This window comes from Clostridioides sp. ZZV14-6387 (assembly GCF_020657835.1).
GTDB lineage: Bacteria > Bacillota > Clostridia > Peptostreptococcales > Peptostreptococcaceae > Clostridioides > Clostridioides difficile_A.
Genome location: NZ_JAGWCW010000021.1, coordinates 1 through 57,671, shown reverse-complemented (window position 1 = coordinate 57,671; position 57,671 = coordinate 1). Strand labels below are relative to the sequence as shown.

Genomic DNA, 57,671 nt, shown 5'->3' with positions numbered 1-57,671 from the left:
CATTATAGACATCGATATTAATATTACTATCATCATAAATATCGATATTGCTGAGCCAAAGTTCCAATCTCCAACAACTGTAAATTGTTGTTCAATCAAATCTCCAACTAGCATTATTTTACCTCCACCTAACAGTCTTGAAATTGCAAAGGTAGTAACTGCTGGCATAAATACCATAGTTATTCCAGACATTACACCTGGTAAACTCAAAGGAAATATAATTTTTCTAAATACTGTCATATTATTTGCACCTAAGTCATGAGCAGCATTTATCAAATCATTATCCATCTTTGATAGTGCAGTGTATATTGGAAGAACCATAAATGGTAAAAAGTTATATACCATACCTAAAAGTATAGCAAAATTAGTATACAAAATTGCTAATGGCTGTATTCCAAACCAGCCTAAAAATGTATTTAAAAGTCCATTTTTTCCTAATATAGCAACCCATGCATAAGTTCTTAAAAGAAAATTCATCCACATAGGAAGAATAAATAATAATATTAATGAACCTCTTCTACTCACATGAGCTTTTGAAATTATATATGCCACTGGATAACCAACTACAAGGCATATTAATGTCGCTCCTCCTGCTAAAAGAATAGAACGAGCAAATACTTTAATATATATAGGGTCAATTACTTCTTTATAATTTTCAAGTGTAAATGCATAACCTCCACCTGACTCTTTTGTAAAACTGAAAAATACTACTAGTATTAAAGGAATTATTACAAATATCGCACTCCAAACTACATATGGATATGCTAAGAAAGATTTTCTCTTCATCTTAGTTACTCTCTTTTCTCATTATATGAATGTCTTCTGGATATATGTCCATGCCTAGTTCTGTTCCAACCTCAGCATTTTTAGTATTGTGAAGTATCCACAATCTTCCATTCTCATTTAATTCTATCTCATAATGCACTCCTTTAAACACAGTAGATGTAACTTTCCCCTTTAACATTCCTTCTTCTGGCTTTACCATTTTTATATCTTCTGGTCTTATTACCACTTCTATATTTTCGTTTTTTTCAAATCCTTTATCAACACATTCAAAATCCCTATTACAGAAATTAACTTTATAATCTTCTATCATAATTCCATCAAATATGTTACTTTCACCTATAAACTTAGCTACAAATGAGTTTTTAGGTTCATTATATATGTCTTGTGGTGTTCCCATTTGTTGTATCTTACCCTTATACATTACGACAATAGTGTCTGACATAGTAAGAGCCTCTTCCTGGTCATGAGTTACAAACACAAATGTTATTCCTAATTTTTTTTGAATTCTTTTTAATTCTATTTGCATTTCTTGTCTAAGCTTTAAATCAAGTGCTCCAAGTGGCTCATCTAGTAACAATACTTTTGGTTCATTAACTAGAGCTCTTGCTATTGCAATTCTCTGTTGTTGTCCTCCACTTAATGAGTCAACTTGTCGTCTTTCAAAACCTTCTAGTGCAACAAGTTTTAAAACCTCTTTCACTTTAGCATCTATTACATCTTTTGGAGTCTTTTTAATTTTTAGTCCAAAAGCTACATTTTCATATACATCCATATGTGGAAATAAAGCATATTTTTGAAACACTGTATTTACTTGTCTTTCATATGGTGGCAAATTATTTATCTCTTTACCTTCAAATAAAACTTTACCATCATCAGCATACTCAAAACCTGCTATTATTTTTAATGTAGTAGTTTTTCCACATCCACTTGGTCCAAGTAAAGTTAAAAATTCATTTTTCTTTATATCTAAATTGAAATTATCTAAAACCGTAAGTTCTTCATAATGTTTAGATATATCTCTTAATTCTATTATATTTTCTACCAATTATTAAACACCTCTATTCTAAAATGATGGTGGCGTACTTACCCAAATCACTTTTGCTGTCGTTTTACCCTCGTTTGATATATAGTGATTTGCTCTTGGTCTAAAGTAAAAGCTTTCTCCTTTTTTTACTTTATTTTTCTTTTCGCCTATATGAACATATATCGAACCTGCTAATACATATCCAAATTCTTCGCCTTCATGTGGCTTTTCTTCTTTATATTGTCCTCCTGGATACAAAGTTATTATTATTGGCTCCATTTCATTTTTTTGTGAGTTTGGAATTAGCCACTTCAGTTTATATTTTAAATCTTCATCCTCTGTTTCAAACATATCCTCTTTTGTAAAACTAATTCTTTCGTCATCTATTTCATTAAAAAATTCCCTTAAATTCGTACCTAGTATTTCAAGTATATCTATAAGGGTAGCTATGGATGGTGATGTTAAGTTATTTTCTAATTGAGAAATAAATCCCTTTGACAATTCGCATCTATTAGCTAACTCTTCCTGGGTCAGTTGTTTTTCTGTTCTTAATCTTTTTATCTTTTCACCTATATCCATGTTGCACCTCCTAGTTTCTGTTTTATTTTACTAAACATTTTGTTTACTAAACATTGAGTTTAAAATTTCTAAACAACATAGGTAATTATATATAAAATTCGGATATAATACAAGAGTTTTTTTGACATTTTTTTATTTTTTTACTTAGAATAAATACAAGCATTTTAAAGGCTTTGGAAAATACACAATCAAAGGTGTTCATATTAATATTTATAAAGTTTAGTATCTCTAATTATAAATTAATTAATTCATTAAATACATAATAATACTTCTAAAACATAAAAAAGTGTTAAACAAATAAAAAATTGCTAGAAATCTATATTTTATAGTTTCCTAGCAATCCTATTAGCTTAGCCTTCTTTTAATGTTTAAAATTATATATTTAAAAATTTCTTCAAGTTACAACATTTAACCTTTGCTTAAATTTATCATTAAATTACTTAGCTATATTTTGAGCAGCCGTTTTTTTATCCCCACTCATATATAACTTAATAAACTTTATATCATCTACTATAAATCGATGCTTAATCTTACTACAATCTAATTTAAATAAACTAAATACTATCTGTGTAAAATAACCCAATCCAAATGCACTTATTATAGTTCCTATACCAACTTTTCCTCCTAAGAAAAATCCTACTATTAATGCTCCAACTTCTATAGTCCCTCTTATTAAGTTAAGTGATTTTCCAGTTTTCTTTTGAAGTGCAACCATCAGACCATCTCTAGGTCCACTTCCTAAACCACTTCCCATATAAAATACCATTCCAATAGCCAAAAGAATCAATCCTAATATCAACATAATTATTCCTACAAATAAACTATCAGCCTCTGGAATTAACTTACTATACAAAAGCAAATCCATAAAGAATCCAATTAATAGCATATTAAAAACAGTTCCCCATCCTACATTCTCACCAAGAACAACATCAGCTATAACTACTATAGAGCCTACAATTATAGAGGCAGTCCCTATAGTTATTCCTATATGATTTGAAAGACCTTGATGAAACACATCCCAAGGAGATAAACCAAGGTTACAATTTATCGTCAATACTATACCAATTGAACATATAAATAAACCCGCTACTAGCTTTAAAAATTTCCATAATACTTTTTGTAACAAAATCTACCCCTCCTAAACATAATTTAACTACTCACTTTAAATATCAAAAGCCAGCAGTTCTCTTTTAAAAAATCTTACTTTATTAATTTTATAATACACTTCTATGATACATCATTTTATGCTAAATAACTACCACTTTATTACAATTTAGTTACAATTTTTAATTATTTTTTTATTATGGATTTTCTAGTTTCAGCACTTCTCAAATTTAGTCCTATATTTTAAAATTCTTTATTATTTTATTGTTCATAAATAGAATAATAAAATAGAAACCACTTAAATATAATAGGAAATTGTATTTAAATGGTTTCTATTTTATTATGTAATACTATTAATATGCAGAATTTAGTTTTGCTTCTATTTTCTTTTGAACAAGTCCAAATATAAATAAGATAAACCAATATACAAACCCTGCAACTAAGAACGCTTCTAGATATTTATATTTACTACCACCATTATAATTTGCTGCCGCCATTATTTCTATTACCCCTATAGTAAAAGCTAATGAGGAACCTTTAATTAAATCTACAAAATGATTAGATAATGCAGGAATAGCTACTCTTATAGCCTGTGGCATGACTATTCTTCTGAATATTTGCACATTCGTAAGTCCAATGGAAGCTCCTGCTTCATATTGTCCCTTATCTACAGAAGAAATTGCTCCTCTTATAGTCTCTGACATATACGCAGACATATTTATTGATAAAGCAATTATCATTGCAGTAAATGGAGACATATCTACAAGAGCTGGAATAGCTCTTGGTAATCCAAAATACAATGCATACAACTGAACTAGCAGTGGTGTTCCTCTAAAAATTGAGGTATAAACTTTAACAATTTCATTTAATATTTTAACTTTGTTATAGCTTATTAATGCCATTATAGTTGCTATTACTAAAGATAGTACTAGTGATATTAAAGCCATTGTTATTGTTTCTTTAGATGCTATAAATATTTCTGGTAAAATGTTAAACATGAATGATACATCTAAACTCATAAAATTCACCTATCTCTCAATCGTTATATCTTCTCCAAACCATTTTTTAGAGATTTCAGTAAGAGTTCCATCTTTTCTCATAGCCGTTATTGTATCATCAACCTTAGCTTTTAAAGCCTTTGATTCTTCATCTTTTCTAAATGGATACGCATTTATTTCTTCATAAATAGGTTCTCCAACAGAGATAAAATTTGAACCAGCTTTTTTATTTCTAGCAGCTGTTGCAGAAACAGAAATTATCCTTGCGTCAGATCTGCCAAGTTCAAGACCTTCATATGAATCAGCTCCATCATTGAATACTAATTCCATTGAATTATCTTTGTTTTTTTCCTCCATTATCGCTCTTTCAGATGAATTTGCTCCAACTTCGACTTTTTTTCCTTTCAAATCTTCAAGACTTTTTATCTTGTCTTTATCTTCTGGTCTAATAGTTATCATTAGAGGATTATAAGCATATGGTACTGTAAAATCATACACTTCTTCTCTTTCTGGCGTTATACTTATTTGTTGAGCTGCTGTATCTGCCTTACCACTATCCACCATTCCAAGTAATCCACCTGTATCTCCATTATTTACTTCATACTTAATTTCAGAATCTAATCTTTTACCAATTTCATTCCATATATCAATTTCAAAACCTTGCATTTTCCCATCTTCTCTAAAATTAAAAGGATAATACTTTGCTCCTGTAGCTACTGTAATAGTCTTCTTTTCTTCTTTTTTAGGCTCTTCTTTTGTTGAACAGCCTATTGTTAATCCACAAATAACTAACCCTAATGTTAATAAACTTAATGCTCTTTTCCAATACATTAAAATCCCTCCATACTTGATGATATTTTTATTTACATGAATTTAAACTTTATTTATATACCATGATTTAGTTTTATAATTTTTCAACTTACACATCACTCTTTACTTTAATATAAATTGAATTTAAAACATTCATTTTTATGGATATTTCTACAAAATATAAGTTTATTTTCCATTTACCCCAAAACAATCGTATTATACTTTTCATACTTTGTCTAATCGTTTTTTTCTATGTACTTTTTTAATAGAATTAAATTTTACTATATCATTGTAAAATTATAGATGTGCAAAATTACAATGATTATTAATCTAACACTTATAAGAAAATACTTTTTATTAAAAACAAAGATATTAAAATAAAAAAAATACTGTTAAGTAGATATTTACTTAACAGTATCAATATTATTTGTATCTTAACCTATTTTGACTTTATAAATCTTCTTCGGTTTATCTTTGATACACCTACTAGCATAACTGACATGATTATCATTGAAGCTCCACCTAAAATTAATTTAGAGTATGTTGTTGTTTTATTCATAGAGCCGCCTCCTTTATTACCAAAACCCCCTGCTTCCTTTGGATTCCCTTGACTTCTATCTATATTCATATCTCCATTTTTACCATTCATATCACCCTTATCCATATTTCCAATTCCTGGTGGTGTTTTTCCATCCATGCCTTCAGGTGGCTCTGGCATACCACTCATCTTATCATCAGAATTTTCTGTATCTTTACTTTCACTTGAACTATTATCATCAGAAGTTTCCTTAGTTGAAGAAGATTCTCCACTCAATTGAGCTTTTATAGTTTTACTCATATTTTCTGCAACTTCTAAAACTCCTGGTATTGATTTTCCACCTTTACCCATTGCCCCTCCTGACTTTTCATTAGTATCGTCTCCACTTTTATTGTTATTTGTATTATTCTCATTTTCACTATTATCTGTAGTATTATTTTGAGCATCATTATCCGTATTAGTTTTGACTTCGCTTAATGTTAATTCAGCATTAACTTCTTTTTCATTACTTTCATTTTCAAAACTCTTATTTTCATTGTTAGAATCATTATTATTAGATTCTTTATCACCAAATCCCTTATTATCACTAGAATCTTCAATTGAAGATGTTATATTTTTTTCAAATTCTTCATAAGTATAAAATGCTGTTGGGTCTTCCTTTACATATGATGCTATCAAGTCATGTAATTTTGTTGTCATATTTTCTAGATAATCTGAATCCAAGTACTTGGTTACTATTTCTTCTAGATATTCATGGTACTTAGCTTTATATGTATCATTTTTTAATAATGCAGATATTAAAGGTCTATCTTCCAAATTACCTGTTGTAGGTTCATCAATAGCTATAGATTGACTACCTCCACCAAAACCACTAAATCCGCCAAATGACATATTAAAGTCCCATGGCAACATAGAAAATACTCCATCTTTTTCATATAAATAGTAATTATGAGCGAAACTACCTTGATAACTATCAAGATTTAATAAAGCTGTACTTATTGCTATATTTTTGAGGACAGAATCTACATCAAGATATTTTTCAATATCTTCACCTGTATCTAAAGATTTTAATAGTTTTGTAACTTTAGACCAATCAGCCGTTTTCTTGTCACTTTCAACGATTAGATTTGAGTAACTATCTGGGTCATCACCCTCATATTGTAATGAGGCCCCTTCATCTGATTTGTATAAGTCTCCAGTTACATCTCCAAAATTATTTTCAAGATAAGATTCTTTTAACCCTTCTACTGCCAAATATAATCCATGATATTCACCATTTATAGAAACTTTGGCATATGCAAATTCTGGAGTAGCTAATCCCATCTCCTCACAGACACTATAAGTTAAAAATTCTCTCATATAAGATGGGTCAGAATAACAGTTATTAAGGTTTAATTGAGTAAGACCTTCCATACTTTGACTAGTATTATATTTATCGAAATTAATCTTATAGCTATATCTATCACTATCACTATTTGCTACGGATGTAAGACTTGAATTTCCTTTAGTTCTTATACCAACGTTTCCATATGTGTCTCCATTTACAGTTACTTTTGCAACTTTAAATTCTTCTTTTATCGCATTTTCATTCATGTCTTCCAAGTCACTTTCATCTATTTCTATATTAACTTCCATAACCTCATCTCTGTCAAAATATTTTTCAATATATACACTGCTATATAAGTCAACATTTTTATTACCATATGTACTGTAAACTCCAACTACTGCACATAAAAATATAACCATAATCGAGATAAGAAGGGTAAATTTTTTATCTTTCATAAAAGATTACTCCTCTCTATGCTACATAATCACCATTATAACTTACAAGAACTGCATTAGTAACTCCATCTACTTGGCTTAAGTCATTTATAAGACTTGTTTCTCCATCTTTCATTCTTACTTCAAATACCAACTCTATACCTTTTTCTGGTGTAACACTTTTTGATTTTATTTGATATTTAGAAAATACTTTTTTAATTTTATCAGTTGCAATGTCTTCTGAATTCTCATTATTACAATTTACCATCAATATATATGGTGTTTCAGATATTGTTTTGTTTGAAAAGAATATTAGAATCAATCCCATGATTATTGAACCCATAACAGCTAGTGGAATCAAACCTGCACCTAAAACTATACCTGAGCCTAATGACCAAAATAGAAATACCAAATCCATTGGGTCTTTAATTGCTGTTCTAAATCTTACTATAGATAAAGCACCAACCATACCTAGAGATAAAACTACATTTGATGTAACTGCTAATATTACGAAAGTTGTAAGCATTGTAAGTGCTACAAGTGATACATTAAATGGTCGAGAATACATAATCCCCATATAGGTTTTTTTGTAAATCATATATATAAACAAACCTACTAAAAATGCTGAACCTAGAGCTAAAGCACTATCTACAAATGAAAAACCTGATACATTTTCTATAAAACTTGATTTAAAAATATCGTTAAACGTCATAACTAAAATCATCCTTCCTGTTTTTTAATTTTTTTATTTTATTTAGATACTCTTTATATAAGATTTAAATTTCAACCCTATATATACAATCTACTCGATGCATACTTTGAAACTGCTGTAGAAGTAGTTTTATTAATCTGAACCAAATCTTTTATAAAATCTGGTATAAACTCATCATATTTAACTTCCAACACAGTCATATTTTCATCAATAACTGATACTGTTGGCAATTCTTTATTGAATAAATCGACTGAATTTACAGAAGTCTTAATATCACTATCGATTGTAACTCTTACATTTCCAAGTGGATAGACAAAAGCTTCTCTATCATAATCAACTATACTTTTTGCCTCCAATCTTTCACATTTTACTTTTAAATAAAACTCTCTTAATAAGCAGTTTGTCGATTCTTTTAAAAACTCAATGTCATTTTTTAATATCTTCTCTACTTCTTTTTTAGTTAAATTAGCTGATAGTTTTGACGTCATATTATAATGTTTTATTTTCTTCTCCAATTTTATATAAGAAGGGTCATTGTTATAAAATCTTATTCTAAACTTTTCTCTCATTGCAACTCCATTTAACTTATCTAAAAGTGCTTTATCTTCAGGAGTGTCAAAGTATAAACTTCTGATAAGATACTTTCCATCTTTTGATGCATTTCTATCTTTTTTCATTATTGGATAAAGTCTTGATTTTAAAGCTAGGACATCAGCTTCAGTTATTTTGTGTTTCATCTCAAACCTATAGTTTAACTTCTTATTCATTATTATCACCTCTCAATTCATTTAACTATGTTTGATTTATTTTATATTTAGAGTATACTTCACTTGACTTTGTTAAATCTCCGTAAAATAAGTGCATCTTTATGGCATATATGTGGCAAACAAGATTAAGCTGATGAGATATCTATGAATTTATTTATCTAAGTTTTAATAATAAATTACATTTTTATCTGGAAATTAAATTTTATATGGTATTAGATTCTATATAGTCAATGAATAGTTGTTTTAGAAAGCAAAAAAGAAGATGTCACTTATAGATAAATTAAATATTTTAAATAAAAAATCAAGTTTATTATTCAAAATTATATAATCTATAGTTCCATCTTCTAAATTTATAATACTAAATAATTAAATTTATATAATTAAAAATATATATGCTTAATTATGTTAAAATTAGTTTTACTGCGCTCCAAACAAGTACTAGTGCCATAATAATATTGATTACTTTATAATGCTTGTTTATATATTTTTGTAAAATACCTCCTGCTAGAGCCCATGTCAAAGTACCAGATATGCCAACAAGACTACTACAAACTGCTGCTGATAATAAATATTCAACTGACTGTGACACAGGTATTACATACCCTGTATATACAGTAATGGCAAATATTATAATTTTCACATTAACAAACTGCAAAATAAATCCAGTCCAAAAGGATTCTTTCTTCACATCACTATCATTGTTTGGTTTGCTCTTAGCTACTTGTATTGCTAACCAAATAATATAAAGTGCTCCTATGTACTTCATAATACCAGTAATCATTGGTATAAACTTTGATAATTCAAGGCATCCAAGAGCACATATAAACATAATACATATAAATCCCATACTAATTCCTATAACCACTGACTTTCCTTTTTTCCATCCATTATTGCTAATTGTGTTTAATGCAAGAATATTATTAGGTCCTGGTGTAAAACCTGTAACAAATGCATATGGTAAAAAAGATAATAAAACTTCACTCAACACTTGTAATCACTCTCCTTTTATATTATAATACTATAAATTAAACAATAAAAAAAATCGAAATATTTAAATCTATACTTCAATTATATTGAATGAAATGAGGATGAACATGTATTTTAAATACCTACAAACTTTTAAAACTATAATAGAAGAAGGTAGTTTTTCTAAAGCAGCAAATAAACTCAATTACACACAATCAACAATAACATTCCAAGTACAACAATTAGAACAAGAGTTATCTACACACTTATTTGAAAAGATAGGAAGAAAAATGGTTTTAACTAAAGCTGGCAAAAATCTAATACCTTATGTGGATGATGTTCTATGTTCTGTTGATAAAATGAAGAATTTTGGTACTGACTTGTCTGAGCTACGTGGTGATTTACATATCGCAATGGGAGAAACTCTTATTTGTTATAAAATACCTCCTATTTTAAAACATTTTCATGAAATGGCACCAAATGCAAGGCTATTTCTTCGCTCAATGAATTGCTATGATATTAGGAACTCTTTGCTTGCAGGAAGTATTGATTTAGGAATATTTTATAAAGATATTGGAGGCCTAGGAAATTCTATTTCTACCTATACTGTTGGAGAATCACCTTTGACACTAGTCGCATCCCCAAAAGTAAAAAAACAATTTCCTGATTTTATTACTCCAAACCAAGAATTAGATATACCTTTCATAATAGATGAGCCAGCATGTATTTTTAGACAAATGTTTGAATCATATTTGAATGAAAAAAATATTACTCTAGACCATACGATTGAACTTTGGAGTATACCTACTATTAAAAATTTAGTAAAAAATGATATGGGAGTGTCATACCTCCCTACATTTGCAGTAGAAGATGATTTGAAGACAGGAGAACTATGTGCAATAGATACAGAGTTAGATGATAGAAACATTGTAGCAGTATGTGGTCATCATAAAAATAAGTGGATTAGTCCCCTTATGCAATTATTTATTGATTTAGTTGTTTCAAATGAAAAATAGATAGACTTATTTAAAGTAAGTCTATCTATTTCTTATCATATTGATTATTTTAATTACACAACTTCTTCATCGTATTCACTTGAAAATTGGCTATTATAAAGTTCTTCATAAAATCCTTTATTTTCAATAAGTTCTTTGTGATTTCCTTGTTCAATAATAGTGCCTTCTTTCATTACCAATATTAAATCAGCATCACGAATAGTAGATAATCTATGTGCAATGACGAAGCTAGTTCTTCCCTTCATCAAGTTATTCATTGCCTTTTGAATCTCAACCTCTGTTCTAGTATCTACACTAGAAGTTGCCTCATCAAGAATTAACACTGATGGGTCTGAAAGTATTGCCCTGGCAATTGTTAAAAGTTGTTTCTGACCTTGAGATAGATTAGAAGCATCCTCAGTCAATACAGTATCATAACCTTGAGGTAAAGTTCTTATAAAGTGGTCTACTCTTGCTGATTTTGCTGCACTTACAATCTCATCCATTGTAGCGTCTGACTTACTATAAGCGATATTTTCTTTTATACTACCATTAAATAACCATGTATCTTGTAGAACCATTCCAAACATAGTTCTAAGTTCTCCACGTTTTAAGTCTTTTATATTAACTCCATCAATAGTAATTCTTCCACCTTGTATCTCATAAAACCTCATAAGTAAATTTACAAGAGTTGTCTTCCCAGCTCCTGTAGGTCCAACAATTGCAATCTTATCTCCTGCGTTCAATTTAATATTAATGTCTTTCATAAGAATAGAATCATCACTATATCCAAATTTAACATGTTCAAATTCCACTTTACCTTTAGGCATGTTGATAACTTTTGAATCTTCTTTGTCCTTTATTTCTTCAACTTCATCCATAACTTTAAAAACTCTCTCTGCAGATGCAATTGCAGCTTGAAGCATATTTACGATATAAGATATCTCTGTAGTAGGCTCTGATGCTTGATTTACATATTGGATAAACGCCTGTATACTACCAAGAGTCATTGCTCCAGTTGATGCAAATACACCTCCCACAACTGCTATAATAACATACCCAATTTGATTTATAAATCTAATAATTGGAGTTATCGCATATGATGAGAACTGAGCTTTTCTACTCGCATTATAAAGATTTTGATTTAATTCTTTGAAATTTTGTATAGTATCTTTTTCTTTGCTAAATGCCTTGACCACTATTTGACCAGTAAACATCTCTTCTATATTGCTATTTAATTCTCCTAATGCTTTTTGATTTTCTGAAAATCTATTTTGTGATTTTCTTGCAATTATAACAGTAATACCTAAAGAAACAATCAATGTTACAGCTGATACTATTGTAAGTGGTATACTTATGCTTATCATCATTACAATAGAACCAATCACTGTGACCACTGCTGTAATAAGTTGCATTAACCCTTCTTGTAAACTATCTGCTACCTTCTCTAAATCATTTGTAACGATACTAAGTGTTTCCCCTTTTTTGTGAGAATCATAGTACTTAAGAGGAAGCTTATTTAATTTATCACTTAAATCTTTTCTCATGTTAAGAACTAAACTTTGTGCAACCCCTGACATAATATATTGTTGTATATATATAAATACTGCACTAATCAAATACAACCCTAGAAGTATTGATATTATACCTCCCATAGTACTAAAATTCACACTGAATTTTGTACCTGTTTGAATTGCAGTTTTAATCCCATTAAATAATTGGTCAATAGCTTTTCCCATAACCATTGGTGCTAAAACTGTAAGAGCTGAACTTACTAATACTGAGATAAAAATCATTAATAACTTAAATTTTTGTTTTTTCATATATTTCAATAATCTTTTAGTTGTCTTTTTTGCATTTTTAGCTTTTTCTGCTGACATATTATCCTCAAAACTAAGTACATCTATATCTTGTTTTTCTGTTATTTTTTCACTCATATTGCACCTCCAAATACACAGATTGATTCTTCACTCTATGCAAGTTCTTCTTTACTAAGTTGTGAATCTGCGATTTGCTTATAAACTTCACAATTTTCAAGTAACTCTTTATGTTTTCCTATACCTACAATTTCCCCATCATTCAAAACTATAATCTGATTAGCATCCATAATTGTACTTATACGCTGTGCTATAATTATAGCTGATGAATCTTTAATTTCATTCTTCAATGCTTTTCTAAGCCTTTTATCTGTCTTGAAATCTAATGCAGAAAAACTATCATCAAAAACATATATTTCTGGTTTTCTAACTAATGCTCTTGCAATAGATATTCTCTGTTTCTGACCACCAGATAAGTTATTTCCTCCTTGTGCTACGAACGAATCATACTTATCTTCCATATCAGAGATGAACTCATCAGCTTGGGCTATATTTGCAGCATGCTTTACTTCTTCAATACTTGCATCTTCTTTTCCATATCTTATATTTTCTTCTATTGTCCCACTAAATAAAAAGGCTTTTTGTGGTACAAATCCAATCTTGTCTCTAAGTTCTTTTTGTGGCATGTTCTTAATATCTTGACCATTTATAGATATTTCTCCAGATTGAATTTCAAAAAAACGTGGTATTATATTTGCAATAGTGGATTTACCAGAACCAGTGCTTCCTATAATTGCAGTTACTTCTCCAGATTTTGCTTCAAATGTTATATTGTTTAAAATAGGTTCCTCCGACTGGGAATATGAAAAAGTTACATTTTTAAATGCTAAATGACCTCTTTCTGAAGTAATATCTTTATATCCATTTCCATCTACAATTTCAGGTTCTATGTCTAAGATTTGGTTTACTCTATCTGCACAAGCTCCTGCTCTAGGTATATACATAAATACCATTACTCCCATAATTAAATAAAATAATATTAGGATACAATACTCAACTAGTGCCATTATATGACCTATCTCCATATTTCCATTACTTACTCTCATACCACCAAACCAAATTATACTCACTATACCTAAGTTCATTATTAACATTACAACAGGCATAAGTATTGCAAATATTTTATTTATTGAAATTGCTGTTTCAGAATAATCTATTGCAGTTTTATCAAATCTCTTTTTTTCAAAATGACTTCTATCAAAAGCTCTTATAACTCTTACTCCAGTTACTACTTCACGTAATACTCTATTCATATTATCCATCTTTATTTGCATCATTTTAAACAATCGGATAAGTTTTTTACCAACCAAAAATGCAGACAACATGAATAGAAACATTACTGCAACAATAATAATTGTCATTACTTTATCTATAGAATATGCTAAGAATAAACCAGAAACAGTTATAATAGGTGCTGGTAATACCAACTGAATAAACATAAACAAAGATTGACCTATTAAAGTAATATCACTAGTACTCCTAGTAATCATTGAAGCTGTACCTATCTTATTAAAATCCTTTATTGATAAGTCTTGTGATTTTACAAATACTGCCTCTCTGATATCTCTACAAAATACAGATGAGAGATTTGAGGATATTTTGCAAACTAAAACAGCTGATAAGGCTGTTATACCTGCTACCACCAACATCATTATACCTGTCTTTACAATATAATCTATATCTCCCTTTACTACACCATTATTTACTATACTTGCTGTAAGTGTTGGTATATATAAAGTTCCAAGAGTCTGTAAAAATGTAAACATCAGTACTGTAACAATTAAAACTCTATATGGTTTTAAAAAACGAATTAATTTTTTCATACAATCACTCTCCTTTATAGAATATTATGATAAACTATACTGTAACAGGATAGTCAAGGAGGAATTTTAATTATGAGTCAAATTTCGAAAAATTATTTCACAACTGGAGAATTTGCAAAGATTTGTGGAGTCAACAAAAAGACGCTTTTTCATTATGATGATATAGGTCTTTTCTCTCCAGAGTTAAAGAAGGAAAATGGATACAGATACTACTCATACCATCAACTCAGTATTTTTAATATAATTTCTTCACTTAAGGAAATTAAAATGCCTTTAAAAGAAATTAAAACTTATATAGATAAACGGACTCCTAATTTGTTAATTGAACTTTTGGAAAAGAAAACTCTTGATATTAACAATGAAATTGAAAAATTGAATAATATTAAAGCTTTAATGGAATCTACTATTTCATTTACTAAAAAAGCATGTAACATAGATGCAAATACGATTACTTTAAAAGAACATGATGAAGAATACTTAGTCAAAACGAATCTTATTTATAAAGAACCCTTTATTGGAGATGATGATGAAAACTTTTTATATGAATGTATTAACTTTATGGATAGCTATGATTTAGGTGATGATGGTATGATTGGTTCAATCATTAAAGGCGAAGATATAATGAATAGAGATTTTGAGTCATATTCATATTTATTTACAAAAGTTAATAAAGACTATAAGAAATATCCTACATCAATCAAACCAAAAGGGCTTTATGTAACTGCTTATCATAAAGGAAGTTATGAAACTATTAATAAAACTTATGAAAAACTCTTAGAATTTTTCAATCAGAATAATTTATATATGGGAGACTTTGTTTATGAAGAATATCTCCTATATGATATAAGTGTAAGAGATTCTAATGAATATCTAACTCAAATATCAGCAGAAGTTAAAATGTAAAAGGAGATAAATTATTATGATAGAAAGTAATATAGCTGAGAAAAACAATGATAAAAAAAGAAACATTATAGAAGTTGTAATATTTTTTACAGTCACTTATGGTATATCACTATTATTCGGTATTCCTCTTTACTTTAAAGAATATATGAATCCAGAAATACTGGTAATATTTATGACTATATTACCAGCATCAGGAGTCTCAATAGCAAGACTTTATAAATATAAGAAAAATAATAAACATATCATACTCAACTATGTCATAATAGCTGACTTTTTATTATCTTTATCTCTAGTTATGTTAAAAGCTTTTGGAATAATCGATAATGAAACTATAAATTTAGGAATAAATATTTTAGTTTTATTTACTGGTATTGCAACTATATGTTATGTCTGTATAGAAGGTAAAGAACTTTATCCATTCAAAAACGAGAAAAAATCTATTAAATATATTTTTAGTTTTATAATAATAATTAATTTAAGCAAGTTTATAATGTTAGGGTGTAAAGATATCAATTTTATTAACTTAATTATGAATATATTCCTTATTTTTCCATACCTTGCAACTCAAAGTATTCTTTTTTTTGGTGAGGAATATGGATGGAGAGGATTTCTTCAAGAAAAAATGCAAATTAAATTTGGTAAACGAGCGGGAGTTATTTTGTTAGGGTTTATATGGGAATTATGGCACATACCTTTATGGTTTACAATTTATCATGTAGATGGTCTAGGTATATGTATCAGATTATTTTCTGTAATTAGTCTTTCTATATTTTTGGGTTACGTTTATATGAAAACTAAAAATATATGGACATGTGTTATGATTCATTTAATCAATAATACAGTCTTTTTAGATGCTGATTTGGATAATATATTTTTAAATTTTAATTCTTCAAATCTTAATTCAAATATTATATTAGGTTGTTTAATTTTTTCTGTAATACTTTCATTATTTATTTTTACTAAAGAATACAAAAGTGAATGTAAAGATTAATAATAAGAATAGCAAATTAAATAAATTCTTTATAATACTATTATCTAAAGCATACAAAAATTTATTTAAAAAGATGTAAGTAATTTTATATAAAATCACCTACATCTTTATTTATATTCAAACTAATTTCTAGAGTTATCTAATAGCCATTTATCTGCATCTTTATAAAGACTGTCAACCATCTCTGGTCTATCTATTCCAGGGAGTTCTTGATTTATTTTATATCCATCTGTACTAAGCATGTAAGAAAGACTTGCATATGAAGGTCTATAATCCTTTATATCTCCCTTAGAAATTTTGACATCCCCATCCTGATAAACAGGTAAAATTATATCTTTTTCATATATAGCATCCATAGATATTATATACCATATATCGTCTATCTTTTGAGTCTTATACAGAAACTTGACATCTGACTGAAGTTCAACTAAATTTCCATCTATTTCATTTCTAATATGGATAGCTCCCATTGTAATTGATACTGCCTTATCTTTATTTACCCAAACTAATGTATCACATATTTTATGTGGTGCATAAGATTTCATCTTACTTGACTCTTCTATGAACCCCTCTCCACTACCTTGATACCAAGATATTGAAACAGTAGATTCCTTTGCAAAGCATTTTTTCATTTCATCCCATAACGCATTATCTCTACAAAACCTTTCAAATTCTATAAGCTCTTTTACACTATTTTTATCCACTATATCTTCTATAGAATTCTTTCCTGGTCTACTTAATAACATATTCTCAATCTCCTTTTATATAAACTTCTTTTATTTTTAGCAATACTCAATTCATTATCTTACTTTATTACCCTTTATCCATACACCTTTTATATTTCTAGTTGCTACTATATTTTTAATTGGGTCACCTTCAACCATTACTAAATCAGCTCTTTTCCCCTCTCTTATTACTCCACGGTCATTAAGACCTAATAATTTTGCTGGTAAACTTGTTGCACTCTCAAGTACTTCAATTGTATTAATACCTGCTTTAACTAATAATTCAAATTCACGATGAAGAGATTCTCCATGTTTCACTATACTAACAGAATTTTTATCATTGTTTGCATCAGTTCCAGCTAATATCATCACTCCAGCTTTTTTCAATGTAGCTGTATTTTCTATTGCTGTTTCTAACCTAACATCTTCTCTTCCTGTAGCTTTCTTTATATTTGATATTATACTTTCCATCATAACTATAGTTGGAATTGATATAAGATTTTTCTCTTTTATCCTTTTGGCTACATCCTCAGATAATTTACCTATAAAAGGAATATGATTTATTACATCAACATTTGCTTTTTCTGCATATTCATAAGCTATAGTTGTAGGTGCATGAGCAAATACTTTTTTCCCATGTTCATGAGATATCTCAACTACTCTTTTTATTGTCTCAAAATCAAAAGCCGTTTTAGATGTTTTAGGGTCTTCTATTATGATTTTTACAAAATCTGCTCCTTGTTTAATTTGTTTCTTAGCAAAATTTTCAGCATCTTCAATAGTATGTATTTTACTATCTTTAAACCCCATTCCCATGAGATGAGGGTGAGATTCTGGTGCAACAGGTTCATATACACTACGAATATCAGTTAATCCGTCTAAATTTCTTAAAGATTCTACTACATCTTTACTATTAGTCGCCATATCAAGCATAGTAGTTATACCCCAATCAGTTGCGTCCTCCAAGTTTTTTAAACTATCCAAATGTATATGAGAATCAATAAATCCTGGAAGTAAAGTGCATCCTTCTCCATCTATAGTAATATCAGCTATTGTTTTTGATGATATAACACCATCTTTTATTACAACACTCCTTTGTTCTGAAAGTTTTTCTCCATCAAATATTTTAACATTCGTAATTTTAGTTACTGCCATACTCCACACTCCCTTTATTTTTATTTATTAAAAATCTAATTCTTATTTAATTAAAAATTTCTTACTTTGATATTTTCTTAATTTATATAACTAATTATATATAAATTAATTTACCTAAACTATGTGTTATAACCTAAACTTTGATGTAAAATATACTATATTGATTGTGCTATAGTACAATAAAGTATAACTAGAGGGGGTTTAGCATGAAATTAGCAGATTTAATGAAGGATATATCTCAATATATCTCAGTATTAAAGCCATTTACAGATGAATATATAGACATTACTAGCTTGAATATTTATAAGAATAATCAAACTGAATTTACTACTGGATGTTTATATTTAGGAAATATATCAGATATTACTGTGGATTTGAACAATATAAATTTTTTAGGTATATTTATACAAAATGAAGTTAACATTGATTTAGAAAGATACAATTTAAACTCAAATATTTGTATCATAAAATCAAAAAAAGAAAAGTATGACCTTTTTAGTGAATTGTTAAATATTATGAATCAAGAAATACATCTTAGTTTATGCTCTCAAAGGTTTTTTGATGTAGTTTCTGAGAATAAAGGCATACAATATTTAATTGATATAGCACATGAAGAATTTGGCTATCCTATGATAATTCGTGACTCTACCTTTAAAGTTTTGGCTTATTCTTACGATGTTAGTGATATATTACAACTTACTGAAGATTCTAATGGAGACAAATATTTAGACGAAGAAACTATAAATTACATAAAATATCAAAATATACATAAAAAAATACATTATAATAAATCTATTAAAGAAGAAAATAAACCAGACAACTGGCTTGGTACATTAATCTCATCCGTATGTGTAGAAGAAATTGAAATAGCTCATATAGCTATCTGTGAATGGAAAATTCCATTTAATGAATTTCACTTCAAATTATTAGAATCACTTAATAAAGCTTTATCTCTAGAACTACAAAAAAATAATCTATTTAATATAGATAAAAAACTTATTCCTAATTATATACTTTCTGATTTGTTAGAAAAAAAATATCTAGATGATGATACTATAAGCAGAAGATTTCATTATTTAAATTGGACTAAGTCAAATTCATTAAACATAATGGTGATAGTGAACAAAGATAATAATTACTTTGACAGTAAAGTTCCTTTTATTATGCAGTCTTTAAGTGCATTTATACCATCTAATAATTGTGTAGTATATAAGTCTGCTTTAGTTGTTTTTATTAATGATTCTTTAATTCATAATTTAATTGAGCATGAAAATAAAGAATTTATTAATTACTTAAAACTAAATTCACTTTATGCTGGAATAAGCCCAAGATTTTCAAAGCTATCTGATAGTTGGAAGTATTATATTCAAGCCAAAAAAGCTAGTGAAATTGCTCAAAAATATAACATAAACTTTTCTCCATTTGGGAAAAGCATACCATATATCCTCTACGAGCTACTTAGTGCCAACTATGATTTATATGACCTCAATCATCCTGCTGTGACCAAACTAATTGAAGAAGATAAAAAAAAAGGTTCTAATTTGTTAGAGACCTTAAAACAATATATCTACTTTAATAATTCGCCAAGCAAAGCAGCTGAAGTTTTAAATATCCATAGAAATACTCTGTTTTATAGAATTAATAAAATAAAAGAAATTACAGGTATTACACTAGACTATGCTGATGAAATACTTCAGATTTATATTTCTATAAAAATGATTGAAATTAACTCAAGAAATAAGACCTGTTTCAACACATATACAAGCATGTAAAAACATTTTGACACACTTAAATCACCATTGTAAAAGATATTTGATAGATTTTACCCTCTCAATATGACAAAATAATTATGAAAGGAGCGATAGCTACATGGAAATTGGAAAGAAACTGAAAAATGCTCGTATAAATTCTGGATTGACACAAGAAAAAGTTGCAGAAAAAATTAATGTATCACGACAAACAATTTCAAATTGGGAAAATGAGAAATCTTATCCAGATATTATAAGCGTTATCAAACTAAGTGATTTGTATTCCATTAGCTTAGATGAATTATTGAAAGGAGATAATAAAATGATTGAACATTTAGAAGAAAGTACAAATGTAGTTCATAGTAATAAAAAGTTAATAACTGCAATTATTATCAATATTATGTTACTTATTTTATTTGTGCTATTTAATAGATTTATACCAGACAACTACTACTTTATGGCTAGTGTATTTTGTATAGCAATAATAAGTTCATCAGCATTGTTCTACCAAATTATAAGAAAATTTTAGGAGGTGTACTCATTATGGAAGCGAATAAAACTATGCTTATTTTGATATGTTTTGCTGTAGCTCTTGTGGGTTCAGTTGGTGTTGTATATCAAATTTATCATATGACTGTGATTGATGCAAAAGCTCGTGGATTAAAACATCCTAAATTGTGGGGATTATTTGCTATGAATGGTAATAATTCGAGTGGTTTAATAATATACTTAATAGGTAGACGAAAATACCCTATTATAAATATGTCTAAAGAAGATTGCAAAGAAATTGAATCTAGAAAAAAATCAGTTGGAGTTGGATTGATTTTTTTGGCTATCAGCGCTATAGGTTTGGTAATCTGTATTACATTATTTTGAGTTAGAAAAATGCTAGCAAATGGCTAGATTAACTGTTTTTATTATCCACAAATAATAAATTATACTATTTTAAAACTATAAAAAGCAAGGAGAATTTATATGAAATTGTCTAATAAAAAGGAAGCGAAAGATGAAAAATCAGAAATGAAGCAGTATATAACTGGAGCAGGAGGTTGTATTGTCAGCAAATCAATTCTCAATGGTACATCAAAATTGAAGTGGCTTTTTAGAGAAGACAGTAAATTTGGAAATGGATGGATTGCTTTTGGAGATACAGATACACAAGAGTATATTGACAATCCTAAAAACATGACAATTATAGATTTTAATACTCTTATTAATATTGAACCAACTACTTTAAATATTTTTTATATGCCTATAGGAACAGACCTAGAATTTCGCTCTGATAAAAGTGGAAAATATTTTATTGACACAAACACAAGAAAAGAAATTAGAGAACTAGTTAAACATCCTGCACAAATAGCATTTGAAAAGAACCTAAAATTTTTAAATCAGGAAAATTATCCAGTAGAATTCTTTCAAAGCTTGTTTCAGAAAAGTGACAAACTTGAATCCTTAATTGTGGGAGAGACAGATTTTCCAAGTGGAGAAGTTGTCCTTGCAGACCCTCTTGCATACTTAGGTAGTGAATATGAAACTTATTTAGAAAGAAAAATACCATCTGGAAGTTATCCTGTAGAAATTTCTATCTGTCATTCTGAAATTGTAGGACTTAGAATTGTAGCAACTAGATTAATTATTAGTGACCAACAACCCATTAAATATGAAATTGCTATGCCAAAAGGAAAGAAAATCGATGACTTTGGACAAGCAGGAGCATGGACTTTCTTTGGTGTAGATACAGGATTAGCTTGCTTTTCAGATGCAAAGGTTGCAGAAAAATACAAAGAATTTATAATAAAATGGCAAAATGAAAATCCAGATAAAAATAAATATAACGATTATTTTTCAGCACTTTTTGAAAAAAGCTATGAAATGTATCCAAATGTACAGAATAAATATGGCAATTTTTTGATTTGGCAATTACCACAAACACCTTATAGATTAATTATGCTAACAAGTGGTATGGGTGATGGTATTTATAGTGGATACTGGGGACTTGATGCAGATGGAGAAGCCACAGAACTTATAATACCATTTATGAATCCTACATATTTTTAAACCATAAAACTTATTGCCAATTTGGTTTTAATAAATGGAATTGTTTTAAAATACATAATACTTAATTATACATGAAAATAAGGCTATGCTTTTTATAGTCATAGCCTTTAACAAATACTTACAAATTCACTACATGAGTCAACTTTTTTAATAATTTAACTATATACTCAAACTATATCTTCTAAATTCACTGTATGTATAATTCTTCTTCAAATAAACAGTAAGAATTTTTTCCAGAAGCCTTCACATTATAAAGAGCTCTATCTGCATTTTTAAACAATTCTAAAAATGAATTTCCATTTTGAGGATGTCTTGCAATACCTATACTAACAGAAGCCTCAAAGCTAAAACTTAAATCATTGTAGTTCTCATAAAGTACTCTATTTAATTCTTTAGCTTTTTTATGCAAATTTACTTCTGAATGATAATCTTGCATATATACTACAAATTCATCCCCACCAATTCTTCCAACTAAATCTTCATTCCCAAAACTATCTTGTATCTTCTCAGCAAAGGTTTTTAATACAAAATCACCAAATGGATGTCCAAAATTATCATTTATTTCCTTAAAATCGTCCAAATCAATAATGAATAATGCATCTTTTTTATTACTTTTATTTGTAGATATAACTTCTTCTACTAATTTTTCAAAGGTTCCTTTATTGTATATATTTGTCAATGAGTCACTTTCTGCTCTAGTTTTCAACTCTTCGTATTTTTTTATATCGCTATCTACATCTACAATTACACCTACAACCTTCAAAAGTTCATTTTCATCATTAAAAATCTTGGTTACTGATGTCCTACACCAAAGGTATTCGCCATCAGATTTTTTTAAACGATAGATTATTTGATTATGTTTGTTATTTTCTTTAATACACTTAAGAAACTCTTCAAATCCCCTATAATCTTCATGATGAACTAATTCTTTATCCATAATCTCTTTTAAAAGATTGTCACATTTATTACTGTATCCAAATTTTTCATTCCATGCTTGAGATACAAATGATTTATTTTCTTTAGCATTCCATTCAAAGACAACAGAATCAGTCTGTTCAACAATAATTTTATAACGTTCATTACTAAGCCTTAATTCTTCCTTATGAATTATTTCTTGCTCAAGTATTTCATAGTTCATAGATAATTTAGTTTTATCTATAATAGATTTAAATAGATAAAACACAATAAAATTAATATATAAAATGCCAACACTTGATATTAAGTTTAGAAACTTTAAACTTTCAGAACTAAAAAACTTATTTGTATCAAATATAGAAACAGTCAGAAATAAGCTTAATAAAGGTATTGCAAGTAGAGTAATCCAATATTTTATTGGCATATCTGAATGTACATCTTTTTTAAATAAACAAACAATTTTGCATATAAATAAAAAAACTATCTTAGATAAAATTGTGGCTAGTACTCTTATAGTATTGTTTTCAAACATTATTTCGAAGCCTTCTTTTATAAATAAAACAAAAATACTTGTTACCACAATTTCTGATAATATAAAGAATACATTTAATAAAACAGTAGCAAACAATCGTGTCTTTATATTTCCTTCATATAAAAATGATGATGAAAAAATAAGGATGAAAATTAAAGGTGTTGTGATTATAGGATTTAAAGTTATTAAATTACAGGCTCCTAAGCATATTATAAAACCCCATCTAGCATATCTTACAGCTCTTGTATATCCTTCTTTCTGACCTAAAAAATCTGATAAAAACATATGGACAACAAAAGCTTCAAAGATAACTGTTACTAAATTTGTAATATCAAAAAGCAGTTGTTCTTTCATACATATTTTTTATAAAATAAGAAGCTTACTTAAACTAAATACACTTCAGATTTTATTTTTCCTTTCTGCATATATATTTAAGCATCTACCTTAATTGTCAACCATTATAATATATGTCAGCTTAATATTGTTCTTTTTTCAACAGTATACAATAGATATATGTAAAAAACAACTTCAAATATTGACATATTTTCTTTAATATATATCAATATTATCTTTATAACTTAAATACTATAGTAAACTTAGCTCCTTTTTTACCATTTTCAGCATATATACGTCCACCATGTTTATTTACAATAGATTTAACTATTGATAATCCAATTCCATGATTTCCCCCAACCCCCTTATAAAATCGTTCAAAAATATGAGGTAAATCGTCTTTATTAATACCAATCCCATCATCTTCAACTACAACAACTATATTTTTTTGATTATATTTACATACGATTTTAATTTCACTCTTAGCATACCTTAAAGCATTTTCTATAAGATTCATAAATGCTTTGGATACATTTTTTTCATCACATTCAAATAGAACCATTTCTTCATCAAACTCATAAATAAATTTTATACCTTTATTTGTCGCTCTTACATTTTGTCTAGAACCACAGTTTGAAAGTACTTCCCTTAAATCACATTCTACAAGGTCATAATCTCTAGTTATATTATCAATTTTAGATATATATAACAAATCTTCGACCATATCACTCAATCTATCACTTTCTTCAAGTATTATATCACTTGCATGTTTGCTATCTATTACATTATACTTTATGGCTTCTGCATAACCTTTAATGGACATAAGTGGAGTCCTAAGTTCATGAGAAGCATTTTGAAAAAATATTTTTTGTTCATTATCATACTTATCAAGATATTCAGCACTCTTATTCATAATATTTGAAAGTTCTACTAATTCCTTATCTGAAAAGTCAAAGTAAGTTCTTTTAAAATCCCCATGACCCATTTTTTTTGCAAAACCACACAACTCTTTTATAGGTTTAGCAATTTTCTCAGATAAAACTACAGCTGTAAATATTGCTAATATCCCAGCAAAACACATTACAAATATCAATACAATGTTTATCTTTTGAACTAGATTTAAAGTTTTTGATATATCTATAAAAAGAATCAAATACTTATCTTGTTCTCCATATATACTAGTTATTTTTACAGTCGAAATATAGTAATCCTTACTTCCAGTAGAGATACGTGTGTTTTCATCTGAGTTTAAGTCTAGTTTTTCATTTTGGATACACTTTTTAATCGATTCCATCTCATCAATATTCTTTAAAAAATCATCCTCTCTTGTTGGAAATATCAAGTTATACTTCGAATCAATCACCATAGCATCAGCATCTGATTGTGTTTCTGCCATCCTAACTTTATCTTGTACATTTCTCATAAAATTAGATAATGCTTTTGGCGGAAGCTTTCCATCATCTTGAGGAGGCTTGATAGGTCTAAAATTACTATCCATATGTTCTACTATTTCTGTAGATTTTGTTAGCTCTTCATTTGCAGTAGTTTTTATGTATGTATCAAGCAATACATTAAAAGATACTAATATTATCATAAAAACTACAATTATTAAACACAATATACTCAATAAAATCCTAGTTTTTATACTTATATTTTTCCTTGAAAATTTTAATTTAAGTATGGATTTAATCTTAGTTGTTCTCTTTTTATCATTTTTATTTTCCATCTGAATTTTTCTCCTTTAATCTAAACCCAAACCCCCAGACAGTTTCTATCAAAATATTTGTATCTAAAATTTTTTTACGTAGTCTCTTTACCGTATCATCAGCAGCTCTTGTCTCAACTTCAATATCATATCCCCATATTTTATTTAATAATTCATCTCTAGAAACTGCCCTGTCTCTATTTTCAAACAAATAGGTTAATAAGTTGTATTCATTTGGTGTTAAGTCTATATTGTCACTTTTATTTGTAACGATTTTATTCTTTTTATTTATTGTTATATCACCAAATTTTAATTCCATATCTACAGAATCACCATACTTATCATAAATTTGTTTCTTTTCAAATTCTATCCTTCTAAATATCGACTTTACTCTCATAACTAAAGACATTGGGCTAAATGGCTTTGTAAAATAATCATCACTACCCAAAGTTATCCCTGTAATATAATCTATATCTGTATCTCTTGCAGTAAGCATGATTATTGGAACAGTACTCTTCTCACGAAGTTTTGTACATACATCAAAACCACTTAAACCAGGCATCATTATATCTAGGATTACTAAGTCACACTCTTTTTTATTAAATTGCTCTAAAAGTTCATCACCTGTTTTAAAATCCATAACATCATGGCCTTCATTTTTTAAGAATGTCTTTACCAAATTTCTTATATTATCTTCGTCATCTGCTATATAAATTAACTTATTCATACACTCACTCCTTAATAAACTCTTAATTTAAATTAAATAGTATAAATACATTGATTAAACAATAAAATCCCAATCTGTAAGATAAATAATATTTTTTACTATATTTAAATTATATCAGCTTTTTATGCTACATTAGTTTTAAAATTGTTTAGATTTTAAGGCAATTTTAAGGCAAAAACAAATTATTATAGAATTTATCAGACTCAGTACAAATTGTTATAAAATAATAATCCAACTTCTAACTATATTTATTCATTTTCTAGCAAAACCGATATTTCTCAGACTTTTTGTTGAATATTCAAATAATTAATATTATAGTTATATTAAGTAATACAGTTTACTTCAAGCATAAAAAAAATTTATTCATATATCATACTTATTCAATCCTCAATTAATTTTATGGATTTCTTAAACTCATTTACAAAATTATATTTCAACAAAATAAAACTAGGTAAAGTATCTATGAAGGGAGAATTTAAAATGAAAAAAGCTCTTAGATATCTTTTATTTCTAATTATTCTATTAAGTATGTATTTTTTAGCTGTTAAATTGAATTTTGACTTCTATCGTAAATTTGGCACTGGTTTTATGCAAGATTTTAAAAAATTTATTTTTATTAATTTAATCTCCTCTGGTAGCATTGGTTTATTGTTAGGAACTGAATTATTTATTAAGGAGTATAAAAAAAATGGCAGTTGGTATCTTGATATTCCAAGATTAATCTTTCTTTGCCTTCCATCTTTTTTACTAACATTAATGCCTGTATTAATATTTATGTTTCCAGTTGGTAATATTCCAATTATAGGTAGTTTTATTATGCTTGACCGAATACCACTTAATATAATAATTTTCAATATATTATTTGGATACTTTTTGATAACGAGTTTTCGTAAAAAGTAATAACTAAATAACTTAAATAAAAATAGCTATCTTTAAATAAATTTTATTATTTAAAGATAGCTATTTTTTACTTAAATCTAATTATATTCTTATACTAATTTATAATCTTTTGGACTCAGTTTACTTGCTGCTGCTTCATCTACTATAACTATAGTATCTTTGTGAAGTTGAAGTATAGAACCAGGAACTTCTGGAGTTATATCTCCATAAACAGTTTTGTATACTGCATCAGCTTTTTCTTCTCCTGAAGCTAAAAGTAATATTTTTTTAGATTTTAATATTGAACCAATTCCCATACTTACAGCTTTTTTAGGGACATCTTCTCTTGATTCAAAGAATCTTGCATTAGCTTCTATTGTAGATTCTGTAAGTTCAACTACATGAGTTCTTTTTGCAAATTTATTGTCAGGCTCGTTAAAACCTATGTGAGCATTACGGCCTATTCCAAGTACTTGTACATCTATACCACCAGCTGCATCTATAGAAGCTTCATAATTTATACATTCTTCTTCAATATCATCAGCCATTCCATTTGGTAGATGAGTATTCTCTAACTTTATATTTACATGATTAAATAGATTCTCTTTCATAAAATAATCATAGCTTTGGTCATTAGATACTGGTAACTTATAATATTCATCTAAATTAAAGCTTATTACGTCTGAAAAATCTACTATGTTATCGTTATATTTTTTTACTAAATCTCTATACATACCTACTGGTGTACTTCCTGTAGCTAGTCCTAATATTGAATTTGGTTTTAAAACTATTTGAGCTGCTATCATCTCAGCTGCTTTTTTACTCATTCCATCATAATCTTTACATACTAATACTCTCATCTTGTTCCTCCTAAATTTTAGCTAATACTTTAATTGATATAAATTCAATTTACTATTTTTTACGTTACTTTTACATTCTTTGAAGTTTGTTTTTATATTATATATTTTTATATACTACTTCGCCTAAACAAAGAGTCATCTTGCAATCTAAATTCTCATCAAATATAGCTATATCTGCATCCTTACCTATTTCTAGACTTCCTTTTTTGCCATTTATACCTAAAGATGTTGCAGGATTTAAAGATGCTAAATTAATAGCTTCATTAACTTTAAGATTTGTATTATCTAAGAAGTTAAATACCATTTTATTTAAAGATAATACACTTCCAGCTAATGCTCCATTTTCAAGTCTAGCTTCATTCCCCTTAACAATTACTTTCTGACCTCCAAGGGCATAATCTCCATCTTCAAGCCCACCAGCTTCTATAGAGTCTGTTATCAAAATAAGTCTTTCTTTCCCTTTATTATTCAATATAAATTGAAATAAATCTTTATTTATATGGATTGTATCTGCTATTAATTCACTATATACATTAGTTGTAAGTGCTGCACCAACAACACCTGGGTCTCTATGATTTAAACCAGTCATTGCATTAAACATATGAGTTACATTTGTTACGCCTAAGTTTATAGCTTCTTTAGCTTGCTCATAATTTGCATTACTATGACCAATAGATAATACTATATCTGTACATCTTTTTATTTCTCTAGTAAAATCAAAATCAATGTCCTTCTCTGGAGCATAAGTTATAACTTTTATAACATCTTTATATTCTTTGATAAATTCATATTTTGAATTTATTATAAATTTTTCGTTTTGTGCTCCTTTATAATTTTCATTTATAAAAGGTCCTTCTAGGTGTGCACCTAATACCTGTGCTCCTTCAAGTTTTCTATTTTGGGCTTTTTTTATAATTTCAAGCGCATCATAAACATGTTCTTTATCCATAGTCATTGTAGTTGGAAGAAAAGAAGTTACTCCATGTCTCATTATTGATTTTGAAATTATCTCAATAGATTCATCAGTAGAATCCATCGTATCTTTACCCATATTTCCATGTATATGAATATCAATAAGCCCTGGAGATATATACTTTCCATCAACATCTATAACTTCACAATTATTTGGTACACTATCTGCTATATCAATTATTTTTTCATCAAATACGAGTACTTTATTTTCCAAGATTTGATTTTTTAATATTATCTTTCCATTAATTAAACATTTCATATTATTCACCTACTCACTCAATACTATTTCATATTGATATTTATCTGTTCTAAATATTGATATGGTATATTCTATAGGATTACCTTCTCTATTATAAGAATTTCTATGAAGTTTAAGAGCCAAAGCACCTTCTTCTGTCTCCAAAAGTTTACTTTCTTCATCAGAAAGTATTATTGGTTCCATTACTTGCTCAGCTTTTTGTATCTTATAACCATATTTTTCATTTAACACTCTATATAATGAAGAATTATCTAATATCCCTTTTGTAAGACCCTTACACATTTCTTCTGATAGATATACTATTTCCAATCCAAATGGCTCTCCATCAGTATATCTAAGTCTAACAATCTTATATATATTTGTTGTATTATCACTTATTCCAAGTTTTCTTTTAACTAAATCATCAGGTAGTTCCATTTCAAAGGATAATATATCAGTTTTTATATTTACTCCCTTTTCTTTCATAACATCAGTAAAACCTTTTACGTTTGAAAACTGATATTTTTTTTTTTGCTTTGCAACAAATGTTCCTTTACCTTGTACTCTATAAAGAAGTCCTTCTGTAACTAATCCAACAATCGTTTTATTTACTGTCATACGACTTACATTTTGTATGTTGCAAAGTTCTCTTTCTGGCATTATTGCATCGCCTTCTTTAAGTTCGCCAGTTTCTATCATATTTCTTATTATTGAACTTAATTGAGTATGCAATGGTATGTTACTAGATTTATCTACTATTTTCATATAGTCACCACTTTTCGATATGGTATATACCAATTTTGGTATATACCAATTATACTTTAAAAGAAATTTTATTTCAATAGTTTTTAACTTATTTTGTAAAAATTTTAGTAAAATCTAAAGACAAAAAAGAAATTGAAGTTTATACTATATAAGAAGCTAGAGAATTGCAAAATACATAGATAACTACATTATTTATTACAAATTTCACTAATACTAATACATATACTGTGAAAAACTACTATATAAGTATATTATGGCTAAATTATAAATATAAAATGAGAGGATGATTTTGATTTGATAAACATAGGTGATTTTAATAAACTTACGGTAAAAAGAAAAACTGAATTTGGATATTTTTTGGATGGACAGACTAATAATACAAAAGACGATATACTTCTTCATAATAGACTAATTGGAAAAAATGAAATAAATATAGGTGATGAGGTAGATGTTTTCATATTTAAAGATTCTGATGATAGAACTGCTGCCACTTTAATTCCTCCTTTAGCTAAGGTTGGAGATGTAGCACACTTGAAAGTAGTTGACAATACAGATATTGGAACTTTCATAGATATGGGACTTTCTAAGGACATACTAGTTCCTTTTAAAGCTAAAACTTATCCATTATTTAGAGATGAAAAATATTTATTTTATATATATTTAGATAAAAGTAAAAGAATTGCTGCCACTACAGATATAGATTCGTATTTATCAACAGACCATACTTACAATGTTGGAGATGTTGTAACTGGAATTGTATATGGATTCCAAACTAATAATTCTGCCATGATATGTGTCGATAATAAATATGCTGGTGTAATACTTCATAATGAATACTTTACTGAATTAAAAACTGGCGATGTTCTTGAAAATTTACATGTTATAAAGGTATATGAAGATGGAAAACTAGGTCTCTCTCCTAGAGGAAATAGAAAAGATGAACTTGATACTTTAGAAAATAAAATCTTAAGTTATTTAGAAGGTTCTGATGGATACATGAGATTTAATGATAAATCTGACCCTAAAGATATTTCTATATTATTTAATTCAAGTAAAAAGAATTTTAAAAGAGCTCTTGGAGTACTTATGAAAAAAGGATTAATCTATCAAGATGAAGAAGGAACTTATTTAAAATAGAATATTTAGATTTAAATTCTTATACTACTATATACTGATTGTAACTACATTGTTTTTGTAAAAAAGTATTGAACTCAATAAAATTTGCACAATAAAAAATCGAAGTAAAAATGAAAAATATTTTCTATTTACTTCGATTTTTTAAGTTTAACTATTTAGGAGAAATACACATGGATTTAATTCAGTTAAAAATAAAAAAAGATAATTCTCTAATAAAGTACATTAAGATTATCAGAAAATTTGATAACTCCTTATCTGTTAATGTTATTAAGGAAACTTATCTTCACTAGAATTTCTGGATAATTGGCTAAAGACTCTTAATCAAATAAATCTTGAGGTAGAAAAAGACATAGCTAGAGAAATAGAGTAGAAAAAATATATTTTATACTTTGAAATTTGAGAATAATGTAGATTTAAACATACAATAAGCGCTAGACTCTAAACCAACAAATAGTGGTATGCTATGAAGCATACCACTTGTTATTAATATCATTATTCTTCTGCATATAATTCCTTGTAAACTTACCTAATACATTATAAATAAACCTACTAATGTATGCAGAATCAATATATTTATTATTAATTTTGTATAAATTTACTTCCAACGCTTTAATGTCGGAAAGAACTTGTTCATCATTGTTCTTGCTTCATCTTCAGTCATATCCTTATTAGTTTGAATCATATGAGGTACACAAATCTCTATCATCTCTTCCATGCTTACATCAGCTGTAAATTCACCATCTTTGAAACAATAACTACAATAATCAGTACTTTTACTTCCATCTTTATTTGTCCCATATAATTCATCAGTTTGTCCCATTGGCATTGCACAACATTGGCAAAATTTAATTTCTTCCATTTTAAATCACTCCTTGTACTTTTCTTTGGCTCTTAACCATATTCAAATTATATCAATACTAATATGACATGTTTATGTCATATTAATAATAAAAAATGAAATAATTCCACTAAAATATTGTACTTTTAAGATGATTGAAAACTGGAACTTTAATAACTATCTTTCTTTTTTATTATGTAGGATTGTAGACTCTTTTGACATCCATTTTTTTCATAGAAATCTTCTACTCCTGGCTGTGCACCAAAATATAGCATAGTTGGGGTATTCTCTTTAGCAAGCTGAAAAAGCTTGCTACCAATGCCTTGTTTCTGATACTCTGGAAGAACAAGCAATTCTGTAATTGTTCCAAAATAATAACCATCTGAAAGAATTCGCAGACATCCTACAAGCACTTTATCATTATAAGCAGTTATATTCAAAGTTTTTGATAATGCAGTCTGTGTTTCATCCATATCATAATCTCCTGGCCATATCCTATTGACGAATGGTATAAACATTGAGGCATTAAGTTCTTGGTCATTAACTTTATATTCCATTATCTCTTGCACCTCCATAAATTTTAATTTATTAATTTATAATATTAACATTATATCATTCCCACATAGACACAACAATAAAAATCAGCATGCCTACATTTTCTAACACGTTTAATCATAAAGATATGTATGTAAAGGTAAGGATATATCAGTATAAGCCTATAATAAAAATGCCCCTATATCCGATAAAATAAGGATATATGAGCATATAAAAATTTATATTCTATTTACTTTAGTTTTTATTGCTGCTTCTTTAACTGCTTCAGCAACATTTTTTACAACATTTTTATTAAATACATCTGGTAATATATACTCTGGGCATATCTCTTCATCGCTTATAGTATTGGCAATTGCATATGCAGCAGCTATCTTCATCTCTTCATTAATCTCTTTAGCCTTAACATCAAGTGCTCCTCTAAATATTCCAGGGAAAGCCAAGACATTATTGACTTGATTAGGGAAATCTGAACGACCTGTTCCCATTATGAATGCTCCCCCTAGTTTCGCTTCTTCTGGCATTATCTCTGGAGTAGGGTTTGCCATTGCTAGTATTATTGGCTTTTCAGACATACTTTCAACCATTTCCTTTGTAACAGCTCCTGGACCTGAAACACCTATAAATACATCTTTTCCTTTTATAATATCCTTCAAAGAACCTTTTTCATTTCTTATATTAGTTACTTCTAACATTTCTTTCTGAACATAATTTAGATTTTCTATACTAGCCTCTAATGCACCACTTCTATCACATAATATTATATTTTTAACATTCATATTAAGTAGTATCTTTGCTATAGCTATACCAGCAGCTCCTGCTCCATTTATTACTATCTCTAAATCTTCTATTTTTTTATTTTCAATTAATTTTATTGAATTTATTATAGCCGCTGCAACAATTATTGCTGTTCCATGTTGGTCATCATGAAATACAGGTATACCTAAAGATTTTTTTAGTCTTTCTTCTATCTCAAAGCACCTTGGAGAAGATATGTCTTCCAAATTTATTCCTCCAAATACTGGTTCCATCAATTCAATAGATTTAACTATCTCATCTACATCATTAGTCTTTAGACATATAGGAAAGGCATCTACATTTGCAAATTGTTTAAATAATATAGCCTTACCTTCCATAACAGGTATAGATGCTTCTGCTCCAATATCACCCAATCCTAGTACAGCACTTCCATCACTAACTACTGCTACTAGATTTCCTTTAGAAGTATATCTATAAACATCTTCTTTATTTTCATGTATTTTTAAACAAGGTTCTGCAACTCCTGGCGTATATGCTGTTGATAAATCATCCTTATTTTTAATTTCCACCTTGCTCTCTACACTTATTTTTCCTTTATTGATTTCATGCATTTCTAATGCCAATTTTGCATAATCCTTAGACATCAATTTTCCTCCTTAAATTATATACAACTATTTTTTAATCTTGATATTCATATAAATTTATAAACTTTATTTGCATTCATAAAGTGCTCGACCTTGCTCATATATATTATTTCCATAACTATCTATAGCTACTGTAAGCTTAAGGTCTTCTACTACAATCTTTCTTATAGCTTCTGCTCCTAAATCTTCATATGCAATAATTTCACATGATTTTATTGAATTTGAAATATATGCCCCAGCTCCACCTATTGCAGCAAGGTAAACTGCTCCATATTTTTGCATCCCTTCTATGACTTCATCACTTCTTTTTCCTTTACCTATCATAAGTCTAAGACCTCTTTCTAAAAGAGGTATAGTCAAGTCATCCATTCTATAGCTAGTTGTTGGACCAGCAGCTCCTATAACTTCTCCTGGCTTTGTAGGAGTCGGTCCTACATAATATATTCCTTGACCATATACATCAAAAGGTAATTCCTCACCTTTATTTATACAATCTATCAGCCTTTTATGAGCAGCATCTCTTGCTGTATAAAGTATACCACTCAAACTAATAGTATCTCCACAATTTAATTTAGCTATATCAATTTCACTTACAGGTGTAGTTATTTTTATCATTTTATTTTCCTCCTAAATTACTACCTTCTTATGTCTTGATGCATGGCAGTTTATATTTACAACAACAGGAAGACCTGCTATATGTGTAGGAAAAGTCTCTATATTTAAGCCTAAAGCTGTTGTAGTTCCACCCAATCCTTGAGGCCCTATACCAAGCTTATTAATAGATGCTAATAATTCACTCTCAAGTTTAGCTATATTTTCATCTTTATTAAATTCTCCGAGTTCTCTAAAAAGTGCCTTTTTAGCTATTTGAGCACATTTATCCACAGTTCCTCCTATACCAACTCCAATTACCATAGGAGGACATGGGTTAGGTCCAGCTTCTGAAACTGTATCTATTATGAATTTTTTAATACCTTCTAAACCATCTGAAGGTTTTAACATTTTCATCTTGCTCATATTTTCACTTCCAAATCCCTTAGCTGCAAACTCTATTTTAACCTTATCACCCTTTACCATCTCATAATGGATAATAGCTGGTGTATTATCTTTTGTATTCACTCTGCTAATAGGACTTACAACAGACTTTCTTAAGTATCCTTCTTCATACCCCTGTCTTACTCCCTCATTTATAGCATCAGTAAGTGTATCTCCTTCAATTACAACATCTTGTCCTAATTCAACAAAAAATACAGCCATACCAGTATCTTGGCATATTGGTATATTTTTTTCTTTTGCTATTTCAGCATTTTCAACTAATATATTTAATATATTTTTTCCAACTTCACTCTTTTCACTTTTAGCTCTTTCTTTTATACAACTTAGAACATCTTCTCCTAAATATAGACTTGCTTCTATACAAAGTTTTTTTACATGTTCAACAATTTGTTCAGATTTTATTTTCCTCAATCGAACATCCCTCCATTACTTTATAAAAAATATTCGTGATTACACTTACACTTTACCATTATTCTTAAAATTTCTCAATATTTTTGTATAATTATATATAAGCAACTGAATATTTATTTAAGAGTTATTATTAATGTTATAAACAATATATATCCTATTATTAAGCACATAATCTCTATATTTTATATGTAATGCTTATTTTTTTATTACATCTACAAATTCTACCTGTATAAGCTTTTGTAAATCAAATGGTGACAGCTCTATTTGATAGCCTATTTTTCCTGCACTCACAATAATCGTCTCTAGATTTTTTGCACTTTCATTTACAAAAGTTCTATAAAGCTTTTTCATACCTATAGGAGAACATCCTCCTCTAATGTATCCTGTAAACTTATTTATATCTTTTACATGAATCATCTCCACACTTTTCTCTTTAGCTACCTTTGCGGCCTTTTTTAGGTCCAAATTTTCATGTACTGGTATTACATATACATATATATTCTTACTAACTCCTTGAGTTACTAGAGTCTTATACACTTCATTTACATCTCTTCCTATATCATGTGCTACCTCAACACCATCTACATGTTCACTTTTCACTTCATAAGACATTACTTTATAATCAATCTTATTTGAATCTAATATTCTCATAGCATTAGTCTTAACCATACATTCACTTCCCTTTTATAAAATACGAACATTACACATCTTTTCGAATATTCTGTACTATTTTAACGTAGCCTTATAGATTTTAAATAAGTATATTTTAAAATGACAATATTATTATAACTCTATATCAACTTCAAGACTTCATTTTTTTCCAATTCATTAGAATTTTTTAATATTTTTTTTATTCTAATTGGAGAATCTCCTAAAATGAATATTCTATCTGCTAAAAATAATGCTTCCTCTATATTATGAGTTACAAATAATACAGTTCTCTTTTCTTTTTTTAGTATCTTTCTAAAATTATCCATTATAATTTGTGTATTCTTTACATCAATAGATTTAAAAGGTTCATCCATTATAATATTTTTTGATGGGTATATAAACGCTCTGGCAATGTTTACTCTTTGTCTAAGACCACCACTAAGCATTTGTGGATAGAACTTTTTATATTCGCTAATTCCAACTAATTCTAAATACTCATCACAAATTTTATTTAGTTGAACCTTATTATAGTATCTATTTACGACTATCTTTATATTTTCTTCTACTGTTAACCAGTCTATAAGTCTATCATCTTGAAATATATAACTAGCTTCTAATTTATTTTCTACTCTATTCAATTCTTCTTTGATACTTAGATTGTCAGTATCATTTTTAATAATTCCACTTATTATGTTCAAAAGTGTAGTTTTTCCACAGCCAGATTTTCCAAGAATACAGTTAACCTCATTAACATAAAAATCAATATTAAAATTTTCAAATATAATACGATTGTCATACCTTTTATTTATATTTTCAATACTCAACTTTATCTTTTCCATAAAAAAGCTCTCCTTGCTAAAAACTTTTGAGTTATTTGTAAAATGGCAGAAATTAATAGAACGATAATTATCCATGCAAATATTCCAGATGTATTAAAATTAATTTTTTCAGTCTGTATCATAGTTCCAATACCATATGTAGGTTGACTATAGACCTCTCCTGCTATAGCAACTTTCAAGCTCAAAGAAAATGTTGACACTAGTATAGATATAATTTGAAATTTTATAGCTGGCAAATAAATTTTTAGTACCTTATCTATAAATCTTATTTTATATACACTTGCCATTTCTAATAGATTCTTATCTATATTCAATATAGCACCTAAAACGTTATCATATAATATAGGAAAAACTATAGCAAATCCAACTATAAAAGGCGTGCTATCTTTTTCAAACCAAATAAGTGCAAGTACTACCAATATCATAGTTGGTATTGAACGTGCTAAAGCATTAATTGGTTTTAATAAGTTTCTAAAAAATCTACTTAAATAGGACATTATTGACAATATAATAGCAAAAACCACAGCAAATAAAAAACTAAAAAAACATCTTCCCATAGAATAAAGTATGTCTATATAGAAATTAGAATTAAGTATGATTTCTTTAATACTATTAAATACTTGAACTACTGTTGGCAAAAAGATATCATTATCAATTTTCAAAGCAATAATTTGCCATAAAAATAAGAGGATAACACAAGAAAGTGTTACCTCTAATTTATCTATAAATTGTTCTTTATTTTTTTTATTTTTCAACAGAGTATATTGCTTCATCAGGTACTTTGCCTCCTAATGTCTTATCATCAAAATCAGCCAATTTATCATAGTAGTTTTTGTAGTCTTCAAGCATATCTTTAACTGGAATATATTTTAAATTAGCTCTTTCAAGAGCTTTTCCTATTATCTTTGATTCAGTAGATATTTTTATTTTTTCAGAATATGCACCTAATTCTTCAGGATTTTTATTTGCCCAATCTATACTATTTGATAATTGACCTACAAAAGAATCAATAAAATCTTTATTATCTCTTAAGAACTCAGATTTCACAATTAATGTAGATTGTGGATAGCCCTCTTTTGAGCTGCTCATTTCCTTCCATGAGTCATTTAAACTTTTTATGATTTTTATATCTGGATTTTTAGACATCAAAGCACTAAGTGCAGGTTCTGGAACAATACCTGTTGTAATTTTACCAGTAGCCAATAATGGTACTAATTCACTTGCTGAATTCACATAATTGAACTTTATATCTGAAGAACTTATACCCTTTTGCAATAAAATACTCTTCATAGTTATATCTGGAGTAAGCCCTTTACCTGTACATCCAACTTCTTTACCAAGCAAATCAGAATAGTCTTTTATATTTTCTGTTGATACTAAATAAAGTGAACCCATTCCTACAGTACCAACGATATTATATGATGAAGTTTTATTATATGCTATTGCAGCCATATTTGATGGAACTATAGCTATATCTACATCTTTTTTCATCACTCTCGTAGAGATTGCCTCTGGTGTCTTCTCAATACTATACTCTGTTTCATATCCCTCTTTAATTTCTGGATTTTCATTTGCAAGTTTAGCTATTGCTACTGCTGGCAATCCATCTGGAACAGCCACTTTTACTTCTTTAACAACTGATAACTCTTTTTTTGGAGATTTACTTTGCTCTGATGAACATCCTACCAAAAAAGTCACACCGAATACTACTAATAATATTATAGAAATATACTTTTTCATCTTTTCCTCCCAAAGCTAACATCTTATAAAATAATTATATTTATTTATATTAATTTCTGTTAATTTATCGAATTATCCTTCTTATTTAAATCTTTTTATTTATATTATCTTCTAATATCTTTTCTTTTTCTTAGTTGAACTTTTTTGTTGATTCTTATTAGTTTTGTTATTTGTATTGGCTCTTTTATTTTTATTTACACCTTTAGATGTATTTTTCTTAGAATTATTTCTATTAAAATAAGGCTTCTCATCTCTTGGCTTTATCAGACATCTATGCCCAAAACCAATTAAGTCTTCTCTCCCAGCTTCTACTAATGCAGAATATACTAATTCATAATTTCTAGGTGCTCTATACTGTAATAAAGCCCTTTGCATTGCCTTGTCACGTTTTGCTTTAGGTACATAAACTGGCTGCATTGTAAGTGGGTCTATACCTGTATAAAACATTGTCGTAGATAGAGTTCCAGGCGTAGGATAAAAGTCTTGAACCTGCTCTGGTTGATAATGAGTATCCCTTAAATACTCAGCTAACTCTATAGCACTATTTAATGTTGAACCAGGATGGCTAGACATTAAGTATGGTATTAAATATTGCTTTTTACCCAATTCTTCATTTATAGCAAAAAACTTCTGTCTAAACTTATCATAAGTTTTTCCTGCTGGTTTTTGCATATATTTTAAAACTTCTTCTGATATATGCTCTGGTGCTACCTTCAATTGACCACTTACATGATGCTCTATCAATTCTCTAAGGAACTTATTGTTTTTATCTGCCATTACATAATCATATCTGATACCAGAACGCACAAATACTTTTTTTATTTTAGGTAATTTTCTTACTGCTCTAAGTAAATGTAGATACTCACTATGGTCTGCATCTAAATTTTTACATGGTGATGGTGATAGACATTGTCTATTTTTACAAGCACCTTTAGTAATTTGTTTATTACATGCTGGCCTTCTAAAATTAGCTGTTGGCCCCCCAACATCATGTATATATCCTTTAAAATCATCTAAATTTGTTATTCCTATTGCTTCATCAATAATTGATTTTTCACTTCTACTTTGAACTGCTCTCCCTTGATGAAATGTTATTGCACAAAATGAACAACTTCCAAAACATCCTCTTGAGCTTACTATACTAAATTTAACTTCTTCTATCGCTGGTATACCACCAAATTTTTCATATACAGGATGGTATGTTTTTTGATATGGTAAACCATATACTTCATCTAATTCTTCTCTGCTAAGAGGCTTTTCTGGCTTATTTTGTACTAAATACTTACCTCCTTGAGGTTGAACAATTACATTTCCTCTAAATGGGTCTTGCTCATCATATTGAATTTTAAAAGCCTCTACATATTTCATTTTGTCTTCACATATTTCTTTATATGATGGAATTAATATATATTTATCATATATTTCATCCAAAGTATCTGCAACATAACATGTCCCATCAATGTGTCTAATATATCTTGGGGCATATCCATCATTAAGTGCATTTGCCACCTCTACAATCTGCTTTTCACTCATACCATAAACTAATAAATCAGCACCACTATCTATTAACATAGATTTTCTAACCTTATCACTCCAATAATCATAGTGTGCAAATCTTCTTAAACTGGCCTCAATACCACCTATGATTATTGCAACATCGCTATATGCTTCTCTTATTTTATTGCAATAAACTATAGTCGCTCTATCTGGTCTATAACCCATTTTTCCACCTGGAGAATACATATCTTTATCTCTGTGTTTTTTGCTAACAGAATAATGGTTAACCATTGAATCCATATTTCCTGCATTGACTAAGAATCCAAGTCTAGGCTTTCCTAACCTCATAAAGTCGTCTGTAGTCTTCCAATCTGGTTGTGCTATTATTCCAACCTTATATCCAGCATTCTCTAAAACCCTAGATATTATTGCTGTCCCAAAACTATGATGGTCTACATATGCGTCTCCTGTAACTAGAACAAAATCTAATTCTTCCCATCCTCTATCTATCATGTCTTGTTTACTTATTGGTAAAAACTTATTTTCCATATTATCACCTGCTCAATATATATTTAACAAATATTTTTCATACAAAAGTATCTTTTTATTTTGTTCTTAACGCTTAATTATATCACAAAAAATACTTAAAACCACAACTTAAATAATTTATATAGACATTTTAAGTCTAATAAATTTAAATTGTGATTTTAAGTAAATTCATAATACTATATTTTAAACATTTTCTTCAGGCTCAAAACTACTTACTTCATTCCCAAATATTAAGCATGCATCTTTACCATCAAACCATTTCAGAGTAGTTGTAGTTATATTTGCATTTATATCAAATTTTTTATTACGCATAAATGATTTACAAGTATCACTGCTATCTTTTAAATGCCTCATAGGACATTTTTTACAAGGTTTGTTTTGATTGTTTAAGATTGCCTTATAACATAAATCCCCTATATGAGTATTTGGTGCTGACTCAAGCATTTTTTTATTTATAAATAACAATTCATAAGTATTTCTATCAACAACATACGCCCATATATCCATATTGTCCATTACAGACTTTTGAATCTTTAAAGACTCTTCTAGCTTGTTTTGTATACGCATTTTTAATAAAAACATACTAAGTGTTTTAGATATAAAGGTTAGTGTATTTACTTCATCACTAGTCCACATACGATTATATGAACATTCATCAAAACCTACAAACCCTCTAAATTCATCACCCTCCAAAATTTTGCATTGTAATATTGAACGTATATCTTGTGGCTTAAGTATTTTTTTCTCATCACTACCCAAACTATCAATATCATTACAATAAAATAATCCATCTGCATTAAAGTTTAAAAGATAATTGCCTAAATCATCATAATAAATATTTTTAAGATTATCAATTTCTGAACTTATCCCCTCATTGCACCATTCAAATGTATTCTTACAAGTTAAATTGTCATCTGAGTTTTCAAATATATAGACACGACTTACATTAAAATGCCTACCTACAATATCTAGAATTAAGTTTACTGCCATTTCTATATCGTTTGATTCATATAGTATATCAAATATATAGTTTGTTATATGTTCTTTAAAAGTCCTATCTATATTGACATTTTCATACGTATTTCTTGTATTAGTTATATATTGTGCTTTATCAATTCTTTTATCATATAATGTATAACAATTTTTACCTTTTCCTTTAGCTGAATAAAGAGCTATGTCTGCACGTCTAAATAGCTGCATATAGTCCAGACCATCTTGTGGAAATCTAGCAATCCCTACACTTAAGGATATCTTATAATTGTTTCCTGCCCCTACAAAAGACCTTTCAAAGGCTTTAACCAATTCTTCAGCTTTATTTATAATATCTCTTATTTCAGAAACGTCTTTCATAAAAACAATAAACTCGTCTCCACCAATTCTTCCTACTATATCAGATGCCCTAAATAAATTAATTAAATCACTTGCAATTTCACTTAACACAGCATCCCCATATAAATGCCCTAAATTGTCATTTATTCCTTTAAAATCATCAATATCAATAATCATTAAAGCACCTTTTCTTTTTTTATCTAATGTTATGTACTCTTCTATAAGCGATTGAGATGCTTTTTTATTATATAAGTCTGTCAAAGGGTCTTTTTCTGCCCTTTCTTTCAATTTTTCAGCTTCTCGCTTTACCTCATCAATATCAGTCAAACTCCCTACAACCTTATAAGGCATTCCATTATCATCAAAAAGTGTTGTTGCCTTTATGCTAAACCAGGCATAAGTAGTATCCCTAATTCTAAGTCTAATTTCACACTCTTCATATTCACTACCTTCTGAAGTAAGTTTAATTAATGAAATAAATTTATCCATATCATCCTGATATATATCTACTGATTTAATTAGATTTTTTGTTGCATTTTCGGTTATAGGGTCATAGCCAAACTTATTATACCAGTTTGGTGAAATATTCATTTGGTCTTTTTCTATATCCCATTCTACTATGATATTTTGAGTCTGTTTTATAATAATCTCATGACGTTCTTCACTTTTTTTAAGCTGTTGTTCTAATAGTTTAGCAGAAGTAATATCTACAATAACACTACATAATACAGATTTCCCATCTTCATAAACTATTTTTCTACCTTTTAATAAAATCCATATAATAGTTCCATCCCTTTTCTCTATTCTTTGTTCACTCGCAAATGTATCACTTATTTTGAGTTGTTCATTAATACTATCAATAAGTCCTCTTCTATCATCTTTAAAAATCAGTTTTATTAACTTATTATTTAGTTCGTCTTTCAGTTGTTTACGTGTATATCCAATCATATTTAAATATCCTTCATTTAAATATATACTGTCAAAATCATCATTTATCTCAGTTATAACTATACCACCAACAATATTATTATTAATAGCTTCTATTTCAAATCGTTTTGAATTTAGCTCTTCTTGTGTCTTTTTAAGTTCTGTTATATCAGTTAAAACTCCCTGAATACACTCATTTCCTTTGTTATCCTTTATAGATTTACTTCTCTCTAAAATCCAAATTATACTTCCATCTTTTTTTACAATTCTATATTCAACTTCAATTTTATCTTGTTTTTCTAACTGATTTAGGATAGTACGATTAAACTTGTCTATATCTTCTTTGTAAATCATATCTTTAAATTTATTTTTAAATATTCTATTTAAATCTTCATCAGAGTAACCTGTAAGTTCTAGAAACCCTTGACTTACATATGACATAGTCATATATTCATCTTTCAGACAGTTTTTAACACCTCCTAGTATATTATCTGTAAGTGCTTTAAACTTTTCTTTTTCGTTTATAATGACCCTAGTATTATTATTTATAATGTAGGCTATGTATACTATGAAAATCAATATAACTAGTAGTATTTCCAATGCGAATATATATACATCATAAGATATATTTTCTGACTGAATAGACACTATTTCATTTGGTACAACAGAAAAAACATACCAATCATTAATCCCAAGTGGTCGATAATTTAGCATAAATTTCTCATTATCTAAATTATAATTAGAATATCCCGATTTATCATTTTTCATATTTTCTTTTATGGTTTTTATACAATCTACTTCATTACAATTATCTTTGTTGAAAAGTTTAAATATACAGGATATCATTTTACTATTTGTACTTTGAGCAATTATATCTCCATTTTTTTTTGCAACAAAAACATCTGCCTTTTCATCAAATGCTGATAATCCTAATAATTCATTTAACTTTGTTGAATCATAAATTCCACTTAAAACACCCACTATTTTCCCACTTTTATAAATGGGTGCTGATAAAACTATTATTTCTTTTTTATCGATACTAGATTTTAAAGGCTCTGATATATTCCTTTCCCCATTCTTAGCTTTTTTAAAGTAATCTCTATGTTGAATATTACTGATGATTCCATCATTAGAATAACTTTTTCCATCCAATCTAGAAACAGTCATACTAGTTAAAGAACTTCGATTTACACTAGAATCCATTAAATCAATTACCATTTCATCATTTATATTGTTCAAATTTCCAATAAAATTAGCAATAGATTCAAGCATGTCAAATTGACCACTAAGTTTTGTCTTGAGATTAATTATATTATGTTCTGTAAACTCGGACAAATATGTATGTGTGGTTTCCTTTAACTTATTATCTAATTTAAACTTGAACTTAAAAATAGCACCACCTGTTAAAATAATTATAATAATAAACAAGATACTAATACCTAATATTCTTGGCTTTAGTCTGTTAATCATACTCACATCCTCATTATATAATTATGTTATTTAATTCTTCAGTAGGAAATTATCTTAAAATAGAAAAAATATTTAACTAAAACCGAGTATTATTTATTCATTTTGCAAACATTTGCATTCATTCCTATTTTTAAGATTTTTTAATAAATATTTTATTTCTTCCTATATTAGAATTAAACAACATACTTTCAGATTTATTTATAAAACCTTGGTTCATACTTTACTCTTAATAAATATTAAAAACTCTAACTCTATTTTTAATTTATCAAAACTGATAATGTAATATATTCATTCCTTTTCTAATTAATTACTATCCCCTTAATTTCATACAAAAAAAATAATATGTATTATCGGATAATAATTCTAGCATAACATCATAATGTCCTTTTATTTTTTCATTTTTATAAGTGTGAAAATATAATTTATTATTATAAAACATAAATTTTCATTCTAAATTATAACATAGAATACTGCTATCTATATATTAAAATTATCCATTTTCTAAAAAAAGGTAACTATTATTAAAAATATTATCTTCTAGTGTTTATATATCATATATAACTTTGAACAAAAACAAGGGCTAAAAAGTGTAAATCTCACTTTTTAGCCCTTGTTTAATTATTCATTTATTTCATGTAGAAATAGCCCACATCTTACTTTAGGTTCAAACCATGTTGATTTTGCTGGCATTATCTTGCCTGCATCTGCTACTCTTATCAAATCCTCAATACTAGTTGGATACATTGCAAAAGCTATCTTCATATCTTCATTAACTCTTTTTTCTAATTCTTCAAGACCTCTTATACCACCAATAAAGTCAATTCTTTTATCTACTCTAGGATTCTCGATTCCTAAAACAGCATCAATAACATAGTCTTGTAATATAGAAATATCTAATGAATCAACAGGGTCTTCTATTTCTAATAAATTCTTATTAGCCTCCATTTTGTACCATTTATTGCCTAGATACATCCCGAAAGTTCCTTTTTTGTCAGGTTTATATTTTTCTTTTCCTTCTATTTCTTCTAGCTCAAAATTTTCTTTTATTTTATTTATAAATTCTTCCTCACTTAAACCATTTAAGTCTTTGATAACTCTATTATAATCCAAAACCATTAAGTTCTCATCTGGTGCAATCATAGCTATAAAATAATTAAATTCTTCTTTTCCAGTATAGTTTGGATTTTTAGCTCTCATTTCTTTTGCTACATTTTCTGCTGAAGCTGTCCTATGATGACCATCTGCAATATATAGATAATCTAATTTCCCAAATTCATCTACTAAATTACATATTATATCATCATTCTCAATCTTCCATACTGTATGCTCTATCTTGTCATCTGTTACAAAATCGTATAAAGGGTCATTATTATCCATAAAATCATTGATTATATCATCTATCAATCTTTGATGTTTATAAGTTACAAGTATAGTTCCCGTATTAGCATCACAGTATTTTATATGCTTAGTTCTATCAATTTCCTTTTCTGGTCGAGTGTATTCATGTTTTTTTATTGTCCCATTTAAGCTTTCATCAACTGATATGCATGCTACTATACCAACTTGAGCTCTACCATCCATGATTTGTTTATATATATATATACACTCTTTATCATCTTTTACTAGAATTTCTTGTTGTCGAAATTCATCTAAATTTTCTCGCGCTTTTAAATAAACTTTTTCATCATATAAATCTATATCTTCATCTAAATCAATTTCTGATTTATCTATATGCAAAAATGAATATGGATTCCCTTCTGCAATTTTTCTAGCTTCTTTACTGTTCATAACATCGTAAGGAAGTGCTGCTACTTTATCTACTATATATTTATTTGGTCTAATCGCCTTAAATGGTTTAATAGTTGCCATTACTCATTTCCCCCTAATTATATAAATATTTTATAATGCTACCTCTATTAGATTATTGAAGTCAAGAAAGAAATCTTGAATCACATTTACTATTTCTTCTCCTATTCTTTCTTGAGCTTCTACTGTAGATGCCCCAATATGAGGTGTAGGAGAAACTCTTGGATGATTTACTAAGTCTAGATTTAATGTAGGTTCTTGTTCATAAACATCTATAGCAGCTGCTGATAATTTACCTTCATCTAATGCTTTTAGTAAATCTTTCTCATCAACTAAACCGCCTCTTGCACAGTTTATTAAATAAGCACCATCTTTCATCTTGTTTATTTCTTTTTCAGTTATTACTGCCCCCTTATTCTTATCAAATGGTATGTGTAAAGATAAGAAATCTGCCTTTTCTAAAACTTCTTCCATATCACAGAATCTATATTTGTTAAAGCCTTGTGCTTCACCCATTATGTCAGTATATATGACATCCATACCTAATAGTTCGGCTCTCTTTGCAACTTCTTTTGCAATTCTTCCAAAACCGATAAGTCCAAGTGTCTTTCCATTAATTTCTGTACCTTTATATTTTTTCTTCTCCCATTTTCCATCTCTCATAGTTACATTTGCAGTATTTATGAATCTTGCAAGTACAAATAATTGACCTATTGTAAGCTCTGCAACAGATATACTACTTGCATTTGGAGTATTCATAACTTTTATGCCATTAGCTTCTGCATATTTAACATCTATGTTATCTAATCCTACTCCACCTCTTACTATTAACTTCAATTTTTTGCCCTCTAATGCTTTATCTATTACATCCTTAGTAACTTTAGTAGCTGAACGTACTACAAGTACATCAACATCTTTAAGTTTATCTCCTAAAACATCTTTTTCATAAAACTGCTCTATCACATTAAAATTTAACTCTCTCAATTTTCTCGCTGCTTCTTTCTCTATTCCATCAGTAATTAATATATTATACATAACAAACTCCTCCAATTTTTATTCACTTAATTTTCCCAATTTTTATTTTTTAAAGTATTTTTATCCATAAAACACTTTATTTAGTTTAACTTTCTGTTTATATAATTTTCAAAATATTTTTTTATTAAAGTCATATCAAATTTCCCTATTCTTTGTTAAAAATTTAATATGTAATTTTTATAAAATATATTCTACTATATATTCTAAATTTCTATTAAAAATACATAATTTTATAATATTATTTATTAAAACCTAATATATCATCAATATTATCTAATAATTCTTGTACATCTTCGACAGTATAGTCACCCATATGTGAAATTCTAAAAGTTTTTTCTTTTAAATCGCCATAGCCATTTGCTATCTGGAATCCTCGTTCTTGTAATTTTGAATTTAAATTTGATACACTAATACCTTGAGTATTTTCTATAACAGTAAGTGTATTGGATAAGTGATTTTCATTGGTAAAAATTTGGAAGTGTTTTTTAGCCCAGTTTCTAACTAAGTTTGCCATGTCTTCATGTCTGTTAAACCTGTTATCTAAGCCTTCATCTAATATATTATCTAATTGGAAATCTAAAGCGAACATGTGAGAAAGAGATGGTGTTGAAGGGTATTGGTAGTTTTTCTTGATTAAGTATTCATACATTGCTAACAAATCAAGATATACTCCTCTAAAAGGTACTTGCTTAGCTCTATCGATTGCTTTTTGAGAAAATGTGCAAATAGACATTCCTGGTGGTAATCCCAGTGCTTTTTGTACTGATGTTATACAAATATCTATTCCAATCTTATCAACCTCGACTTTTATTCCACCGGCTGAACTTACAGTGTCTACACAGTAGACCACATCTTTATACTTTTTAACAACTTCTCCAATTTCTTCTATTGGGTTTCTTATTCCAGTTGAAGTTTCATTGTGAGTTACAGTTATTAAATCGTATTCTCCAGTAGAAAGCACCTTATCAACCATTTCTGGTGTTGTTGCCTCTCCTAATTCAACTTTAAATATATCCGCTGGGACATTATTAGCCACTGCCATTTTGTACCATCTATCACCAAAGGATCCACAGGAAAATACTGCTGCCTTTTTGGATGTACAGGAACGAATGGAGCCTTCCATTAAACCAGTTCCGGATGACGTGGATAAAAGTATCGTGTTGTTTGTATAGAATAGTTTTTGCATTTTTTCACTTATACTCTTTTGGAGTACAGATGCATCTTTTCCTCTATGTCCTATCATTGGTGTAGCCATCTTTTGCAAGACTTCTTCTTTAACATCAATAGGACCAGGAATAAATAATTTCTTACTCATTATAATTCCCCCCTTTTTTAGTTTGTAATATGGATAGCGTTTTTACTGTCCTTATTTTTAATAACTATAATATCAAGCTGAATTAACTATGTCAACATAAAATTTATTTTTTATATATAATTTTTATTATATATTTTATGAAATCATTCATTTTGCACATCATCACAAGTCTGAATATTCTGAAATATACTCTCAAAAAAAATAGACTTTTTAGCTATGTAAATTAATTTTTTTGATATGTAAATTTAATGCTATTAAGAGAAATCTTTTTAGTATAGCTAATTTATTTTTATTTTATATTTTTTATAGAATTTTTTAATTTTATGTTTTTTAGATATAAACTTTTTTTAATTAAAGTTCAATATATTCTACATTTTCTTTTGATTCTTCGAAAAACCATTCTTCATCAGAAAAGTCACCTTCTGAAATTTGACCAATAGGCATTTTCATATATTTTCCAGTTGCTGTCACTGCTACATCTCCATTTGGTAGAATGATTTCACCTGTACCTTCAAACAATTTCCTATTTTCTTTAGTTATTCTTCCAACAACTTTTATAGTCGCATCCGTTGGCACTGGCTTTTTATATTTCAATTCTAAAGATACTGTCACTCCCCAAATTTGGTCATCATTTATACTTACAGCTCTTCCAATAGTCTCATCCAATATTGCAGCAGACATACCTCCATGTACTCTTCCTGGATAACTCTGATGCCAATCTTTTGTATTACAAATTGATACAAGTTCTCCATTTTCAAGTTCATAAAAATCTGCTTTAAGTCCTAGTTCATTTTGTGTTCCACAAACTAAACAAGATTTGCTACTATTTTGCTTCTTTAAAACCTTATACTTTGCCAAAAAATCCATCTCCTAACCTACATTGATAGTTGCTTAATATTAAATAATTCTAAAATATATTATATAATATTAATTAAATACCTGCAAACTTCTAATACTAAAAATAGACTATTTCGATATGATGACTTTAATCTTATGTATTACTTTCTAAAAAAACACAATATGGTTTTATGTAATTGAAATTACTCAAAACCATATTGTGCTCTAAAAATAAACTATATTAAAACAGATTTTTTACTAATTTCCCAAATCATACATTCAATCTGTATTATATAAATTAAATTATAATTCTAAATTTCATTTACTATTAATTCGCCCATTTCCTTAGTTCCTACAACAGTTCCCATACCATTATAAATATCACTAGTTCTATAGCCTTTATTAAGTACACTTTGCACAGCATCTTCAATACACTTAGCTTCCTCTTCTAAATTAAAACTATGTCTTAGCATCATGCTTACAGATAGAATAGTTGCAATTGGGTTTACAATATTTTTTCCTGCTATATCAGGTGCACTTCCATGTATTGGCTCATACATACCAAAACTATCTTCTCTAAGTGATGCTGATGGTAACATACCTATAGAACCTGTAATCATGGATGCTTCATCAGATATTATATCTCCAAATATATTATTAGTTACTATTACGTCAAACTGACTAGGGTCTCTTACAACTTGCATCGCAGCATTATCAACATACATATGAGATAACTCTACATCCTCAAACTCTTTAGCTAGTTCTTCCATTATACTTCTCCATAGTCTTGAACTCTCAAGCACATTTGCCTTATCCACACTTATAAGTTTTCCTTTTCTATCTCTAGCTATTTCAAAAGCTCTTTTTCCAATTCTTCTTATTTCATTCTCGTTATATGTCTCTACATCATAAGCATTTTCAATGCCATCAATAATTTTTCTTCCACGTTCTCCAAAATAAATGCCCCCTGTTAACTCTCTCACAACAATAAAATCAATGCCTTTCTCAACTATATCTGCTCTAAGTGGTGAAGCTTCTTTTATACTTTCATACATTGTAGCTGGTCTTAAGTTGGCAAATAATCCCAATGACTCTCTTAACTTTAAAAGACCTGCTTCTGGTCTTATATCACCCTTACATTTATCCCACTTTGGACCTCCAACAGCACCAAGTAATACAGCCTCACTTTTTCGACAAACTTCAACAGTTTTATTTGGTAAAGCCTCTCCAGTTTCATCTATAGCACATCCTCCAGCTAATACATATTCACAATCGAATCTATGGTTAAATTTAAAGCAAATTTTATTTAGAACCTTTATACCTTCTTCTATTATTTCTGGTCCAACACCATCACCTTTTATGACTGCTATATTATAATTCATAACCCACTACCCCCTGTTTACTTTTATTGAATTGATTAAGCCTTCATTTAGTATAATATTTTGCATAAACTCAGGAAATGGTTCTGCCTTATACTCTTTTCCTTTTGTTATATTTTTTATGACACCTGTAGAAAAATCTACTTCTATATTATCTCCTTCTTCTATATTGTTAGCAGCCTCTTCACATTCAAGTATAGGAAGCCCTATATTTATAGAGTTTCTAAAGAATATTCTAGCAAAAGTAGAAGCAATTACACAGGATACTCCACTTTCTTTTATTACAATTGGAGCATGTTCTCTTGATGAACCACAACCAAAGTTTTTAGTGGCAACTATAATGTCTCCTTTTTTTACCTTAGAAACAAATTTATCATCAATATCCTCCATACAATGCATAGCTAATTCTTTATAATCAGCTATATTTAAATATCTAGCTGGTATTATTACATCTGTATCTATATTATCTCCGAATTTAAAAACACTTCCATTAGCAATCATAAACTTTACCTCCTTTAAATTATCTCTGATGGTTTTGATATTTTACCAGCTATAGCTGATGCTGCTGCTACAGCTGGGCTTGAAAGATATACTTCTGAATCAACATGCCCCATTCTTCCTACAAAGTTCCTATTTGTTGTTGAAATTGATTTTTCTCCTGATGCAAGTATTCCCATATGACCTCCTAAACAAGGTCCACAAGTTGGAGTGGAAACTGCTGCTCCTGCCTCTATAAATGTAGTGATATAACCCCTTTCTATAGCTTCAAGATATACTTGTTGAGTTCCAGGGAATATCATTACTCTGACTCCATCTGCTACTTTTTTACCTTTCATGATTTCAGCCGCTACTTCAAGGTCTGATATTCTTCCATTTGTACAAGAACCGATTACAACTTGGTCTATCTTTATATCTTTATCAATCTCATCTACTGTTTTAGTGTTTTCAGGAAGATGAGGAAAAGCTACTGTCTCTCTTAATTCAGCTAAATCAATTTCATATACTTCATCATAAACAGCATCTTCATCTGCTTCATATACATTTACATCTTTCGTTATTGTTGTACACTTATGTGAATTTATATATTCCATAGTTTTATCATCTACTGAAAAAATTCCATTTTTAGCACCTGCTTCTATTGCCATATTACAAATAGTAAATCTATCATCCATAGATAAATACTTTACTCCATCTCCGCAAAACTCCATTGACTTATAAAGTGCACCATCAACGCCTATCTTACCTATTATATGAAGTATTACATCTTTACCACTTATCCATTTATTTGGTTTATTCTTCAATATAAATTTTATTGCTCCAGGTACCTTAAACCAACATTTTCCTGTGGCCATGCCTGCTCCCATGTCAGTTGAGCCTACTCCAGTGGAAAATGCTCCTAAGGCTCCATATGTGCAAGTATGAGAATCTGCACCTATAATTACATCTCCAGCTGTTACTATCCCTTTTTCAGGAAGAAGAACATGTTCTATTCCCATCTCTCCTACATCAAAGAAATTTATAACGCCTTTTGACTTCGCAAAACTTCTTGTAAACTTACATTGCTCTGCACTTTTTATATCTTTGTTAGGTGCAAAGTGGTCTAAGACCATTACTACTTTAGTCTTATCATAAACATCTTCAATACCTAATTTTTCGAACTCTCTAATGGCTACTGGTGATGTTATATCATTTCCTAAAACTATATCTAAATCTGCTTCAATTAGCTGCCCTTTCTTAACCTCATTTAAATTAGCATGTTTTGCTAAGATTTTCTGTGTCATAGTCATCCCCATCTTTTACTTCCTCCTCAATATAACTTTTATTTATCGCGTTCATAAGTGCATTAATAGCTGCTGTATTTATATTTTCTGATATACTTACACCAAAATAGACTTTATCATTGTGTTCTATCCCTACATAAGCGACACCTCTTGAATGTGAGCCTTCTTCTAATGCATGCTCCCAATAGTACCTGAATTTGTAATCTTTCATGCCACATTCTTTTAATGCATTATTAAATGAATCTACAGGTCCATTTCCTATACCAACAATTCTTTGTTCATTTCCCATGTAAGTTACTCTTGCGGTCATCTCAATCATATTAGTATCATTAGAATCATCATTTTCATAGTTTAGTTCATCCATTGATTTTATTTTATATTTTTTAACTTTATAAGGGCTCTCAACATCAATATATTCCTTCTTAAATAAGTTAAATATTGCTTCACTGCTAAGTTCTTCCCCTATTCTATCAGATTCCATTTTTACTACATTTCCAAAATCAGAATGCATATTCTTAGGTATCATAAATCCATAATCTGTTTCCATTATATAAACAGCTCCTCCTTTTCCGGATTGGCTATTTATTCTAATAATCTCTTTGTATTCTCTTCCTATATCATGAGGGTCTATTGGTAAATATGGAACTTCCCAGTAATCATTAGCTCTGTTTTTCATTGCTATCATGCCTTTTCTAATAGCATCTTGATGAGAACCAGAAAAAGCACAATGTACAAGATTCCCTGCATATGGATGTCTATCATGGACTACAAGTTTTGTACATCCCTCATATATTTCTCTTATCTTATCAATATTGCTAAAATCTAACTCTGGGTCTATTCCTTGTGTATAAAGATTAAGTCCGACATTCACTATATCCATATTCCCAGTTCTTTCACCATTTCCAAATAAGGTACCCTCAAGTCTATCTGCCCCAGCTAATAATCCAAGTTCACTTGCTGCTGTACAAGTCCCTCTATCATTATGAGTATGCAAACTTAATATGATAGAATCTCTACAACTTACATTTTCACAAAACCATTCTATTTGGTCTGCGTATACATTTGGTGTTGCCATTTCCACTGTTGATGGAAGATTTATTATCACTTTCTTTTGTGGAGTTGGCTTCCAGACATCTATCACTGCCTCACATATTTCAAGTGCATAATCCATTTCTGTTCCTGTAAAACTTTCTGGTGAATATTCAAAAGTAAACTCTGTCTCTGGATATTTTTTTATCTCTTCATTGAACAATTTTGCCCCTTCAACTGCTATATCTATTATTTCTTGCTTACTCATATTAAAGACTACTTCTCTTTGAAGAACTGATGTAGAATTATATAAATGTATAATTGCTTTCTTACACCCTCTTATTGATTCAAATGTTTTTTCTATAAGATGAGCTCTGGATTGTGTAAGAACTTGTATAGTTACATCATCTGGAATCATATTCTCATCTATTAATTTTCTTAAGAATGTGTACTCTGTATTTGATGCTGATGGAAATCCCACTTCTATTTCCTTAAATCCTGTATCTAAAAGCATTTTGAACATTCTGACTTTTTCATCTACACTCATAGGTGTTGGTAGTGATTGATTTCCATCCCTTAAATCAACACTACACCAAATTGGAGCCTTAAATATCTCTTTGTCTGGCCATTTACGATTTTCTATTTGCATTTTTCCATACTTTTTATACTTTCCATATTTCATGTTATTTCCCCCTTTTATGTTTTTTGTATCCAGTATACCTTATATCGACGCAATCCTACCCCATTTAATTCATAAGAATAAATATTAATTTTATCATTAGAATAAAAATAACCCCATCTCTAGTAAAATTAGAGACGAGGTTTTGCTCGCGGTACCACTCTATTTAGCTTTCTAAAAAGCTCTCTTAGTAATAGCCAACATAAATAATTATAATGACTATATTTCCTATAACGTGGAATTACTCCGATTATCCTAAGACATAAATCTTAGGAAACAGCTCCTAGACAAGTTCAGAACTATCAACTACTAAATCACACCATACTTTAGCTCTCTGAAAGTTTCATTGTTCTTACTGCTTCTATTCATCGCTTTTTTAATCATTTAAATTTTCTAAATATTTTGATTTAATAGTTATTATATACACATTAAAATATATTGTCAACACAAAAAAAATAAATATCTATATTTTTTTATTTTTTATTTTTAACAAGTAATTTTATAAACCATGCTAACTATTGAAAACAGTATAGTGTTATCCCTTAAATTTTTTCAACTTTTCGTCTATAATATTTAATAATTTTTTTTCATCTTCAAAGCTCAGTGCACTCAATCTTATTTTATAATTAGAATCGTCTGTGTATATATTTAATACTTTTTTTACCACTTCTATTTTTTCTATTATTTTATAGTTAAACTTTTGATTTTTTTTGGATTTTATACTGAATATACATTGATTATTTATTAATATTGAATGATTATCAAGAGTAAGATACACTTTTCCCTCATATTTATTAAAAAAATCACGTCCTTGTTTAAAAAGAAAAACTGCTGTTACTATACATAAAAGATATAAGATTTTGGTTGAATATATAAAAATTGTAGCTAAAATTACAAGTGCTAAAAGCATATATATAACCATTCCTTTTTTAAAATAACCATTGTCATAATAATTCATATAGATAAACTTATTTTTACTCAAATTTTTTCACTCCCACGATTCTAAAAATTTATATCAAAAAACTCTATAATTTCGTCTTCATGATAATTTATGACCAATTCATCTGGGAAATCTACTGATTTTAAAACTTTCTCTGCATTTTCAAATTCGCCTATAGAATAACATATATGAGAGTCTGTACCAAGAATCACTCTTACCCCATGTGTTTTACATAACATTAACATGTGACTTGCATTTTCCCAAGTTCCAGTTCTATGAGAGTTTGAACTTAATGAAGAATTATTTATTTCCAAAAGAATATTTTTTTCTTTAGCTTTCTTTACTATAGATTCATAATCTAAAGGATATCTACTATCATCTGGATGACCAATTATTTTTACTTTAGGTTTATCCATTACATTCAAAATAGCATTTGTATTTTCTTCTTTTGTTCCTGAAATTATACAAGGTCTATGAAGACTTGCAATTACATAGTCTAGATGCTGTAACATATCTTCCTGAACATCTAAATTTCCATCATAATCCATTATATTTCCTTCTATTCCTCTAAGGACTCTTACATCTTGTACTTTTCGTGGAAGTAGATGTAAATTATAAAAATAAAATGGATGTGGCCCTCCTGGCATATTAGGTCCATGGTCTGATATTCCTAGATATTTTATATTTTTATGAACTGCTTCTTCGACATTTTCTTTAAAAGTACTATGTGCATGTCCACTTATTAAGGTATGACAATGTACATCTATAATAGACTTTTTCATTAAGTTTCCTCCTGATATTTTATATAATTTTTTGTAGATAGCTAAAGGGCTATTTCAAAACTAAAGCTGTCATAATAGACAGAGTAATGTTTTAAAACAGCCCCATTTTAAATTATTTTATACTTCTAAATCTTTAAATTTATCTTTAAATAATTCTCCAATACTTCCTAAAGATTCCTCTACTTCTAGGTATTCTGTTATATCTTCTTCTGGCTCTCTAGTCGCTTCTTTTACTGAAACTAACATTCTTTTAGTCTTTGGTTTAAAGTCAAGAATTTTAACTTTAACTTCATCTCCAATATTAACAATATTAGTAACTTTAGCAACTCTAGTATCGCTCAATTCAGATATCGGTAAATAAGCATCTACACCTTCTTTAATTTGAACAAAAGCTCCCTTTTCTATTATTCTAAGAACCTTAGCATTAACAACATCATCAATTTTCACTTCTTTTGCTATTAAATCCCATGGGTCATTATTTATGTCTTTTAATGCTAATGCAATTTTTTTAGTATCTTTATTTACATCTAACACATAAACTTCTACTTCTTGACCTTCTGAAACAACATCTTCAACATTTTCAACCCTTGCCCAAGCTAAATTATTTATATGTGCTAATCCTTCAATTCCACCAATATCCACAAATGCTCCATAAGACATTATCTTCGTTACTTTACCATCTCTTTTTTGTCCAACTTCAAGAGAATTAAATAATTCTTCTTTTGCTACTTTAATACGAGCTTTTTCTTCTTCTCTTTCTTGTTTGATTCTAGCTCTTTCAGCTTCTTTTTCTGCTTTAATTTGAGCTCTTCTTTCTTCTTTCTCTTTATTTATACGTTCTTGTAATACATCTCTATGAGATGCTACAAGTCTATTCTTTCTAATATCAAAGTCTCTTATATAAACTTCTAAATTAAGACCAACAAATTTAGATGTATCTGTAATAAACTTTGTATCAAGTTGAGAGATTGGTATAAAAAATGTATATGTATTGTAATTAGCAAATACACCTTTGTCTATATTTTTTTCAACATTTACAGTTATTATTCTATGTTCATCATAAGCTTTTTGTAATTCTGCAAAATCATTTCTTTTATCAAGTTGTAATTTAGATAAAGTTATTGTCCCATCTTTTTGAGATACTTTTGTTATTACAGCACTTACTTCATCACCTATATGGTATAAGTCTTCTATATATTGATTTTTTTCTATGTTTAATTCACTTATAGGTATTATCCCATCAAACCCGTAGTCTAATCCTAATTGTACTTCATCATTTCTCACTGCAATTATTTTTCCAGTTATTAATTCTCCAACTTTCACTTTGCTGAATACTTGTTCTTGCTGGTCAAGTAATTCTTGCATTGTTAAATCATTTTCCATTATATAAACATCCTTTCCTTTTATTAATTATCATATCTGTAAATATTATACCATTAATAT

At 28.4% G+C, this 57,671-nt stretch carries 51 protein-coding genes and 1 other annotated feature (1 of these 52 running past the window's edge); of the genes, 9 read left to right on the top strand and 42 right to left on the bottom strand.

Annotation, left to right across the window (positions count from 1 at the left end):
* The 10 genes from KGF38_RS13770 to KGF38_RS13725 all read right to left on the bottom strand — a co-directional run.
* Positions 1-786, bottom strand: the 5' portion of a protein-coding gene (locus KGF38_RS13770; RefSeq protein ID WP_021383784.1) for an ABC transporter permease. 51 nt of this gene lie to the left of the window's left edge; the window shows 786 of its 837 coding nt (coding positions 1-786); it begins with the start codon at positions 784-786; the stop codon falls past the left edge of the window.
* A 1-nt stretch (position 787) separates the two neighbouring features.
* Positions 788-1,831 carry a spermidine/putrescine ABC transporter ATP-binding protein gene (gene potA / locus KGF38_RS13765; protein WP_054269574.1) on the bottom strand — a complete coding sequence of 348 codons (1,044 nt, stop codon included), beginning with the start codon at positions 1,829-1,831 and terminating at the stop codon, positions 788-790.
* Positions 1,832-1,849: 18 nt separating this feature from the next.
* Complete coding sequence (locus tag KGF38_RS13760) at positions 1,850-2,389, bottom strand: helix-turn-helix domain-containing protein (RefSeq protein ID WP_021383760.1); 540 nt, start codon at positions 2,387-2,389, stop codon at positions 1,850-1,852.
* Between the two features lie 436 nt (positions 2,390-2,825).
* A complete protein-coding gene (locus tag KGF38_RS13755; protein WP_054269573.1) occupies positions 2,826-3,515 on the bottom strand; it encodes a YczE/YyaS/YitT family protein in 690 nt (229 codons plus the stop codon).
* 331 nt (positions 3,516-3,846) lie between these two features.
* Positions 3,847-4,512: an amino acid ABC transporter permease gene (locus KGF38_RS13750; RefSeq protein ID WP_075050855.1), complete on the bottom strand. Its 666-nt coding sequence runs from the start codon at positions 4,510-4,512 to the stop codon at positions 3,847-3,849.
* 9 nt (positions 4,513-4,521) lie between these two features.
* Positions 4,522-5,322 carry a transporter substrate-binding domain-containing protein gene (locus tag KGF38_RS13745; protein ID WP_054269571.1) on the bottom strand — a complete coding sequence of 267 codons (801 nt, stop codon included), beginning with the start codon at positions 5,320-5,322 and terminating at the stop codon, positions 4,522-4,524.
* Between the two features lie 418 nt (positions 5,323-5,740).
* A complete protein-coding gene (locus KGF38_RS13740) occupies positions 5,741-7,621 on the bottom strand; it encodes a CotH kinase family protein (RefSeq protein WP_074178258.1) in 1,881 nt (626 codons plus the stop codon).
* Between the two features lie 16 nt (positions 7,622-7,637).
* Positions 7,638-8,312 (bottom strand): DUF4956 domain-containing protein, encoded by a 675-nt coding sequence (locus KGF38_RS13735; protein WP_407812130.1) that lies wholly within the window; start codon positions 8,310-8,312, stop codon positions 7,638-7,640.
* A 77-nt stretch (positions 8,313-8,389) separates the two neighbouring features.
* On the bottom strand, positions 8,390-9,079 hold the full coding sequence (locus tag KGF38_RS13730; protein ID WP_054269568.1) for a polyphosphate polymerase domain-containing protein: 690 nt from the start codon (positions 9,077-9,079) through the stop codon (positions 8,390-8,392).
* Between the two features lie 400 nt (positions 9,080-9,479).
* On the bottom strand, positions 9,480-10,067 hold the full coding sequence (locus KGF38_RS13725; protein WP_054269567.1) for a LysE family transporter: 588 nt from the start codon (positions 10,065-10,067) through the stop codon (positions 9,480-9,482).
* A 106-nt stretch (positions 10,068-10,173) separates the two neighbouring features.
* On the opposite strand from KGF38_RS13725, the gene KGF38_RS13720 reads away from it, so the two are divergent.
* Positions 10,174-11,061, top strand: coding sequence for a LysR family transcriptional regulator (locus tag KGF38_RS13720; protein WP_074178259.1), 888 nt, complete (start codon positions 10,174-10,176; stop codon positions 11,059-11,061).
* Between the two features lie 53 nt (positions 11,062-11,114).
* On the opposite strand, the gene KGF38_RS13715 is transcribed toward KGF38_RS13720, so the two are convergent.
* Entirely contained in the window at positions 11,115-12,977 is a 1,863-nt protein-coding gene (locus KGF38_RS13715; protein WP_074178260.1) for an ABC transporter ATP-binding protein, read from the bottom strand.
* 35 nt (positions 12,978-13,012) lie between these two features.
* Complete coding sequence (locus KGF38_RS13710; RefSeq protein ID WP_074178261.1) at positions 13,013-14,740, bottom strand: ABC transporter ATP-binding protein; 1,728 nt, start codon at positions 14,738-14,740, stop codon at positions 13,013-13,015.
* A gap of 72 nt (positions 14,741-14,812) precedes the next feature.
* Here KGF38_RS13710 and KGF38_RS13705 point away from each other — a divergent pair, with 72 nt between their 5' ends.
* Both KGF38_RS13705 and KGF38_RS13700 read left to right on the top strand, forming a co-directional pair.
* On the top strand, positions 14,813-15,643 hold the full coding sequence (locus KGF38_RS13705) for a MerR family transcriptional regulator (protein WP_074178262.1): 831 nt from the start codon (positions 14,813-14,815) through the stop codon (positions 15,641-15,643).
* Between the two features lie 16 nt (positions 15,644-15,659).
* Positions 15,660-16,634: a CPBP family intramembrane glutamic endopeptidase gene (locus KGF38_RS13700; RefSeq protein ID WP_074178263.1), complete on the top strand. Its 975-nt coding sequence runs from the start codon at positions 15,660-15,662 to the stop codon at positions 16,632-16,634.
* 122 nt (positions 16,635-16,756) lie between these two features.
* On the opposite strand, the gene KGF38_RS13695 is transcribed toward KGF38_RS13700, so the two are convergent.
* Positions 16,757-17,380, bottom strand: coding sequence for a hypothetical protein (locus KGF38_RS13695; RefSeq protein ID WP_074178264.1), 624 nt, complete (start codon positions 17,378-17,380; stop codon positions 16,757-16,759).
* Between the two features lie 54 nt (positions 17,381-17,434).
* Positions 17,435-18,514, bottom strand: a complete 1,080-nt coding sequence (locus tag KGF38_RS13690; protein WP_074178265.1) for an amidohydrolase family protein — start codon at positions 18,512-18,514, stop codon at positions 17,435-17,437.
* A gap of 206 nt (positions 18,515-18,720) precedes the next feature.
* Between KGF38_RS13690 and KGF38_RS13685 the strand changes: the two genes are divergently transcribed.
* The 4 genes from KGF38_RS13685 (at position 18,721) to KGF38_RS13670 (ending at position 22,320) form a co-directional block, all read left to right on the top strand.
* Entirely contained in the window at positions 18,721-20,286 is a 1,566-nt protein-coding gene (locus KGF38_RS13685; RefSeq protein ID WP_074178266.1) for a PucR family transcriptional regulator, read from the top strand.
* Between the two features lie 97 nt (positions 20,287-20,383).
* Positions 20,384-20,791 carry a helix-turn-helix domain-containing protein gene (locus KGF38_RS13680; RefSeq protein ID WP_054269560.1) on the top strand — a complete coding sequence of 136 codons (408 nt, stop codon included), beginning with the start codon at positions 20,384-20,386 and terminating at the stop codon, positions 20,789-20,791.
* Positions 20,792-20,805: 14 nt separating this feature from the next.
* Positions 20,806-21,138, top strand: a complete 333-nt coding sequence (locus tag KGF38_RS13675; RefSeq protein WP_054269559.1) for a hypothetical protein — start codon at positions 20,806-20,808, stop codon at positions 21,136-21,138.
* A 99-nt stretch (positions 21,139-21,237) separates the two neighbouring features.
* Complete coding sequence (locus tag KGF38_RS13670) at positions 21,238-22,320, top strand: DUF2185 domain-containing protein (protein WP_079770223.1); 1,083 nt, start codon at positions 21,238-21,240, stop codon at positions 22,318-22,320.
* A 187-nt stretch (positions 22,321-22,507) separates the two neighbouring features.
* On the opposite strand, the gene KGF38_RS13665 is transcribed toward KGF38_RS13670, so the two are convergent.
* The 3 genes from KGF38_RS13665 to KGF38_RS13655 all read right to left on the bottom strand — a co-directional run bounded on the left by KGF38_RS13665 (position 22,508) and on the right by KGF38_RS13655 (position 26,532).
* Positions 22,508-24,121, bottom strand: a complete 1,614-nt coding sequence (locus tag KGF38_RS13665) for a diguanylate cyclase (RefSeq protein ID WP_074178267.1) — start codon at positions 24,119-24,121, stop codon at positions 22,508-22,510.
* Positions 24,122-24,338: 217 nt separating this feature from the next.
* Positions 24,339-25,826: a sensor histidine kinase gene (locus KGF38_RS13660; RefSeq protein ID WP_176702446.1), complete on the bottom strand. Its 1,488-nt coding sequence runs from the start codon at positions 25,824-25,826 to the stop codon at positions 24,339-24,341.
* Positions 25,816-26,532: a response regulator transcription factor gene (locus KGF38_RS13655; RefSeq protein ID WP_054269556.1), complete on the bottom strand. Its 717-nt coding sequence runs from the start codon at positions 26,530-26,532 to the stop codon at positions 25,816-25,818. The genes KGF38_RS13660 and KGF38_RS13655 overlap by 11 nt, the downstream gene beginning before the upstream one ends.
* 480 nt (positions 26,533-27,012) lie before the next feature.
* Here KGF38_RS13655 and KGF38_RS13650 point away from each other — a divergent pair, with 480 nt between their 5' ends.
* The gene (locus KGF38_RS13650) at positions 27,013-27,432 is read left to right on the top strand and encodes a hypothetical protein (protein ID WP_054269555.1); all 420 of its coding nucleotides are present in this window, start codon (positions 27,013-27,015) and stop codon (positions 27,430-27,432) included.
* A gap of 89 nt (positions 27,433-27,521) precedes the next feature.
* Here KGF38_RS13650 and nagB read toward each other — a convergent pair whose 3' ends face one another.
* The 3 genes from nagB to KGF38_RS13635 form a co-directional block, all read right to left on the bottom strand.
* Positions 27,522-28,271, bottom strand: a complete 750-nt coding sequence (gene nagB / locus KGF38_RS13645) for a glucosamine-6-phosphate deaminase (protein WP_054269554.1) — start codon at positions 28,269-28,271, stop codon at positions 27,522-27,524.
* 97 nt (positions 28,272-28,368) lie between these two features.
* Positions 28,369-29,502 (bottom strand): N-acetylglucosamine-6-phosphate deacetylase, encoded by a 1,134-nt coding sequence (gene nagA, locus KGF38_RS13640; RefSeq protein ID WP_074178268.1) that lies wholly within the window; start codon positions 29,500-29,502, stop codon positions 28,369-28,371.
* 9 nt (positions 29,503-29,511) lie between these two features.
* Positions 29,512-30,246, bottom strand: a complete 735-nt coding sequence (locus tag KGF38_RS13635) for a GntR family transcriptional regulator (protein WP_054269552.1) — start codon at positions 30,244-30,246, stop codon at positions 29,512-29,514.
* Between the two features lie 294 nt (positions 30,247-30,540).
* Between KGF38_RS13635 and KGF38_RS13630 the strand changes: the two genes are divergently transcribed.
* A complete protein-coding gene (locus tag KGF38_RS13630) occupies positions 30,541-31,383 on the top strand; it encodes a S1 RNA-binding domain-containing protein (RefSeq protein WP_054269551.1) in 843 nt (280 codons plus the stop codon).
* A 595-nt stretch (positions 31,384-31,978) separates the two neighbouring features.
* Here the strand turns inward: KGF38_RS13630 and KGF38_RS13625 are convergent.
* The 22 genes from KGF38_RS13625 to KGF38_RS13520 form a co-directional block, all read right to left on the bottom strand.
* Positions 31,979-32,242: a zinc ribbon domain-containing protein gene (locus KGF38_RS13625; RefSeq protein ID WP_054276162.1), complete on the bottom strand. Its 264-nt coding sequence runs from the start codon at positions 32,240-32,242 to the stop codon at positions 31,979-31,981.
* A gap of 149 nt (positions 32,243-32,391) precedes the next feature.
* Positions 32,392-32,778, bottom strand: coding sequence for a GNAT family N-acetyltransferase (locus KGF38_RS13620; protein ID WP_054276161.1), 387 nt, complete (start codon positions 32,776-32,778; stop codon positions 32,392-32,394).
* Between the two features lie 216 nt (positions 32,779-32,994).
* Positions 32,995-34,176: an NADP-dependent malic enzyme gene (locus KGF38_RS13615; protein WP_176702447.1), complete on the bottom strand. Its 1,182-nt coding sequence runs from the start codon at positions 34,174-34,176 to the stop codon at positions 32,995-32,997.
* Positions 34,177-34,242: 66 nt separating this feature from the next.
* Positions 34,243-34,791 carry a Fe-S-containing hydro-lyase gene (locus KGF38_RS13610; RefSeq protein WP_074178270.1) on the bottom strand — a complete coding sequence of 183 codons (549 nt, stop codon included), beginning with the start codon at positions 34,789-34,791 and terminating at the stop codon, positions 34,243-34,245.
* Positions 34,792-34,803: 12 nt separating this feature from the next.
* Complete coding sequence (locus tag KGF38_RS13605; protein WP_054269546.1) at positions 34,804-35,643, bottom strand: fumarate hydratase; 840 nt, start codon at positions 35,641-35,643, stop codon at positions 34,804-34,806.
* Positions 35,644-35,838: 195 nt separating this feature from the next.
* Positions 35,839-36,312, bottom strand: a complete 474-nt coding sequence (gene ybaK, locus KGF38_RS13600; RefSeq protein WP_054269545.1) for a Cys-tRNA(Pro) deacylase — start codon at positions 36,310-36,312, stop codon at positions 35,839-35,841.
* A gap of 122 nt (positions 36,313-36,434) precedes the next feature.
* Positions 36,435-37,133 carry an ABC transporter ATP-binding protein gene (locus KGF38_RS13595; protein WP_054276159.1) on the bottom strand — a complete coding sequence of 233 codons (699 nt, stop codon included), beginning with the start codon at positions 37,131-37,133 and terminating at the stop codon, positions 36,435-36,437.
* Positions 37,121-37,906, bottom strand: coding sequence for an ABC transporter permease (locus tag KGF38_RS13590; protein WP_054269543.1), 786 nt, complete (start codon positions 37,904-37,906; stop codon positions 37,121-37,123). Before KGF38_RS13590 ends, KGF38_RS13595 begins: the two co-directional genes overlap by 13 nt.
* Positions 37,878-38,873: an ABC transporter substrate-binding protein gene (locus KGF38_RS13585; RefSeq protein ID WP_054269542.1), complete on the bottom strand. Its 996-nt coding sequence runs from the start codon at positions 38,871-38,873 to the stop codon at positions 37,878-37,880. The genes KGF38_RS13590 and KGF38_RS13585 overlap by 29 nt, the downstream gene beginning before the upstream one ends.
* 111 nt (positions 38,874-38,984) lie before the next feature.
* Positions 38,985-40,919: a YgiQ family radical SAM protein gene (locus KGF38_RS13580; RefSeq protein WP_074178271.1), complete on the bottom strand. Its 1,935-nt coding sequence runs from the start codon at positions 40,917-40,919 to the stop codon at positions 38,985-38,987.
* A 183-nt stretch (positions 40,920-41,102) separates the two neighbouring features.
* Complete coding sequence (locus tag KGF38_RS13575; RefSeq protein WP_074178272.1) at positions 41,103-44,645, bottom strand: diguanylate cyclase domain-containing protein; 3,543 nt, start codon at positions 44,643-44,645, stop codon at positions 41,103-41,105.
* 618 nt (positions 44,646-45,263) lie between these two features.
* Positions 45,264-46,514 (bottom strand): DUF1015 domain-containing protein, encoded by a 1,251-nt coding sequence (locus KGF38_RS13570; RefSeq protein ID WP_074178273.1) that lies wholly within the window; start codon positions 46,512-46,514, stop codon positions 45,264-45,266.
* Positions 46,515-46,544: 30 nt separating this feature from the next.
* A complete protein-coding gene (locus tag KGF38_RS13565) occupies positions 46,545-47,486 on the bottom strand; it encodes a D-2-hydroxyacid dehydrogenase (protein WP_054269538.1) in 942 nt (313 codons plus the stop codon).
* Positions 47,487-47,724: 238 nt separating this feature from the next.
* The gene (locus KGF38_RS13560) at positions 47,725-48,801 is read right to left on the bottom strand and encodes a pyridoxal-phosphate-dependent aminotransferase family protein (RefSeq protein ID WP_021383755.1); all 1,077 of its coding nucleotides are present in this window, start codon (positions 48,799-48,801) and stop codon (positions 47,725-47,727) included.
* Between the two features lie 351 nt (positions 48,802-49,152).
* Positions 49,153-49,668, bottom strand: coding sequence for a PaaI family thioesterase (locus KGF38_RS13555; protein WP_054269537.1), 516 nt, complete (start codon positions 49,666-49,668; stop codon positions 49,153-49,155).
* Between the two features lie 281 nt (positions 49,669-49,949).
* On the bottom strand, positions 49,950-51,020 hold the full coding sequence (leuB, locus tag KGF38_RS13550) for a 3-isopropylmalate dehydrogenase (protein WP_054269536.1): 1,071 nt from the start codon (positions 51,018-51,020) through the stop codon (positions 49,950-49,952).
* Positions 51,021-51,026: 6 nt separating this feature from the next.
* The gene (leuD, locus tag KGF38_RS13545; RefSeq protein WP_054269535.1) at positions 51,027-51,518 is read right to left on the bottom strand and encodes a 3-isopropylmalate dehydratase small subunit; all 492 of its coding nucleotides are present in this window, start codon (positions 51,516-51,518) and stop codon (positions 51,027-51,029) included.
* 14 nt (positions 51,519-51,532) lie between these two features.
* Positions 51,533-52,810 carry a 3-isopropylmalate dehydratase large subunit gene (gene leuC / locus KGF38_RS13540; protein ID WP_074178274.1) on the bottom strand — a complete coding sequence of 426 codons (1,278 nt, stop codon included), beginning with the start codon at positions 52,808-52,810 and terminating at the stop codon, positions 51,533-51,535.
* Positions 52,767-54,509, bottom strand: a complete 1,743-nt coding sequence (gene leuA, locus KGF38_RS13535) for a 2-isopropylmalate synthase (protein ID WP_074178275.1) — start codon at positions 54,507-54,509, stop codon at positions 52,767-52,769. The genes leuC and leuA overlap by 44 nt, the downstream gene beginning before the upstream one ends.
* Before the next feature lie 127 nt (positions 54,510-54,636).
* Positions 54,637-54,884: a binding site (T-box leader), on the bottom strand.
* Between the two features lie 157 nt (positions 54,885-55,041).
* Positions 55,042-55,464, bottom strand: a complete 423-nt coding sequence (locus KGF38_RS13530; protein WP_227832459.1) for a hypothetical protein — start codon at positions 55,462-55,464, stop codon at positions 55,042-55,044.
* Between the two features lie 44 nt (positions 55,465-55,508).
* Entirely contained in the window at positions 55,509-56,228 is a 720-nt protein-coding gene (locus KGF38_RS13525) for a phosphatase (protein ID WP_054269531.1), read from the bottom strand.
* A gap of 117 nt (positions 56,229-56,345) precedes the next feature.
* Positions 56,346-57,611 (bottom strand): 30S ribosomal protein S1, encoded by a 1,266-nt coding sequence (locus KGF38_RS13520; RefSeq protein ID WP_054269530.1) that lies wholly within the window; start codon positions 57,609-57,611, stop codon positions 56,346-56,348.
* Between the last annotated feature and the right edge of the window lie 60 nt (positions 57,612-57,671).

Excerpts from the sequence above, each read along its gene's own strand:
- KGF38_RS13695 (WP_074178264.1), bottom strand. The coding sequence starts at position 17,380 with ATGTTATTAAGTAGACCAGGAAAGAATTCTATAGAAGATATAGTGGAT.
- KGF38_RS13555 (WP_054269537.1), bottom strand. The coding sequence starts at position 49,668 with ATGGATTTTTTGGCAAAGTATAAGGTTTTAAAGAAGCAAAATAGTAGC.
- leuC (WP_074178274.1), bottom strand. The coding sequence starts at position 52,810 with ATGGGGATGACTATGACACAGAAAATCTTAGCAAAACATGCTAATTTA.
- KGF38_RS13610 (WP_074178270.1), bottom strand. The coding sequence starts at position 34,791 with ATGATAAAAATAACTACACCTGTAAGTGAAATTGATATAGCTAAATTA.
- KGF38_RS13730 (WP_054269568.1), bottom strand. The coding sequence starts at position 9,079 with ATGAATAAGAAGTTAAACTATAGGTTTGAGATGAAACACAAAATAACT.
- KGF38_RS13650 (WP_054269555.1), top strand. The coding sequence starts at position 27,013 with ATGAAAAAAGCTCTTAGATATCTTTTATTTCTAATTATTCTATTAAGT.
- KGF38_RS13580 (WP_074178271.1), bottom strand. The coding sequence starts at position 40,919 with ATGGAAAATAAGTTTTTACCAATAAGTAAACAAGACATGATAGATAGA.
- KGF38_RS13520 (WP_054269530.1), bottom strand. The coding sequence starts at position 57,611 with ATGGAAAATGATTTAACAATGCAAGAATTACTTGACCAGCAAGAACAA.
- KGF38_RS13670 (WP_079770223.1), top strand. The coding sequence starts at position 21,238 with ATGAAATTGTCTAATAAAAAGGAAGCGAAAGATGAAAAATCAGAAATG.
- KGF38_RS13625 (WP_054276162.1), bottom strand. The coding sequence starts at position 32,242 with ATGGAAGAAATTAAATTTTGCCAATGTTGTGCAATGCCAATGGGACAA.
- KGF38_RS13710 (WP_074178261.1), bottom strand. The coding sequence starts at position 14,740 with ATGAAAAAATTAATTCGTTTTTTAAAACCATATAGAGTTTTAATTGTT.
- KGF38_RS13590 (WP_054269543.1), bottom strand. The coding sequence starts at position 37,906 with ATGAAGCAATATACTCTGTTGAAAAATAAAAAAAATAAAGAACAATTT.
- ybaK (WP_054269545.1), bottom strand. The coding sequence starts at position 36,312 with ATGGTTAAGACTAATGCTATGAGAATATTAGATTCAAATAAGATTGAT.
- KGF38_RS13750 (WP_075050855.1), bottom strand. The coding sequence starts at position 4,512 with ATGAGTTTAGATGTATCATTCATGTTTAACATTTTACCAGAAATATTT.
- KGF38_RS13680 (WP_054269560.1), top strand. The coding sequence starts at position 20,384 with ATGGAAATTGGAAAGAAACTGAAAAATGCTCGTATAAATTCTGGATTG.
- KGF38_RS13565 (WP_054269538.1), bottom strand. The coding sequence starts at position 47,486 with ATGTATAATATATTAATTACTGATGGAATAGAGAAAGAAGCAGCGAGA.
- KGF38_RS13615 (WP_176702447.1), bottom strand. The coding sequence starts at position 34,176 with ATGTCTAAGGATTATGCAAAATTGGCATTAGAAATGCATGAAATCAAT.
- KGF38_RS13700 (WP_074178263.1), top strand. The coding sequence starts at position 15,660 with ATGATAGAAAGTAATATAGCTGAGAAAAACAATGATAAAAAAAGAAAC.
- nagA (WP_074178268.1), bottom strand. The coding sequence starts at position 29,502 with ATGAAATGTTTAATTAATGGAAAGATAATATTAAAAAATCAAATCTTG.
- KGF38_RS13760 (WP_021383760.1), bottom strand. The coding sequence starts at position 2,389 with ATGGATATAGGTGAAAAGATAAAAAGATTAAGAACAGAAAAACAACTG.
- KGF38_RS13745 (WP_054269571.1), bottom strand. The coding sequence starts at position 5,322 with ATGTATTGGAAAAGAGCATTAAGTTTATTAACATTAGGGTTAGTTATT.
- KGF38_RS13525 (WP_054269531.1), bottom strand. The coding sequence starts at position 56,228 with ATGAAAAAGTCTATTATAGATGTACATTGTCATACCTTAATAAGTGGA.
- nagB (WP_054269554.1), bottom strand. The coding sequence starts at position 28,271 with ATGAGAGTATTAGTATGTAAAGATTATGATGGAATGAGTAAAAAAGCA.
- KGF38_RS13635 (WP_054269552.1), bottom strand. The coding sequence starts at position 30,246 with ATGAAAATAGTAGATAAATCTAGTAACATACCATTGCATACTCAATTA.
- KGF38_RS13530 (WP_227832459.1), bottom strand. The coding sequence starts at position 55,464 with ATGAATTATTATGACAATGGTTATTTTAAAAAAGGAATGGTTATATAT.
- KGF38_RS13705 (WP_074178262.1), top strand. The coding sequence starts at position 14,813 with ATGAGTCAAATTTCGAAAAATTATTTCACAACTGGAGAATTTGCAAAG.
- KGF38_RS13665 (WP_074178267.1), bottom strand. The coding sequence starts at position 24,121 with ATGAAAGAACAACTGCTTTTTGATATTACAAATTTAGTAACAGTTATC.
- leuB (WP_054269536.1), bottom strand. The coding sequence starts at position 51,020 with ATGAATTATAATATAGCAGTCATAAAAGGTGATGGTGTTGGACCAGAA.
- KGF38_RS13675 (WP_054269559.1), top strand. The coding sequence starts at position 20,806 with ATGGAAGCGAATAAAACTATGCTTATTTTGATATGTTTTGCTGTAGCT.
- KGF38_RS13685 (WP_074178266.1), top strand. The coding sequence starts at position 18,721 with ATGAAATTAGCAGATTTAATGAAGGATATATCTCAATATATCTCAGTA.
- KGF38_RS13720 (WP_074178259.1), top strand. The coding sequence starts at position 10,174 with ATGTATTTTAAATACCTACAAACTTTTAAAACTATAATAGAAGAAGGT.
- KGF38_RS13575 (WP_074178272.1), bottom strand. The coding sequence starts at position 44,645 with ATGATTAACAGACTAAAGCCAAGAATATTAGGTATTAGTATCTTGTTT.
- KGF38_RS13735 (WP_407812130.1), bottom strand. The coding sequence starts at position 8,312 with ATGACGTTTAACGATATTTTTAAATCAAGTTTTATAGAAAATGTATCA.
- leuA (WP_074178275.1), bottom strand. The coding sequence starts at position 54,509 with ATGAAATATGGAAAGTATAAAAAGTATGGAAAAATGCAAATAGAAAAT.
- leuD (WP_054269535.1), bottom strand. The coding sequence starts at position 51,518 with ATGATTGCTAATGGAAGTGTTTTTAAATTCGGAGATAATATAGATACA.
- KGF38_RS13715 (WP_074178260.1), bottom strand. The coding sequence starts at position 12,977 with ATGAGTGAAAAAATAACAGAAAAACAAGATATAGATGTACTTAGTTTT.
- KGF38_RS13585 (WP_054269542.1), bottom strand. The coding sequence starts at position 38,873 with ATGAAAAAGTATATTTCTATAATATTATTAGTAGTATTCGGTGTGACT.
- KGF38_RS13740 (WP_074178258.1), bottom strand. The coding sequence starts at position 7,621 with ATGAAAGATAAAAAATTTACCCTTCTTATCTCGATTATGGTTATATTT.
- KGF38_RS13595 (WP_054276159.1), bottom strand. The coding sequence starts at position 37,133 with ATGGAAAAGATAAAGTTGAGTATTGAAAATATAAATAAAAGGTATGAC.
- KGF38_RS13560 (WP_021383755.1), bottom strand. The coding sequence starts at position 48,801 with ATGAGTAAGAAATTATTTATTCCTGGTCCTATTGATGTTAAAGAAGAA.
- KGF38_RS13690 (WP_074178265.1), bottom strand. The coding sequence starts at position 18,514 with ATGGCAGTAACTAAAATTACGAATGTTAAAATATTTGATGGAGAAAAA.
- KGF38_RS13660 (WP_176702446.1), bottom strand. The coding sequence starts at position 25,826 with ATGGAAAATAAAAATGATAAAAAGAGAACAACTAAGATTAAATCCATA.
- KGF38_RS13655 (WP_054269556.1), bottom strand. The coding sequence starts at position 26,532 with ATGAATAAGTTAATTTATATAGCAGATGACGAAGATAATATAAGAAAT.
- KGF38_RS13570 (WP_074178273.1), bottom strand. The coding sequence starts at position 46,514 with ATGGCAACTATTAAACCATTTAAGGCGATTAGACCAAATAAATATATA.
- KGF38_RS13620 (WP_054276161.1), bottom strand. The coding sequence starts at position 32,778 with ATGGAATATAAAGTTAATGACCAAGAACTTAATGCCTCAATGTTTATA.